Genomic DNA, 54,435 nt, shown 5'->3' with positions numbered 1-54,435 from the left:
CGTGTTGATGGCCCTCATGGCTATCCTTGGTCGCGTAGTTGAACAGCGGCATGCCCGGCACCTGGGTCAGGGTCAAGACATGGGGGTGATTGGCCAGAGGCTTGCTCATGAAACCCTCCAGCTCGGGGCCGACCCAGACCACCAAATCGGCCTCTCTGATGCTGCGAACATCGGAGGGACGCAGAGAGAAATCGTGCGGAGAAGCGCCGGTTGGCAGCAGGACTTCCGGCTCACTCACACCTTCCGTGATCGCCGCGGCAATAAAGCCCAAGGGCTTGATGGTGGTCAGCACCTCCACGGCACGAACAGGCAAACTCACCGCCAGCAGGGCAGTGAAAAAAGCAATAATTCTCATTGGTGAATCTCGTCAGCGGGTGATTGTGTGATAATATAACAGCTTCTATTTTTTGTTATATTATAACTCTCACTGGCTGTAAACCCCGGAGCTGTCATGACCCAACTGGTAGAGCTGAAAGAGGTCTGTCTTTCGTTCGATGGACGCTCAGTGCTCGACAAGGTCTCCTTTACCCTCAATAAAGGCAAAATCACCACCTTGGTCGGCCCCAACGGGGCGGGCAAGAGCACCCTGAGCAAACTGGTATTGGGTCTGCTCACCCCGGATTCCGGCCAGATCATCCGCAACCGCGATCTGAGAGTCGGCTATGTACCCCAGCGCCTATATCTGGATCCCACCCTGCCGCTGACAGTGCGCCGCTTTCTGCAGCTGGGCAAGAAGGGACGGATCTCCATCGAAGAGGCGCTGACCAGAGTCGGTGCCGAAGGGCTGCTGGACAACCGGATGCAGAAGCTCTCCGGTGGCGAGATGCAGCGGGTACTGCTGGCCCGCGCTCTGCTGGTCAAACCCGAACTGCTGGTGCTGGATGAACCGGTGCAGGGTGTGGATATCAACGGTCAGATCGAGCTCTATGACCTCATCGGCAAGCTCGCCGCCGAATTCAACTGCGCCGTGCTGATGGTCTCCCACGACCTGCATCTGGTGATGGCCAGCACCCACGAGGTGATCTGCCTCAATCGCCATGTCTGCTGCCATGGCGAACCGGAGAGCGTGGCCCGCCATCCCGAATTTGCCCGCCTGTTCGGGCGACCGGAGCAGGAGGTGCTGGCGGTCTATACCCACCACCATCACTGCGACGGCGAACACCATCATCATGAACCGCAGGCTCCCGTCATCCGCCTGCCCTCTCGCAACAACGCTCACAGCAAATAGCGCAAGCAACAGGACATTCAAGTGGACAGCTTTCTGTTATACGCCCTCGCGGCCGGCCTCGGCATCGCCCTGCTGGCCGGCCCCCTCGGCAGCTTCGTGGTATGGCGCAAGATGGCCTATTTTGGCGATACCCTCTCTCATGCCTGTCTGTTCGGCATCGCGCTGGGCATCCTGCTGCAGGTCGATCTCACCCTGGCGGTAGTGGTCTGCTGCCTTGCCATGGCGATGCTGCTGGTGATCATGAGCCGCAACCAGCAGGTGGCCACCGATACCCTGCTCGGCATTCTGGCTCACAGTGCCCTGTCCCTCGGTCTGGTTACCTTGAGTTTTATGGATAACGTGCGGGTGGATCTGATGGCCTACCTGTTTGGCGACCTGCTCTCGGTACAACCGATGGATCTGCTCTGGATCTATGGCGGTGGCGCACTGGTGCTGCTCACCCTGTGGCGACTGTGGGATCCCCTGCTCTCCATGACCATCTCGGAAGAACTGGCGCGAGTTGAAGGGGTTCGGGTCGATGTGCTGCGCTGCGTGCTGATGCTGCTGATCGGGCTGGTGATCGCCGTAGCGATGAAGTTTGTCGGGGCGCTGATCATCACCTCCCTGCTGATCATCCCCGCCGCTACCGCCCGCCGTTTCAGTCAGACGCCGGAGCAGATGGCCGGCTTTGCCGCGCTGATCGGCTGCCTCGCCGTGCTGGGTGGATTGACCCTCTCCTGGTATCAAGACACCCCGGCGGGCCCATCAGTGGTGGTCTGTGCCACCAGCCTGTTCGTCCTAAGCCAGTTCAAGAAGGCTTGATACCACGCTAGAGAGGCATGCTCTGGCGTGTCTCCATCATCAGCCACTGGCGTAACCGGTTGATGGCGGGCTCATGGGCCCGCGAGCGCTTGCAGGTAAAGTAGAAGGCATCCCCCGTCTCCAGCTGGTGTACCGGCAAGGCCACCAGCTGGGGATCATCGGGCCGCAGCATGTAGTCATTCACGAACGCCACCCCCTGATCCCAGGCCGCCGCCTCCATCGCCAGCAACACATGGCTGAAGTGGTGCATCCTCGCCTCGTCTGGTATCACCAAGCCACCCGCCTTGGCCCAGCGCTGCCAATCCTCCCCCCGCGCCTTGTAGATGGATTGCACCGAGAGCAGCGGCAGTTGCCAGATGGCGTCTGGCCACTCCCCCTCCACTTGCTGCAACAAGCGGCGGCTGCAGACCGGAAAGAGTCGTTCCTGATAGATAAGGTCGTGGCAGTAGCCCCGCCCGTGGGGTGAGACGGTGATAAAACAGTCGGCCACCCGATCGGAGAGCTCGGGATCCTCCGCTACCATCTCCAGACTGAGATCCAGCTCGGGATAGAGCTGGCGCAGTCCGGCCAACCGCGGGATCAGCCACTTCACCGCAAACGAGCTGTAGACCGCGAGGCGCAGCCGCATCTCGCCGCCCCCGCGCAGCTGCTCGCTGCTCTGGGCAATCTGGCCGAGCCCAGCGGCAATCCCCTCGAAATAGCTCTCCCCCTGCGTCGTCAACGAGAGCAGCCGCCCCTGACGCAGCAGCAACCGCTCACCCAGAAAATCCTCCAGCAGGCGGATCTGGTGGCTGACCGCACTCTGGCTGACGTTCAGTTCAAGGGCGGCACGGGAGAAGCTGAGCAGCCGGGCCACCACCTCGAAATATTGCACCGCGCGCAGGGGGGGAAGCTTCATTATCTAAATATCTCATGGATGGTCATTTTTTATCATTTTACTGGATATCAACCGGCACGCTACCCTCCCCTCATCTGAAGTGGGAGGTGGTATGAATGCAGTGGGGATCGGCATCCTTTATCTGGTGCTGGGCAATATGGTAGCGGTTTTTTCCGATGCGCTGGTCAAGGTGCTGGAGCCGGATCAGCCCATCTTCCAGTTTGTCTTTTTCCGCCAGGTTTCTGCAGCCCTTCTGCTGATGCCCTGGCTGCTATGGTCATGGCGCCGCAACCCGCCGGTGGCCATCAAATGGCACCTGCTGCGGGCCCATATCTGGGCGGTCGGTGTCTGCCTGATGGTGGTTGCCCTCACCCGCTTGCCGCTCGCCACTGCCAACGCCCTCTTCTATGCCGCACCGCTGATGATGGTGCCGCTGGCAGTGTGGATGGCAGGAGAGGCGATCTCGCGCCAGAAGGTGCTGACCGCAGTCATCGGGTTTATCGGGGTACTGATCGTGCTGCGCCCGACCGAAGTGAACTGGGCCGCACTGGCGGCGCTCGGGGTGGCGCTGTCGATGGCGCTCAACAATCTGCTGATCAAGCGCATCCCGCTCAAGCAGCCCATCGCCCAGACCCTGTTTTTCACCAACGTGCTGAGCATGCCCTTCATTCTCGCGCTGGCCTGGTGGGAAGGGGGCGACTGGCAGTGGCAGATGTGGTGGCCCGCCTTCGGATCTTCGGCGCTGATCATGGTCTATGCGGGATTGTGCGTGGTGGCCTATCGCAAGGCGGAGGCGAGCAAGATCGCCTCGGCGGAGTACACCGGTCTGCTGATGGCGGTGGCCATCGGGGTATGGCTGTTTGACGAGCAGCCGGGCCTGCCGCTGCTGCTGGGCTGTATCTGCATCGTCCTGCCGCTCATCGCCATGGCACGTAGCAAGCCAAAACCGCTGGCCGAGCCAGCGGTCTAATACTCAGGGTCGTTTCAGCAAAGGGGCGACCCTTTGCTGCAGATGAGGGATGACCTCCTGCTCGAACCAGGGATTCTTTTTGAGCCAGAGGGTGTTGCGCGGGGAGGGATGCGGCAGCGGCAACCAGCCGGGGCTATAGTCGGCCCAGCTGCGCACCGTCTCGGTCAGCGAGCCCCTGGCCGCCTTGCCCAGATAGCGATGCTGGGCATATTGACCGATTAACAGGGTCAACTCGATATTGGGCAGCAGCATCAACACCTTGTCGTGCCAGGCAGGCGCGCACTCGGGTCTGGGCGGCAGGTCGCCCGACTTGCCCTTGCCGGGATAACAGAGCCCCATCGGCATAATCGCAATGCGTGATTCGTCGTAGAAGGTGGGTTTATCGACCCCGAGCCACTGACGCAAGCGCTCGCCGGAGGGGTCATCCCACGGGATACCACTGGCATGCACGCGAGTGCCCGGCGCCTGACCGATGATCAGCAGGCGGGCACTCTCGGCCCCGCGGATTACCGGCCGCGGCCCGAGCGGCAGATGCGCCTCGCACAGGCGGCAGGCGCGGATCTCTTCAAACAGGCTATCCAGTCGACTCATGAGCGCGATAGTAACAGAGTTTTCCACCAGATCTCGCTTGTGAAAGGGCTGGCCTCTATTTATTATTCACCGATAGATGTTTAATTTAATAAACAGGTAGAGATGAAAAACTGGCTAGGCACGGGCACGGCGACCCTCTCCTTCATCCTCTGGGGGATGCTGCCGCTCTATTATCAGTTCATGCCCGAGGTCAACATGTGGGAGCTCATCTCCCATCGCGTGGTCTGGTCGGTTGTCCTGCTTGGCGGCCTGTTTCTGCTGCTTGGCCACAAGGTGCCCTGGACACAACTGCGTAGCGAGCCGCGCCAGCTGGGCCTCATCCTGCTGGCCGGCCCGGTCATGTCGATCAGCTGGTGCATGTTCACCTGGTGCCTCACCACAGGGCAGGTACTGACCACCAGTCTCGCCTTTTTCATGACGCCGCTGTTCAATATCGTATTCGCCGTCATCTTCCTGAAAGAGCGGCTCACCCCGCAAAAGCATCTGGCGGTCGCCCTGGCGCTGGCGGGTCTCGCCTACATGCTCTTCTGCTACGGCCAGCTCCCCTGGTTCTCCCTCATCATGGGGGCCAACTTCGCCTGCTACGGCCTTATCAAGAAGAAGATCCACTACGACACCGGCACCAGCCTCTATCTGGAAGCCATGGTGCAACTGCCCGTCGCGCTGATCATCATCGGCACGCTGGCTTGGCACGGGGAAGGGGCATTCGTGAACGGGGATCTGGCCGACAAGCTGCTGCTGATGGGCAGTGCGCCCGCCACTCTGCTGCCGGTCGGGCTCTTCTGCTATGCAGTGGCAAGAACCCGGATGAGCACGGTGGGACTGTTGCAATATATCGAGCCCAGCCTTGCCTTCCTGCTCGCCATCTACTGGTTTGGTGAAACGCCGGATCCCATCAAGACGGTCGGCTTCGCCTTCGTCTGGGCGGGCTTGCTGGTAAGTCTGGTGCCGCTGCACCGCCTCAAGCGTCAGCCTCAGGGGGCGCCGCGATAGGACTCGAGGATCTTGTGCCAGGCGGGATCCCGATCCATCTGCTCGGCAATGTCGTTGAGCCGGGCATGAAGTTCGGGACGGGACTTGGGCACCAGAATGTGGCGGGTATAGCTGGACTGGGCAAAGGGCGAGACGAACAGCTTGCCCTCATAGTCCGGGACGTGGGTGAAAAATGCGAGGGCCGAACCGGGCACCAGGGTGACATCGATGCGGCCGCGCACCAGCAGATCGAGATTGGTCTTCACCTTCTTGGCATCGTGGCGCTCCAATTCGCCCCGGGCCGCAGCATCATCGATCCCCAGATAGCGATACCCCTCGACACCGCCAAATACCATCCCTTTGAGGGAGTCAGGGCCACGATAGGTAACCGGATGCTGGCGACTTGAAATGAGCTCGTTGGTGTCGCGCATGATGGGGAAGGTCCAGAGGTATAGCTCGCGCTGGGGATCCCCGACCCAGGCCGGGTTGACCCAGGCGACCAGACCGTTGAAGGCAGGATCCGACATCTCCAGCGCCAGTCTGGCGCGATTGACCAGCCAGAGCTCGATCCTGGGTTCACCTCCCAGCCTTTCATTGAGATACTTCACCAGCTCGCTGCTCAAGCCGGCATTCACCCCGGTATTGAAGGGGGGATGCTGGTGGTAATCATAGAGACGGATCGTCTCCCCCAGAGCCGGAACCGACAACAGCAACCACAACCAGAACCAGACTCTCATCGCACCTCCTTGAGCTGCTTTTGAGTTTGGCACAGAGAACATGAATGAGAAAACCCCCGACCGGGGCTCCGGCATCGCCATCCACCCCGCCCTCCTGCTGGTCAATCTATATGGTGCGTACCGCTGCAGGCCTGCTCTATACCGGGATCAGCACGGCGCCGGAGCGCCGCCTGCGCCAGCACCAGAGCGGCAAAGGCTCTCGCGCCCTGCGCGGCAAAGGGCCACTCACCCTGGTGTGGCAGCAGGAGGTAGGCGACAAAGGAGCGGCCCTGCGCCTCGAATATCACCTCAAGCAGCAGCCCAAGGCGTTCAAGGAGCATCTCATCACCAACCCCGATCTCTGGCTGCCGTGGAGCCTGCGCTGGCTCGCTCCCGGCCACGCAGAACCATAAAGGCAAAGCCGGGCCATAAAAAAGGCCACCTCACGGGTGGCCGACAAAAGGGAGTTCAGGGATAACGACACGACTTGCAGTGATTACAGATAGGTATTGGACCGCCTGCTGCGATGGCTGATAAGCCAGCAGACCACCAGCACCAGCAGCAACCAGGGGGCCAGCTTGATGATCAGGGCAAGCATGCCGCTCAACAGCCCCAGCAGCACAAACACGCCGCTCACCAGCAGCATAGCCACCAGGGTAAAACCGGTCAGCGCCATCACCAGCAACACTCCCAGCAATATGAAAAATTCCAGCATAACTTGCTCCTTACAGGCACTCTGTGCCGCCGGGCTGCCTTGCGGTCAATCCAGCCAGCGTTTCAATTCATAACGGGGCGGCATCACCAGCACCGCCAGCAGATAGGCAGCCAGCGCCAGCGGCGGCACCAGGATCAGGCCGAGCAGGGCCACCACTCGCACCGTCACTCTGGATATCCCCAGCCGTTTGGCAATGCCGGCGCAGACGCCGGTCAGCTTGCGATGGACAAGATCCTTGGGCCAGGGAGTCATGGTTATGCCTCCACCTTCTGACCCTTGAGACGGGCCAGCTCGCGCTCTATCTCGTCATTGAGTTCCAGCTCGCGGAACTGCGCCTCCAGCGAGGGATTCTGCCCCATAGTGGCTGCCTCCAGCTGGGCTTCCAGCTGATCGACCCGCCCCTGAAAGCCTTCGAAGCGGGCCATCAGCTCATGCATACGCTGGTTGTCCACCTGAGCGCGGGCACGAATGCGGCTATGGGCGGTCTGCTCGCGCAGAGTCAGCAGTTTCTGCTTCTCCCGCGCCTCGGTCAGCTTGGCGGCCAACCGTTCGCTGTCGGCGGTAAGCTGGGCCAGCACTTCGGCGACCCGGGCCTTGTCCTGCTCCAGCTGTTCACATTTCCTAGCCTCGGCCAGCTTCTCGGTCAGCGCGGCGCGGGCAAGATCCTCGCGCCCCTTCTGGATCGCGAGCTCGGCCTTGGCCGACCACTCCTGGATCTGCACCTGCAACGCCTGCTGATGGCGCTCCAGCTGTTTTTGCTCGGCGATGACGCGAGCGGCCTGGGTGCGCATATCGACCTGCACCTGCTCCATCTCCTCGATCATCAGGCGCAGCATCTTCTCGGGCTCTTCACTCTTGTCGAGCAGGCTGTGCAGGTTGGCATTGATTACGTCGGTCAGGCGGCTGAACACGCTCATGGTCTGGCTCCTTGTGGATGGGATGGCTATCTCTTCCCATTGCATTACAAGAGCCGTGCCAAGAAAAATTATTGTTGTTTTACAGATAGATGGGGATTTAACGAGGGAATTCAATAACGGTTTATTGGTGAAAAAAACCAATAGCGTGGTGATTTTTACCAACAAAAAAGGGAGCCCGTGGCTCCCTGTTCAATACAGTTATGATGGCGTTCAGGCGGCGTGATGGCGACCCAGCTTGCCATCCAGCTCGGCCAGTTTGGCCTCCATCCGGGCACGGCACACCTCGGAGAGCTCGCGAATGCCGGCGGCACCGTGCTCTTTGCTGCAAACCGGGGCCATCACCTCCAGCAGCACCTCGCCGTTATCCCAGCGGTTGAGGTCAATCTGGCCGAAGTAACTGGAGCAGACGATGGGCACAACCGGCACTTCAGCCTGCACGGCGGTATGGAAAGCGCCCGCCTTGAACGGCAGCAGACCACGCCCCTGCGAGCGAGTCCCTTCCGGGAACATCCAGATGGAGGTGCCGCGCGCCTTGATGCGATCCACCACCTGACCAATGGTGCCAATCGCGCGAGAGCGGTTGGAGCGGTCGATCAGCACGTTGCCGGAGAGCCAGAAGATGAGGCCGAAGAAGGGGAGCCACAGCAGGCTCTTCTTGCCCACCGCAACCACGCCGGGCTGCACGGCACCGGTCACAGTGAAGATGTCATAGTTGCTCTGGTGGTTGCAGACATAGACCGCAGGCCCGACCGATTTCACCTCGTCGGCCACCATCACCTTGACCCGGACCCCGATCAGCGGGCAGACCGCGTGATACATGCGGGCGAAGACATAGACGTTGTTGGGGTGGCGCGGACGAACCAGACAGAGCAGCAGGCCGAACAGGAACCAGAAGATGAGCAGCAGACCAAGCAGCAGCACACGGGCAATTTTGAGCATCGAACACCTCGAATTTTAACTCGGCGCAGTATACTGATCCCCCTTTTAGCGAACAAGCGTTCGCCAAACAGAACCGACCACACGGCGCCAGCCTCAGCGCTCATAAAACGTCCGGCAACTTGCCCCACCCGCCATTGGCCGTTAGGATGTGGCCATCTTGATAAACGGGGCGAGCATGATTCACCAACAACGCGTGGCGAAACGACTCCTGCTGCTGGTCTGCCTGCTGGTGCTCAATTGCGCGGCCCAGCCGCTGGCCCGGCTGGCACTGCTCGATCATGCCCTCACCTGTCAGGCCCTGCCCGTTCAGAGCATCGATGATGAGCAGAACGACGGCAAGCCGGTCAGCCCGCAGCCCACCAGCTGCCAGCTCAATGGCAAATGGCTGAGCGCCGCCACCCTGCTCTGCGTCGAACAACTCTTCTTTGCCGTCGCCCTGCTGATTGCCCTGCTGGCACCACTCTGGCGCTATACCCCTCCCTTACCACCGCCAAGGGTTATTTCACCACCCGAGCGGCGACTTCACCTCACGCTCTGCGTCTGGCGGGAATGATTCCGGCCTTTTTCCATTCGCCGTTACTCATTTTTTGCGAGACCAGACAGATGACAAACTTTTTCAAGGCAGCCCTGCTTATGGCCTGCCTGCTGTGGCAATCCACGGGATTGGCCAGCGATACGGGCTGGCTCACCAGCCCACAGAATGATCACGCCAAGGTGCGACTGCAGGCCGACCGCAGCGCCCCTGACCACACCCGCATCCTGCTCGACGTAGCCCTCGAGTCCGGCTGGAAGACCTACTGGCACAGCCCGGGCGAAGGGGGCATTGCCCCCCAGATCCTGTGGGATGAGCCGGTCGGCGACTTCCAGTGGCGCTGGCCCGCTCCGCGCCACTTCGAGGTGGCCGGACTCAGTACCCAGGGTTATCAGGGGGAGGTACGCTTCCCTCTGAGCCTCAACTACCCGACCGACCAATCGCTCAAGGGCACCTTGCGCCTCTCCACCTGCAGCAACGTCTGCATCCTGACCGACTTCCCCTTTACCCTCGCGGTGGATGGACAGGCTCCGGCCGGTTTCGACTTCAGCTGGGCCAAGGCCATCAGCAATTTGCCCCAACCGCTGCCCGCCGACACCCGGGTCGAGCTCGGTTATCAGCACAACCAGCTGCAACTGCGCGCCGAGCTGGCAGAGGGCTGGCAATCACCGGCCCTCTTTATCGATGCGCTGGAGGGGGCCGAGTTTGGCAAGCCGGTGCTCGAGGTTGAGGGCAACACCCTGATCGCCCGGGTTCCGGTGAGCGATGGCTGGCAGGGGGATGCGCCAGATCTGCGCGGCCAATCCCTCGGCCTGCTGTTCACCAGTGGCGAGCAGGCGTGGCAGACCAAAGGCTCGATTGGCGAAGCGCTCGTATTGCCAGCGCCGAGCCAGCCCCTCTTCTGGTTGCTGGGGGCGGCGCTGCTCGGCGGCCTTATCCTCAACCTGATGCCCTGCGTGCTGCCGGTGCTGGCGCTCAAGCTGGGGTCTGTGCTGCAACATCAGGAGCGTGAACAGGGAACCGTGCGCAAACAGTTCCTCGCCGCCAGCGCCGGGATCATCGCCTCCTTCTGGGTGCTGGCGGCCATGAGCAGTCTGCTGCGCGCCACGCAAGGGGGCGTCGGCTGGGGCATCCAGTTCCAGAGCGCCGGTTTTATCGGCTTGATGGTGCTGGTCACCCTGCTGTTTTGCGCCAACCTGCTGGGGCTGTTCGAAATTCGTCTGCCGAGCAACCTCAACACCCGCCTCGCCACCAGCGGCGGTAACGGCCTCGGCGGTCACTTTCTGCAGGGAAGTTTCGCCACCCTGCTGGCGACCCCCTGCTCGGCACCCTTTCTCGGCACTGCGGTGGCCTTTGCGCTGGCGGCACCGCTCGGCCAGCTCTGGCTGATCTTCACGGCATTGGGGATTGGCATGAGCCTGCCCTGGCTGCTGGTGGCGGCCCTGCCAAGACTCGCCCTCTGGCTGCCGAAACCGGGGCGCTGGATGAACCATCTGCGCATCCTGCTCGGCCTGATGATGCTGGGCTCCAGCCTCTGGCTGGCGAGCCTGCTTGGCAGCCATCTGGGCAACGTTCAGGTTTACTGGCTGATGGCCGCCATGCTGCTGGCCCTGCTGATTGGCATCGTCTGGCGTTATGGCATCCGTGGCTTCACGCTGGCCCTCTCCCTCTCGGCGCTTGTCGGCGCGGCCCTGCTGCTGGGGGGAGCCTTCACCGCGCAGGGGTCGGGCAACGTCGATCGGGTAGTCTGGCAGCCGCTCTCGGAACGCGCCATCGCCGATGCCCTCGCCCAGAACAAGCGGGTCTTCGTCGATGTCACCGCCGACTGGTGTGTCACCTGCAAGGCAAACAAGTACAACGTATTGCTGCGCGATGAGGTGCAAAACGCCCTCTCGGCCCCCGATGTGGTGGCCCTGCGCGGCGACTGGAGCAAACCGGACGACACCATCGCCGCCTTCCTGCGCCAGCGCGGGGCGGCAGCCGTCCCCTTCAACCAGATCTACGGCCCCGGCCTGCCACAGGGAGAGACCCTCTCCCCCCTGCTGGACAAGGCCGATCTGCTTACCCTCTTGAATCAGGCCGGTCTGATCCAGACCAACGCCACCCATTTTTAAGGAGAACTCCATGAACCTGCGCTCCATCGCCCTGTTCACCGCCCTGTTTGCCGGCTCGCTGACGACCCCGGCACTGCACGCCGCCCCCTTCACCCCGGAGCAGGAGGCCCGCATCAAGGAGCTGATCCGCGAGACCCTGATCGCCAACCCCAAGATCCTCGACGAGGCGGCCGACTCCTGGGAGAAGCAGAACGCGGCAGCCCAGGAGGCGCAGCTTGGCAACTTCATCAAGGGCAACAAGGATGTGCTGTTCAACAGCGCCACCAGCCCGCGCCTCGGCGCCAGAAACCCCAAGCTGACGCTGGTGCTGTTCACCGACTACAACTGCGCCTACTGCAAGCAGTTCGATCCCCGGCTGACCAAGCTGCTCAAAGCCTATCCGGACGATCTGGGGCTGGTGATCAAGCTGCTGCCGTTCAAAGGGCAGAGTTCTGCCAAGGCAGCCCAGTACAGTCTGACCCTGTGGCAGCAGGATCCGACCCGCTTCCTCGCCCTGCATGACAAGCTGATGAGCAAGCAGGGGATGCTGACCGAGGCGGATATCAACAAAGCGCTGGCCGCCACCGGCAACGTGGCGCTCAAGCCCGCGCCCAAGGCGACCGAAGAGCTGCGCAACAGCCTGCGCATCGGCACCATTCTGGGTGTGCAAGGCACACCGGCGACCCTGATTGGCAACCAGCTGGTGCCGGGCGCCGTTCCCTATGAGGAGCTGGAGCAGCTGGTGAAGGCCGAACTGGCCAAGCTGGGGTAAGGGATGACCACCAACCCTCAACCCCGCTGGCGACGCTGGGGCAAGGAGGCGCTCTGGCTACTGTTGCTGGCACTGGTCATCTCGACCCTGCTCGATCTGTGGCGCAGCCCGACCCTGCCGGAGGGGGCGATGAGCGCCCCCGTCACCCTGCAGGATGGCACCAGTACGGATCTGGCCACCCTGAGCCGCGGCAAGCCGCTGCTGGTCTACTACTGGGCCAGCTGGTGCGGGGTGTGCCGTTTCACCACCCCGGCCGTGCAACAGCTCTGGCAGGAGGGGGAAAACGTGCTGACGGTGGCGCTGCGCTCCGGCAATTCCGAGCAGTTAGGCAAGGGGATGAGCAAGAAGGGGCTCACCTTCCCGACCCACAATGACGAGTCGGGAGCGCTGGCTACCCAGTGGCAGGTGGGCGTCACCCCGACTTTCCTCGTCATCAAGGATGGGACGCTTGTGAGCAGCACCACCGGCTGGAGTTCGAAGTGGGGCCTGCTGCTGCGGCTCTGGTGGGCGTCGCTCTAGCCACGCAACATCATTGCCTGCAACAGGGTCATCCCACCGGATGGCCCTTTTTTATGTCTGACATTTTTATCCCGACATCAGGCGGGGAGCTGCATCCCGCGTACCTGCTCCAGCACGGCAGTTACCGCCATCGAGCGCAACGCATCGGGGGCGTAGCAGAGCCCCACCCGCCGCTTGAAGGAAGAGGCCGCCAGCTCGGCGACTGTACAGCCGGGCGGACAAAGCGAACGGGGCAACCAGGCGATCCCCGCCCCGGCGGCCACCATGGTAGCCGCCAGTCGCAGCGACCCCGCCCGCCGTGGATAGGGGGGCGCCTGATTACCGAGAATGGCGATCAGCCGCAGGTGGGAGTCGTGGCGCGGGCAGGTGACCCAGGGTTCATCCGCCAACGCTGCCGGGGTGAGCGCCCCCTTCCCTGCCAGCGGGTGATCCGGCGGTAGCACCAGCACGAACTCCTCCTCCAGCAGGGGGATAAAGAGCTCGTCGCCACAACGCAGGGATTCGCACCCCAGCCGTACATCGCCACAGCAGCCCTCCTCCAGGGTCAGCAGGATCTCCTCGTGGGCGAGCGCCCCTTGCACCAGCGCCCCCACCACGCCATCACCCAGATCCGCCTCAATCCCCACCGTCACCTCCAAACAGGGGGAGGTTTCACGAAACTCGCGGGCGAGGGAGTCGGTATCGGCGATCAACCGCTTGGCGCGGGGATAGAGCCGGTGCGCCGCTTCGGTCCCCTCCACCCCGCGCGCCTGCCGCATAAACAGGGTCACCCCCAGCTCATCCTCCAGCGTCTTGATAGTGGTGGAGAGGGTGGGCTGGGTAATGAAGAGGCGGGTGGCCGCCGCCGTGATGTTGCGCTCCTCGAAGACAGCCACAAACGCACGCAGGGTTCGCACATCCATAGAATTCACCTATACCAGACAGTCATAAAAGCCATTTTTCACGGCGACACGGGGCAAATATAGTGGTTTACCTGCCACAAGGCATCTCAATTCCCTATATCAGTGTCTATCAACACCGTCAGGAGCCATCATGCGCCATCTCTCTGTCATCGGCCTCGGGGCAATGGGCTCCGCCCTCGCCACCACCTTGCTCAAGGCGGGCCATCCGGTCACCGTCTGGAATCGCAGCGCCGCCAAGGCGGCCCCGCTGCAAGCGCTGGGTGCGACACTCGCCCCCTCGGTTGGCGCAGCCATCGCAGCAAGTGATATCACCCTTGTCTGCGTCGATAACTACGCCGTCAGCCAGCAGTTGCTGGATGAGGCGAGCGATGCGGTGGCGGGCAAGCTGCTGGTGCAGCTCTCCACCGGCAGCCCGCAGGGGGCCAGAGCGCTGGAGAGCTGGAGCCACGCCCGCGGCGCCCGTTATCTCGATGGCGCCATTCTCTGCTTCCCGGATCAGATCGGCACCACTGACGCCAGCATCATCTGCTCGGGGGCCAGCACCGCCTTTAGCGACGCCGAGCCGGTGCTGCGCCTGCTCGCCCCTACCCTCAACCATGTGGCCGAGGCGGTGGGCGCCGCCGCGGCGCAAGATTGCGCCGTCGCCGCCTACTTTGCCGGTGGTCTGCTCGGAGCCCTGCACGGCGCGCTGATCTGCGAGGCGGAAGGGCTACCGGTGGCCAAGGTGTGCGCCCAGTTCAGCGAGCTCTCCCCCATTCTCGGTGGCGATGTGGCCCACCTTGGCAAGACGCTGGTGAGCGGCGATTTCGATCACCCCTACGCCAGCCTGAAAACCTGGAGCGCCGCCATCAGCCGCCTCGCCGGTCATGCCACCGATGCCGGGATCGACAGCCGCTTCCCGCGTTTTGCCGCCGATCTGTTTGAGGAAGGGGTGGCGCAAGGGTTTGGTCAGCAGGAGGTGTCGGCCCTCATCAAGGTGCTGCGGGCACGCAATGGAGCGGCACAATGAACGAGCTGACCAACCAACCCCAAATTGCGCTGGTCACCGGCGCCGCTGGCGGGATTGGCCGCCAGCTCTGCATCGGGCTGGCCGAGGCGGGTTATCGGGTGATCGCCACCGATCTGGCCCCTCACGCTTTCGACCATCCCGAAATCCACTTTCATCCGCTCGATCTGCGGGACGAGCAGGCTATCACGCGTCTCTTTGCCGAGGTGCGCGCGCAGCACGGCGGCATCCATCTGCTGATCAACAACGGCGCCATCAGCAAGTTCCACACCCGCTTCGAGGATCTGAGCGCAGCCCAGTTCGATCAGGTGATGATGGTCAATGTGCGCGGCGCCATGCTCTGCGCCCGCGCCTTTGTGCAGGCCAACCGCGGGTTGTCCTATGGCCGCATCATCAATATTGCCTCCACCCGCTGGCAGCAGAACGAACCGGGTTGGGATGCCTACGGCGCCTCCAAGGGGGCGCTGGTCGCTATCACCCAGTCCCTCGCCAACTCGCTGGCCGACTATCCCGTCACGGTCAATGCCATCAGTCCGGGCTGGATCCAGGCGGAGGATTACCACACCCTGACCGAGGCGGATCATCGCCAGCACCCGAGTGGCCGGGTCGGGCGCCCCGACGACATCACCCGCGCCTGCCTCTTTCTGGCGGATCCTCGCAACGACTTTATCAACGGTGCCAATCTGGTGGTCGATGGCGGGATGAGCAAGAAGATGATCTACCACACCTCCGCCTCCTTCTGGGAGGAGTAACCCCTGCGGCGGCAGCCTCGCCCCGGCCTGCCGCCCGCTCCTTTTCTGCCCGTTTTTTCATCGCTTTTGCCCCGCCGCCCTTGCACTGGCCAGACCGACTGGCAACAATAGGCACTCAACTGACCCCTCTTCATCTAGCCCGTTAATTGATCGCCCAACTCATCGCGTTGGCGGACTGTTTCCGTTAAAATGACGGGTTTTTGCCGTGCCTGGTTTGCCAATCCCCACCATCAGGCACTCGCAGCGTGAATCCTATGATGCCAGTGATGCAGGATCTGCCATGAACAACTACTTTCGGGTGCTGGGCGTCAAGTCCAACGCCAGCGAAAACGACATCAAGAAAGCCTATCGTCGGCTGTCTAACCAGTACCACCCCGACAAGCTGCACGGGGCCAGTGAAGAAGAGAAAGAGCAGGCAGCCATCAAGCTGCACCAGGTAAAGCAGGCCTATGAAGTGCTGTCCGATCCGAAACAGCGGGCCGCCTTTATCAAGGATTTCAACAACGTCATCGTGACCGACCCCGCCTCCGCCATGCAGGAGATGTGGGATCAGTTCTACCCCTGAAACAGCAGGCAGAAAGAGCAACTATGCAAAAGAGATGGGACCAGGCGCGGCTCAAGTCGCTGCAAAGCGATGCCAGCGAAAACATCGAATCCTACCGGGATCAGGACGACCCCAAGGGGCTGGAACAGTTCACCGACCAGATGAAGAGCCTGCTGCTGGCCGACATGAGCATGCTGGAGTTTATGCCCGAGTATCTGCCGCTGGCCCTCTATGGCCGGGTGCAGTTCCCGGCCAAGGCCAAGTCGCAGTGGAACAAGTGGCTCGCCAGCGGCGAGCAGCCTAGCTGGGACGAGTTCAAGGTGAGCGTAGGCTTCAACAACGCTGCCCTGCCGCTGGTCAAGGCGGTGCGGGCCCAGAGCGAAGATCAGCTGATGGAAGCCTGCGCCGTGCTGTTCCTGCTCGATAACCCGCTGCCGCGCGGCAGCCACCGCAGTGATGACGAGTATGAGCTACGCGACGAAGAAGATGAAGACGGGGAAGATGCCGACGCCGACTACCATGGTGGCAGTGACCGCTATGGTGATGACGACGGCGATCAGGATATGTACGACGAAGTCCGTTTCTAATTGGGGCAAGGCATGAGCAACAGTCTGATAGAAATTACCGCCATCGAGATCAAAGAGCTGGCCGTTATCGAGCCGAAGCAGGCCAGCGAGAAGTTCGAGCTGATCGCCAAGACCATGTCTGACGACCAGCTGGCAGAAGTGATTGAAAACATTGATATTGTTACCCTGACCCAGATTAACGGCCAGCACGATATCTCCTTCCCCTCCATCATCTCCGAGCTGATGACCCCGGAGCGGATCCGTGACATCGTCTGCCAGCAGCCGCTCTACTGGGAAGAGGCGATCAAGAACAACGCCGACGAGCTGCAACAGCACACCTTCGACTTCCTCAACTACCTGATCCGCACCCAGGATAGCGAAGCCAAGCAGCGCGAGATCCTCGAGTGCGTGGCCGAAGACCCGGCCGGTCTCTTCTACCTTGCCATCCCCTTTATCGAGTTCTATCGCGGCGATCGCTATGAAGAGGACGAAGGGTATCGCGACGTGCTGCACGCCGAAGAGGAAGATCTCGAAGAGTCCCTGCGCTACAGCGAGCGCCAGCAGAGCGAGGATGTCCACGACTACGCGCTGGATGACCCGCGCAGCCTCTTGATGCTCATTCGCGAGCTGGCCCCCGAGGTGGAGAAAGCCATCAAGGCGCTGCTGCGCAACGAGCACTCCACCTGGGACGGCATCATCAACAAGTTTGCCGCCGAGCTGGTGATGCAGGCCAAAGAGAAGAACAAGGTCGAGGAAGACGAGTACGGCGACGTCGACGACATGTTCAGCTTTCTGGATTAAGGAGCCCATTCATGCAGTTAGTCATTCGCGATGCCAACCAGGGCCCCTTTCTGACCCAGGTGCTGCGCTTTGGCCGCGACAATGAACGTTTGACCGAACAACAGCTGGCCGCCATCAAGGGCAAGGCGGTGCTGATGAGCCTCAAATTCGCCGACAAATACTACAACAAGTACAAGATGCACCTGCTGGAGCAGGCCGCCCACGACGTCATCGGCGTGGTGAGCCTCGGCCTGCAGGAGCTCTCGGCGCGGGATCCGGCCAAGGCACTGGCGCTGCTGCAGGCGCCGGAAGGCCCCATCAAGCCGTTCCAGAAGGGCTGGTCGATGCTCATCACCGTCAGCCCCAAGCAGGCTGGCAACAGCCTCTACGGTGATGTGGATGCGCGGCTCTTGGACAAGATCTCGAGCCCGCCCGATGTGGAGGAGTGGCAAGGGTGGCAGGAGTACGAGAAGGCGCTGACCGAGCACAACAAGAGCCGCCTGATGGAGCTCATCGACCAGCACTTCTTCGCCTGCGAGAGCGATCACCCCACCATGGAGGACAAGCTGGCCGAAGCGCTGCTCTACCGCATCCTCTGTGGCAAGGGCAGTGGCGCCGCCCCGCTCAAGGTGAAGCAGGATCTCAAGCGCAAACTGGCGCGGGAGATTGAGCTCGACGAGGGCTGGTATGACACCGACTACCTCGCCGCCCAGCTCGCCCTGATGCTAAGCGCGCTGCCCGCCGACATGGCCGCCGCCCTGCGTCAGGAGCTGAGCCCGGGCTTTGTGCCCAACCTGCTGCACACCCTCGGCTTTGTGCGCCAGTACCAGCTGCTGCAAAAAGAGAATGCCTCGCCGGAGAAGCTCGACAACATCGAGATGCGCGCCGGTCTCAAGCACCCGCTGCTCGGCTGGCCGCTCTACCACGACTTCTAACGGCGCATTGTCGTCGTCCATCCAGTCACACCACAACGCCCGGCCCGCCGGGCGTTGTTATATCTGCTGCTCAGTGTGATACCGAAAATACTGGGCGAATCATAACGGCTGGTCATGTAAAAAATTTAATAGCCTCGATTTTTCTAATCTACACATAACATCTATAAATATTTAAAAAACAAGATGAGGAGTTATTTAATTCCTTTTCTCATTTCTATAACATAGGTGGCATTGTCTACCAATGCTGAATCAAAGTTAATTTACACATCTATTTTCAACTAACGTTTATATGAGGGTTATTATGAAAATAAAATATGTTGTTATAGCAATTAGCCTCTTCTTATCACACGGTGTAAACGCAGGTCCCTATGGCGATGATTTGGCAAAATGCCTCATAGAATCAACCACAAAAAATGATCGCACATCCCTTGTTCGATGGATGTTTGCCTCCGCAGCGGCACACCCGGCAGTGAAATCTATCGCAAACGTGTCACAAAAAGAGCTGGATAATGCAAACGAAACAACGGGCAAGCTATTTACAAAAATATTAACAAAGACATGCCGAGAACAGGCATCAAAAGCTCTCGCTTATGAAGGAACCGCAACAATTACGACCAGTTTCCAATTACTGGGACAGGTTGCCGCAACCGAGCTATTCTCAAGCCCCGAAGTACAGAAAGCAATGTCTGGCCTCGAGAAGGGTCTTGATAAATCAGCGCTTTCAAAATTGGCACCACAATAAAGCAATCAATAATCTATACAATGGTCCGACTCCATTGCCTTAACGCTGTGGAGTCGGGATACCAATCCATCATGCCTTTCACCGCTCCTCATTTCACTCCTTCTCTCCCGATATTTATTCACTCAATGCTTATGGCGAATAAACGACCAACGACGCAACAGCCGGGGTTCAGCTGCGTAACGGGGTGAAAAACGGGACGCAAATCGCATTAAAAAGCCGAAACAGGCACTAAATGATCGACCAGATCACATTTCTCCTATGGTAACGACGTGGACGCTCGGGTGCTAATGACGCCCAAAACACGCATAAAAAGGCGGAATAGATCAATAAAAAGCAATTAATCACCTCAGATTAAATTTAAGGTATGGCAATTTGATCGAGCTGGCCGCTAAATGACAGACCGGCCTTCAGACCAGCATGGAAGCGCATAAGGCTAGCCGGCAGCAGACCGGTACGCTCTCAGGACGAGTTATGACTTTCTTCTCTCACAGGAGACAGACCGTGAGCGCTTCGAATCAACACCTCACCATTCCCCCCGGCTCCGGGGCGCTGTTCTTTATCCAGACCTTCTCGACCCTGGGGTTTGCCGTGCTCTACTCCACGCTGGTGCTCTACGCCACCAAGCGGCTCGGCTTCAGTGAATCCCAGGCCAACGCCATGATGGGGGTCTTCGGTGCCTTCAACTATGGCCTGCACCTGTTTGGCGGTTATCTCGGCGGGCGCTACCTCAGCAACCGCAACCTGTTCGTGATGGGGATGGTGCTGCAGGTGATCGGCTGCTACTTCATCGCCGAGATGGGGATCACCGGCCTCTACTGGGGGCTCGCCATGTTCCTCACCGGCAGCGGCCTCAACGTCACCTGTCTCAACATGATGCTGACCCAGCGCTTCGCCCCGGATGATCACCGCCGCGAGAGCGCCTTCCTGTGGAACTACGCCGGGATGAATCTGGGCTTCTTTATCGGCTTCACGGTGGCGGGCTACTTCCAGCTCACCGAGGATTACCGCACCCTGTTCCTGTTTGCGACGCTGGGCAACATCATCGCCATCATCGCCACCTTCGCCTGCTGGCCGATTCTGGCGGATATCAGCACCCCGCTGCGCCACGTTAAAGGGAGCGGCTTCTACCGCCGCATGCTGGCCGGGATCGCCATTCTGGCCATGCTGGTGCCGGCGCTGCGCCTGCTGCTGACCCACGCCAGCTTCAGCGGCAGCTTCGTGCTGATCCTGGGGGCCGTGGTGCTGGTGCTGCTCTGCGTAATGACAGCCCGCCACCCGGACGCCGCCGAGCGCAGCCGCATGGTGGCCTACCTGATCCTCGCCCTTGGCTCCCTCATCTTCTGGTCGCTCTACCAGCTGGCGCCCATGGGGCTGATGCTCTTCTCCGAGCACAACATCAACCTCAACGTGTTCGGGCTGCGGGTCGCCCCCCAGTGGATCCAGAACATCAACACCCTCGTCATCGTCATCGGTGGCCCGCTGATGGCGCTGCTGTTCAAGCGACTGCGCGAACAGGGGTGGAATATCGACATCCCCTCCCAGTTTGCCGCCTCCCTGTTCGGCATGGGGCTCGGCATGCTGGTGTTGCCGCTCGGCATCCATCTGGCGGGGGCCGACGGGCTGGTCGCCTTCAAGTGGATCGCCATCAGCTATGTGCTGCAGAGTTTTGGCGAGCTGCTTATCTCCCCCATCGGTTACGCCATGATTGGCAAGCTGGCCCCCGCCAGCCTGCAAGGTCTGCTGATGGGCTGCTGGATGATGGTGACCGGCGTTGCCTCCGTGCTGGCGGGCTATGTCTCCAGCGCCATGCCGCAGAATATCGGCAGCTCTCCGGTGGCCACCAATCCGGGTTACAGCTCGGTGTTCAACATGCTGGGCTGGGGCTCGATGGCGGGCGGGATCGTCCTGCTGTTGCTGGTGCCCCGCCTGCGCCTGCTGATCGCCTCGAAAATCACCCCGCAACCGGCGGCGACAGCTATCCCCGTCTGATGGGCTTGCACCGCCTGCAATAATGGCGGCGTGATCAACAGGCAAGAACAAGGGCCCCGCAACTCCGGTTGCGGGGCCCTCTTTTACTGACCGTCAGGCAATAGACCGAGCCGTAGCACTGCCTTGGCTTTCCTCTGATAGTTCAGACCTGAAATCAGCAGCCACCCCTGTTTCAGGCGAAGTCAACGATCCCCAGCTGCTTGGCCATGGCCAGCTCGTTGCGTTCGACAATCTCCTCCACCACCTTGCCCTCGGCGTTGAATCTGAAATAGGTCAAGGCACTCCAGGTCACATCCTTGCCAGTAACATCGAATCCTTTCCAGGTATTTGAGCCTTTGGCTACGTGGGTCAATGCAACGAATACCTCGTCTTCCGAGCTCATTATTTTCTGAAAGGTGGTTTCAATAGACTCATAACGGTCGACCACACAGGCTGACAATGACTTTTTAAATTGCTCAAGGGTGGTAATAGGCTCTGCGCAGTCAGGTCTGAATATACAAAGATCTTCCGAGAAATATTCACTCACCCGTTCAACATCCTTGCCATCTACGCAATATTTAAAGTAATTAATGACTGTATCGACGTTATTGCTCACAGGCGACTCCCGTTTTATTAATTGACATCCAATTTAACTAGAAAATATGATGCATGGAATATCTGTTACTGCCAGACGGGGCCATAGTACAAATCCGGCAGGAGATGATAAATGCAATAACAGGAAATCTCTTTTATAAAATCAGGAAAAATCCATGGATAGATGGACTGAATATGAAGTCTTTGTGCAAGTGGTCGAATTGGGGAGTCTCAGCAAGGCCGCAGATGCACTGGGCTTGTCCAACCCTGCAGCCAGCAGGCATCTGGCCGCACTGGAGCAGCGACTCAATGCACGGCTCGTCGAGCGAACGACCCGGCGCCTGTTTGTCACTGAAATCGGTGAGCACTTCTATGCCCGCTGCAAAACAGCGCTGAATGAGATGCGAGAAGCCATCGATGAAGTCAGTATCAAAACGGGAATGCCAACCGGGGTCTTGAAATTGACGGCTTCGCTGTCACTGATGCTGAATGTCATCTCCCCCTTGATACCGAAATTCATGGCGAAATATCCCGGCATTCAGGTCGAGTTGATTGCCAATAATCGCTATCTTGATATTATCGAAAACAATATCGATATCAGTATTCGCTCAAGAGAGTCTGAGCCGGACTCCAGCCTTATTATTCAACCTCTGGCCACTGCACCACGTATTCTGGCGGCCTCTCCGGAATATATTGAGCATTATGGCGAACCGGAAACGCCACACGATCTGAAAAAACACCAACTGTTGCTCTACAGCTATCACAATCCCGGAGAGCTGACCATGATGAAGGGCTCGATAAAATTACGGGTGCCAACCACTCCCACCATTGAGTCCAACGACGCCCAGATCCTGCTCGCCAATGCCAAAAACGGCATGGGGATCCTGGCACAGCCCGTTTATGCCATTTATGACGAATTACGCAGTCAGCGTCTTAAACCTGTACTCACCGACTGGACACTGCCCGATCTCTCCATCGGCATGGCCTATGCAAACAGAAACTTTATTCCGTCCAAAACCAGAGTGTTTATCGAATTTATCAAGGAGGAGTTTCAACAGTTCAATTATGAGCAGCGCTGGCGCAACGTCAGCGCCTGCTGATCGTCTCGAAAATGGCCCCGCAATCATGGATGGCGGGGCCTCTGCTTTTGGCGAGATGGCGGGTTCGTTTCTGGCTGGCGGTGCGACGCCTATGGTTATTTTTGCACCAAAACACCCCATCTATTTTTTACTGTCGCACTGATGAAACAATCGCGCAGATCGGGGGGTAAGGGGAATCGGCACAGCGTCAGCCGCCCGGTAGGTATTTCCCGCCGACAGGGGTAGGATGAGTGAAGTCGGAGCCATATAGCGACCGCAGTTATCGGAGTCGCCCTATGCCGCCCGCCATATACTCAAAGCCTTGTGAGCCAGACTCACCACGATAAGGAGAGACGAGATGTATATGTTTTTACCCTTCCTGCTGGCGCTGATAACGGGGATCAGCATCTTGCTGAACAAGCGTGGCGCCTCTTATCTGCTCTGGGCTCTGTTGCTGGTGGTGACCCTGCTCTCCTTTATGCACCATGTGACCGACCCGCTCACCCTCTCGTTCTAGGAGCCCGCCATGAGCCTTTCGACCTCTGCCACCGCCGCGAAGAGTGATCTGCCCCAGCTGCTCGATACGCTGGGGCTGGCGGGCATCTGCCTGACCCTGATCGTCGCCTTCTATTACCAGCTCTATCTGGCCGAACTCCCCTGCCCCCTGTGTTTATTGCAGCGGGTCGGCCTGGTCGTCGCCGGTTTCGGCTTTATGTTCAACCTGCAATTTGGCGCAAAAGGGGCCCACTATGGCATCGTGATTATCGGCGCCCTGACCACCGCCATGATCGGCGCCCGGCAGGTGCTGCTGCATATTCTGCCCGGCGATCCCGGCTATGGTTCCACCTTTCTCGGGCTGCACTTTTATAGCTGGTCGCTGGTCAGCGCCCTGCTGATCATCCTGGCTGTCGCCCTGATATTGATGGTGCGGGACGGGCTCGCTATTGCGCTGCCCAAGCTGGATCTGGCGCGCTGGGGGCGTATCGCCTCCCTGCTGTTTGTCTTGCTGATTGCGGCAAACCTGATCTCTACCGTGCTGGAGTGCGGCGCGGGACAGTGCGCCGATAATCCCGTCGTCTACGACCTGCTGAGCCTGCGTTAATCACCCCCCAAGGTGGCGCCCAGTCCGCCACCTTTTATTGCCGCCTTATATTGGTGAAAGGTGCAATAAACCCGGCCCGTTGCAGCGGCAACCTCGCGGATTCAATAGCGGTGCAATTTCATTGCACCCTACGGTTAGCTCCCCTCACCCTGACCCTCTCCCAAGGGGAGAGGGGACTGTATCGAACCTGCCTAGTGCTCTAGCTGCCTTCTTCTAAGCCACGCATCACCAGCCGCTTATGTCACCGCCATCCGATTTTGCTACGAGCGGCGCTCCCTTCTCCCCTTGCGGGAGAAGGGTCGGGGATGGGGGGGGCAAACCATCGACAAGCAGCAGAACGTTAAAGAAAACAGAGAGAGGTAGGGTCGATTAGCGAAGCGTAATCGTCCGCACCGCAATCCCGGTGGCGATGGACATAGAGAAGAGATCAGCTGGAGCACCAGCAGAATTACGGCAACCTGCTTTCGCAAACATCTGATTACGCTTTGCTAATCAAACCTACGGCCCTACAAATCATGTAAATGCCACGCATTCAAATGCTGTATGAAGCTTATGTAGCTCATTAACTTCAATGGTTACATAGCGAGTAGCAAAGTATGTACCGCCAACAATATTACCTAGTTTTTTCCAGCACTCTATGGACTGGTCTGATATCTTCGTTTCGTCTAGACACGAGATCCAGAAAACTGATTTATTAGGCTTACAACCTGCCGTGAAATGACGGCCTTTGTAATATAATTTTATTTGTGTTTTTAATACTGAAATATCAGTTACAAGATTGTAGGTTGCCAATTCTTCGGCGACCTCAATTAGCTCTGGCTTGATTAGATTGCCGCTAGAGTCTAGCGCAGATGACATTATATTATAACCACTGCGTTTTTCAGCAACCTCAGACGATGGTTTACTACCACCACTGCGTGGTCTTGGAAGTATTGCCAACATTGATTCGCAGGCTGATACAACAACATTAGCACCACCCTTTGCTATTGCATTTTTACGCAAATTTTCAAGCTCCTTACGCGTGAGCTTGCCACTATTTATTTTTTCAATGATTTTATCGAAATTTGCGTTCATTCAGTTTGTGCCTTTGAAAACATATAGTTTGGTTAAGGGGCCGGCTTTAGCTGGTCCCGAGTGGGCGGATTGAACGACTTGAACCAATTGTTATGAATCCGCGGTTGATTATTTCTATAGTGCATGTGTAATTTCCAGATACCACACTATAAAGTTATCTAATTATGATTAACCAACAAGATTACGTCCATACTGATTTTTTGTACATGTCGCTTTTTCAGGCACGATACAATAAGCTCGGTGGAGATCGGCATAGAGAGCAGATTAATTGCCGATAGAATATCGGCAACCGGTTTTCGCGAACGTCTGATTACGCTGCGCTAATCAAACCCACGGCCATTTATTAAACAATTGCCACCGAGGCTTTAATTACAATTCAAACCAAACTGCCGAGTACCCAAACATTCTTTCCAACGATTTTCTCGTGCAATGACGTTTTCTGGTGACATAGTAAAGGTTAATATTTCCAAAATGGAAAATTCAAAGTTAAGAGGGTCCAACTCCTTTAACTGTAGATTTCCACCATGACCAGACTCAGTATAAGACTTCCATCTCCCCCATATACCATTTTCACCATATGCAGACCCTACATATTGTTTTCCTGTGCTCAAATCCTTTATTAAATATATTCCATTTACTGTAGATAACGCATTAAACCATGAAGGGTTGGATTTTTTATTATTTATAACCCGCTTTAAGTCAAGATAATTAACTCTAATGGCATCGTATGACACAAACTCATCAATACAATCAGCGGGCTTTATTTCAAGTACATTTTTATCCTTTCGTTGAACCCATGCAACAGTCGCCCCACCCCACTCAATAATGAGTCGTAATGAAAGTTCCTTCGTGGGTTCAAACTCTTTTAAATGATAGCGATCATGGTTCTTTACCCAATCCTTCATCTCTGGTAGAAAATGCATCAATGTGTCAATGTCAGAATCATTAAGATCTTTATTAAGCGTTATCCCACAGACTTCCCAAACGCCTAAAAAAATTGCTGACGTCCCCCGGCCAGGTGCAAACATAGCAACATATCTAGAGTCACCAAATTTCCCAGGAGCCTGCCAACAAGAATAAACATTAAATTTCTCAGGGTTATCTTTATATACATCAACCACTTGAATTTCTTTATTGCCATGTCTGACCAGACATAATGAATCCACAGCAACACCATAGATATTCAATATGCTTTTTATTGTTAACTTGTTCAAGACACCTCCTGAAAGGCCCTTGCTTTCGACAAGGGCCTTCATTATTAATTAGCTGTTAGTTATATCTGAACTATCTGGCAATAACGCTTCAATCTCGATACGATCGACGCGCTGCAAACCGCGGGGCAACTTGGCGCCACGGCGGCCGCGCTCGCCGCGGTAGTAGTCGAGATCAGAGGGTTTGAGGGTCAGCTTGCGCTTGCCGGCAAACAGGGTGACCGACTGCCCCTGCGGGATAACGGCGGCCATCACCACAAACTCCTCCCGCGCCTTGACGCGAGCAGAGGGGATGCTGATCAGCTTGTTGCCCTTGCCCTTGCCGAGCACCGGCAGGGTGTTCATCGGGAACAGCAGCATCCGCCCCTCGTTGGAGATAGCCATGCAGAGATCGGTCTCTGGCGAGCCAATCTTCTGGGGTGCCATCACCAGACCCCCTTCCGGCACGGTAAGCAGCGCCTTGCCGTTCTTGTTCTTACCGATGAGGTCGTCATAGGTGCAGACAAAGCCGTAACCGGCGTCGCTGGCGATCAGATACGGCTCGCCTTCGTTGCCCATCACCAGATGACGTACCTCTTCACCGGCCCCCAGCGCAAAGCGGCCGGTGAGCGGTTCGCCCTGACTGCGGGCGGAGGGCAGGGTGTGCGCCTCCAGCGAGTAGGTGCGGCCAAAGCTCGACAGGAACACCGCCTGCTGGTTGCTGCGGCCAAAGGCGTGGGTGAGGTAGTTGTCCCCCGCCTTGTAGGAGAGCCCCTCGACATCCACGTCGTGGCCCTTGGCGGCGCGCACCCACCCCTTGTCGGAGAGGATGACGGTGACCGGCTCGCTCGGCACCAGCTCTTTCTCGGTCAGCGCCACGGCGGTGGCCCGCTCCACCAGCGGTGTGCGGCGATCGTCGCCGTACTTCTCGGCATCGGCCAGCAGCTCTTTCTTGAGCAGGGTGTTGAGGCGACGCTCGGAGCCCAGGATCAGCTCCAGCTTGTCGCGCTCTTCGGCCAGTTCGTTCTGTTCGGCACGCAGCTTGAACTCTTCGAGCTTGGCCAGATGGCGCAGCTTCAGCTCGAGGATCGCTTCGGCCTGGGTCTCGGTAATGTTGAAGCGCTCCACCATCACCTTGCCCGGCTCATCCTCGGTACGGATGATCTCGATCACCTCGTCGATGTTGAGGTAGGCGATCAGCAAGCCTTCGAGGATGTGCAGGCGAGCCAGCACCTTGTCGAGGCGGAACTGCAGGCGGCGACGCACCGTCTCGCGGCGGAACTGGATCCACTCGCTGAGGATGGTCTTGAGGCACTTCACCTGCGGCCGGTTGTCGAGGCCGAGGATGTTGAGGTTGACCCGGTAGTTCTTCTCCAGATCCGTGGTGGCGAACAGGTGGGCCATCAGCCCCTCTACATCCACCCGGTTGGAGCGCGGCACGATCACCAGACGGGTTGGATTCTCGTGGTCAGACTCATCGCGCAGATCGGTGACCATCGGCAGCTTTTTCGCCACCATCTGGGCGGCGATCTGCTCCATAATCTTGGCGCCGGAGGCCTGATGAGGCAGCGCGGTGATGACGATGTCGCCATCCTCCTCGCTCCAGACCGCCCGCTGCTTGATGGAACCCTTGCCGGTCTCGTAGATTTTGCGGATATCGTCGCGCGGCGTGATGATCTCGGCGTTGGTCGGGTAGTCCGGCCCCTGAATGTGCTGCATCAACACATCCAGCCCCGCATTGGGGTTGTCGAGCAGCTCGGCACAGGCGTAGGCTACTTCCCGCGCGTTGTGGGGCGGGATGTCGGTCGCCATCCCCACCGCGATACCGGTCACCCCGTTGAGCAGGATGTGCGGCAGACGGGCGGGCAGCACTACCGGCTCCTTCATGGTGCCGTCGAAGTTCGGCGTCCACTCCACCGTGCCCTGACCCAGCTCGGAGAGCAGCAGCTCGGAGAAGCGCGACAGCCGCGCCTCGGTATAACGCATGGCAGCGAAGGATTTGGGATCGTCCGGCGCACCCCAGTTGCCCTGACCGTCCACCAGCGGGTAGCGGTAGGAGAAGGGCTGGGCCATCAGCACCATGGCTTCATAACAGGCACTGTCGCCGTGGGGGTGGTACTTACCCAGCACGTCACCCACGGTACGGGCGGACTTCTTGTGCTTGGAGAGCGCCGACAGCCCCAGCTCGCTCATGGCGTAGATGATGCGCCGCTGCACCGGTTTGAGGCCATCACCGATATGCGGCAGGGCCCGATCCATGATGACGTACATGGAGTAGTTCAAGTAAGCCTGTTCGGTAAAGGTGCGCATTGGCTGGCGCTCTACCCCGTCCAGACTGAGCTCGATAGCATCACTCATGTGATAGTTCTCTTCATTATTTGGGTCGCGGCCTTGGCCGCAAAAAATCGAGGAGCGAGCACCTTACAGGCCGTAATCGCGCTCTACCCGTGCAATGCGTGTCTTGAAGGCGCTATACCACTTCTCACGTCCGAGCCGCTGGGCCTCTTTGTGCTCCAGCTCCGCCTTCCAATTGCGAATGGACTCGAGATCGCGCCAGTAGGAGACCGTGATACCCACTCCGTCACGCGCTGACTCCATACCAAGAAAGCCGCTCTGTCGCTGAACCAACTCGACCATCCGTTCGGCCATCGCGCCGTAACCTGCATCCTCGTCAGTTCGCAGAGAAGTAAAAATCACTGCGTAGTAAGGGGGCTCGGGAGTATTGGCTATCATCCTGTCTCCTTGTATATGGCCGCACTCGCGAGAGTTAACGGCTCTTCCTGCCATTCAGGTCACGCACTTGACCGGCTTAGATGATGGCGAGGTTGCCCTTCTCTTCGAGCCATTCGCGGCGATCGCTCGCCCGCTTCTTGGCCAGCAGCATGTCCATCAGCTGCAGGGTCTCGTCAGCTGCATCCCCTTCACTCTCCCCTGCCGGATCCATGGTGAGCTGCACCAGACGGCGGGTGTTGGGATCCATGGTGGTTTCCCGCAGCTGTTTCGGGTTCATCTCACCCAAGCCCTTGAATCGGGTCACCATCACCTTGCCCTTCTTCTTCTCGGCTTCGACCCGCTGCAGCACACCGTTCTTCTCGTCCTCGTCGAGGGCGTAGTAGACCTCTTTACCGATATCGATCCGGTAAAGCGGCGGCATGGCGACATACACATGGCCCTTCTCCACCAGCGCACGGAAGTGTTTTACGAACAGGGCGCAGAGCAGGGTGGCGATATGCAGACCGTCCGAGTCCGCATCCGCGAGGATGCACACCTTGCCGTAGCGCAGGCCACTGAGGTCGTTGGAGTCGGGGTCAAGACCGATGGCGACCGAGATGTCGTGAACTTCTTGCGAGGCGAGCACCTGACCAGCCTCCACCTCCCAGGTGTTCAGGATCTTGCCGCGCAGCGGCATGATGGCCTGAAACTCGCGATCCCGCGCCTGCTTGGCACTGCCACCCGCTGAGTCACCCTCCACCAGGAACAGCTCCCCCTGCATGGGGTCGGCGCAACCACAGTCGGTCAGCTTGCCGGGCAGCGCCGGGCCCTGGGTTATCTTCTTGCGCACCACCGTCTTGGCGGCTCGCATCCGGCGCTGGGCGCTGGAGATACAGAGCTCGGCGATCTGCTCCGCCAGCTCGGTATTGCTGTTGAGGTAGAGGCTGAAGGCATCCTTCACCACGCCGGAGACGAACGCCGAGCTCTGGCGGGAGGAGAGGCGCTCCTTGGTCTGACCGGCGAACTGCGGATCCTGCATCTTGATGGAGAGGATGTAGGCGCAGCGATCCCAGATATCTTCCGGAGTCAGCTTGACCCCGCGCGGCAGCAGGTTGCGGAACTCGCAGAACTCGCGCATGGCGTCGAGCAAACCCTGACGCAGACCGTTGACGTGAGTACCGCCCTGCGCAGTGGGGATGAGGTTCACATAGGATTCGGCGAGACATTCGCCCCCTTCCGGCAACCAGCAGAGCGCCCAGTCTACCGCCGACTGTTCGGAGCTGAACGAGCCGATAAAGGGCTGCTCCGGCAGGCAGGTGAACTGCTTGACCGCGTCGACCAGATAATCCTTGAGGCCATCTTCATAGCACCACTCCAGCTTGATGCCGGTGTTCTTGTCGAGGAACTTGATGGTGAGGCCGGGGCAGAGTACCGCCTTGGCTTTGAGCAGGTGCTCCAGCTTGGTGACCGAGAATTTGGGCGAATCAAAGTAGCTCGCCTGCGGCCAGAAGCGCACCCGGGTGCCGGTGTTGCGACGGCCGCAGGTGCCGGTGATGGTCAGCTCCTGCACCTTCTCGCCACGCTCGAAGGCGATGTCGTAGACCTGACCGTCGCGACGTACCGTCACCTCGACCCGATCAGAGAGGGCGTTTACGACCGAAATACCCACCCCGTGCAGACCGCCCGAGAACTGGTAGTTCTTGTTGGAGAATTTGCCGCCCGCGTGCAGCTTGCAGAGGATCAACTCCACCCCGCTGACACCCTCTTCCGGGTGGATATCGACCGGCATGCCGCGGCCGTCGTCGATCACTTCGAGGGACTGGTCTTCATGCAGGATCACCTCCAGATTGCGGGCGTGACCTGCCAGCGCTTCATCGACGCTGTTGTCGATGACCTCCTGGCCGAGGTGATTGGGCCGGGTGGTGTCGGTATACATGCCGGGGCGGCGACGCACCGGTTCAAGGCCATTGAGGACCTCAATGGCATCCGCATTGTATTGAGTAGACATGGAGGGCCTTGCGAATTGACGTTTGGGGAGAATCTTACTCGTTGGGAGGGTATTGGACAAACTTGGCTGCGGGAAAGGGTGATCCGGAGGGGATTGTGCCCCTCCCAAGGCTGTTTCAGCTCCCCTCGCTGGGGCCCGGCAGCGCCTGTTGCAGCTGGGAGAGCGAACTTTGCAGCCGCCACACCATGCCTGCCAGTTCTCGCGCCGTACCATCGCCATGGTTGGCCAGCCCCTGACTGATCCGCTGCAGCTCGGCCAGCGTGCGGTCGAGGGAGGCGTGCTGCACCCCCTGCTCGGTGAGGATCCCCTTCAGGCTGCGGATACAGTTGTCACGCACCAGATAGAGGGGGTGCTCGTCACCGCGCCACTGGCGCAGCTGCCAGACGATATGGCTGCAGTTGAGCAGCACCACGCCCCAGCGCAGCACCCAGAGGCGGGCGGTCTGATCCTGACTCTGACCGAGCTGACTGATGCAGTGGTAGATCAGCGACTCGAACTGGCTCTCGCTCTGGCGCGGGGCCGGCTCCAGCTGATCCATGAAGTGGCGGCGCAGGGAGCGGATGAGGCGGCGGCTCTTGCGCCGATCCGAGCTGGGTCGCAGCAGCTGGAACGCCAGCGCGGCGCTCATCACCCCCAGCATCTGGGCGAGGCTGCTGTTGATGAACTGCTGATAGTCGTAGCTGGGCGGATTGGTGATGGCGAGAAACGAGCCGAGCAGCACGATCATCTGGCCCCAGAGGCCCGCCTGCCGCACCTGCTGCTGTTTGCAGAGCTGCATGGTGAGCAGCGCCGGAAAGAGCAAGAGGCAGAAGATCCAGAAGTCGTCGATGCGGATCATCAGGCCAAACTTGACCGCAAAGCAAATGAGGCTGAGCAGCAGGATCGCCCTGAGCATGGTGTTGGCCCCCTGAGCCGGGGCCGGGGTCGCCGAGTAGAGCACGCAGCAGATGGAGAGCATGGTGAGCGCCGAGCTGCCCGCATCCCACTGACTGTTGATCCAGAAGGTGCAACCGAGCAGCACGCAGAGGAAGGTGCGCCCGCCGTTGTAGGCGGCCTCCAGCGTGTCGGTATGGCTGGTGAGAGAGGTGTGACGGGGCGGCGCCGGCCACTCCTGATCGTCGTAGCAGGACAACCGGTCAAGCCAACGCTGACACTCCAGATAGCTCCAGCAGAAGTGGCGCAGCCGCAGCAAAAAGGTGCGCAGCCGATAATCATGCTCGCCGGTCGGCATCAGGGGAGCCAGCAACCTCGCAACCCGATACTTGTCGCACCCCGGCTTGCCAAGCTCGATCAGCAGGGTGGCAAGCAGCGCCTGAATGCCTTCCGGTTGTTCCGGCCAGTTGTGCAGCATGCGGCGCTGGCTGGAGATAAGGCTGATGAGCCGCAACTGGCGATGGAGCAGGAAGTTGAGCAGCCGGTTCTGGCGCCGCAACCGGTGATGGCTCCAGACCGCCTGTATGCGCAGCACGTTCATGGTGAGGATCTGGCCGATCAGCCCTTCGTGGGAGCTGCGCACCTCGGGCGTCATCTCCCCCAGCCAGAGCAGCTGGGCATGCTCCAGCAGGCGAGCTTGGCTCTTGCGCAGGGATTCCAGCAGGGTTTCGCTATCCGAGGTGCTGGGCAGGATCATCATCATCAGACCGCCGCAGAGGATGCCGATGATCACCTCGCTCACCCGCGCCTGGGCAATATCGAAGATATGGTGGGGATCCGCCACATTGACGCAGGAGAAGGCGATGATGGCGGCCGTATAACCACCGAGGGCAAAGGCGTAGGAGACGTTGTTCTGATAGTGGTTGGAGATGTAGGTGCACAAGCCCAGCCAGAGGGCGATGAGGAAGCTGAACAGCCAGGGATCGCTGATGCCAAGACCGGTGATCACCACCGCCGCCATCGCCCCCATCAGGCTGCCAACCACCCGCCCCAGACTCTTGCTGATCACCCCGCCCACGGTGGGAAAACTCACCACCGCGGCCGAGCTCATCGCCCAATAGGGGGAGTCGAGCTGCAGCACGAAGGCCAGCCAGAGCGACAGGCACATGGCCAGGGCATTGCGCAGGGCATAACGCCACTGCCCCCCTGTCGCCTTCCCCCAGGGGGTGCGCAACCAGAACGACTCGCTCACCCTACTCGCCAATGGTGATGGTGCAGGTGGTGCCGGCGATCAGCGTCACGTCCGCCGGCACATCCAGCAGCTTGATCCGCACCGGCACCCGCTGGGCCAGCCGCACCCAGGGCACGTTGGGTTTGACGTCGATCAGCAGACCTTTGCCGCCATCGACGCTCTGATCGTGGATGGCGCGCCCTATGCTCTCCACCTCGCCGCGCAACCGCTGCTCACCGCTGTAGAGCACCACTTCGGCCGGTTTGCCCGGCGCTATGTGGCCAAGCTTGGTCTCTTCAAAGTAACCCTGCACATAGAAGGAGTGAGTATCCACCAGCGCCACCAGCGGCACGCCGGCGCTGGCATAGTTGCCGACCCGGGTCTGCAGGTTGGTGATGTAGCCATCGCTCGCCGCATGCACCCGGGTCTTGGCCAGCGACCACTCCGCCTTCTCCAGATTGGCCTGTGCCACCTGATAGGCCGCCTGCATCGCCTGGGCATTGAGGCGCGCTTCGTCCATCGTCTCGGCGGAGATGACGCTGCGCGACAGGCCGCTGCGTCGGTTCGCCTCATGCTCGGCCTTGTCGAGATCCGATTTCGCCTTGGCCAGCGCCGCCCGGGCATTATCGAGGGCGATCCGGTAGGGCTCGGGGTCGAGCGTAAAGATCTCCTCCCCCGCCTTCACCAACTGGTTGTCCTTCACCGCGATCTTGATGATCTTGCCCGACACCTCGGGGGTAATGCTGACCAGCTCGGCGCGCACCTTGCCATCCCGGGTCCAGGGCCCCTGCATGTAGTAGTTCCACAGCCACCAGCCCGCCGCCAGCGCCAGCGCACAGACCAGCAGGGTGGAGAAGTATTTGAGGGTCGCGAGAGGTGATTTAGCCATGTAACAGCATCCATAGAGCGCCGCTGACGGCGAGGATAAAGAGGGAGAGATCCATCAGCAAGGGGTGCCAGACATCCCCGCCATAGAGCCAGTCGCGCAGCAGATGGTGCACCGGCAACCAGCAGAGCAGGCCGAGCAGCACCGCCTTGAACAGCGGCGGAAAGTAGAGAGAGGCGCCCAGTACCAGATCCGGCAGCGCAGAAGGAGTTGTCACAAACGTGCTCCCTGTTGGCAGTGAAGTTCAGAAGAGTTCGGCCATCCCCTGCCCCGGGCGAGGCAAAGTAAACAGGCCGCTAAAGATTAACACTGCCCCGCAGGGCACAACAGGAACATATGAGCCCCTTTTTGTTCAGACCTGTCGATCCGCTGGGTGATGCACACCATCGCGCGTCGGCACCTCCCCCAGCTCGAACGGGTTCACGTCCTCAGATGTCAATCAAACAGGGTATCGCGCCGCCCCTGCTGCAAGTGCTCCTGGAGGGTGCGCAACTGGGAGGCCACCACCCGATGGCAGGAGAGCGGGGGCAAGTTGTCGATGGGGAAGTACCCCGCCCCTTTGGTTTCATCGGTTTCGCCCAGCAGCTGGCCGCCGGTTACCTCGCACAGAAAGAAAGCCTTGTGCGCGTGGGGCAGCTGGGGCGGATGAGGATGTTTTAGCTTGTCGAACAGCGCCAGCAGTGTCAGCGCACGGCACTCAAGGCCGGTCTCCTCCACCACTTCGCGCACCACGGCATCCGCCGGCGAGTCGCCGATATCGCACCAGCCACCGGGCAGAGTCCAGCAGTCGTCGCTGCGCTCCTGTACCAGCAGGATATGGCCCGCATCGTTCTGAATGAAGGCCCGCACATCGAGCTTGGGGGCGGGATAACCGCTGTCGAGGGCAATCCAGTCGCTGATGGCTTCCGGCGCCAGCTCGCTCTGGCTGGCGATAAGGGCTACGGTGGCCGCTCGCAGCGCCTCGAAACGGCCGATATCGAAGGGGTCTTTGGAGTAGGTGAGGCCCGCTTGCGCCGTGGCCAGTACCTGTTCCAGATAGGCGGCCAACGGCGGTTGCATGATTAAAGCCCGAGGAAACGGATGATCTGGGCGGGGTAGCGCTCAAACGCCACGAAGGCGTGGTCGCCGCCGCACTCCAGCGAGAGGCGTGCAAAGCGGTATTCGTCCAGCGCCTTGCGGTAGTCGAGCACTTCGTCCTCCTGCTGTTGCAGCACCCAGAGTCGCTCGGGGGCGGTCACAGGCACTGCCAGCGCTCGCAGCTCGTCCATATGTTCAGGCAGCAGTTCGTACTGCTCGCCCGTATAGGGATTGGTCTGGGGGCCGAGGTAATCACAAAGCAGCTCGTGGGGGCGCACCGCCGGATTGATCAGGGCCGCGCGGCAGCCGTACTGCTCGCTCACTCGGGTCGCCATAAAGCCGCCGAGGGAGCTACCCACGGCACCGAGTTTGAACTCGCTGCCATAGCGGCTCTGCAAATTGGCGATGGTCTGCTCGATGGCCGCCCAGGCCGCCGCCGGGGTGTTGGGCTGGGCCGGGATCACCACCTCGATATCGGGTCTGTGTTCTGCCACCCAGGCAGCCATCTGCTGGGCCTTGGCTGAACCGGGCGAGGAGTTGAAACCGTGCAGGTAGAGGAGGACGGGCTTCATGACGACTCCTCAATAACCGGTGGCATTGGGGTCGGGCACAAACTGCCCCACCGGCAGACGCCACACCTGGCTGGCGATACGACCATCCGGGTAGAGGGTGAGGTAGCGCCAGCCCGGGCCGGACTCGTCCAGCGCGAAGCCATCGGAGAGGGGTTTGAACTGGATGCAGGTCGATGGGCTGGCGATCAGCCGCACGCCGCGGTGCACCTCGTCAAACTCCTGATGGACGTGGCCAAACAGGATGGTCTTCTGCTGCGGGTGACGCGCCAGCACGGCAAACAGATCGTCGGCATTCTTGAGATTGTGCTGATCCAGCCAGGCACAGCCCACCGGCACCGCCTGATGGTGCAGGGCGATGAGAGCGTGGCGATCCGGATACTGACGCAGGGCGCGGTCGAGCGCCTCCAGCTGGTGATCGCCGATCATGCCGTGGGGTTTGCCACGAACCTGGGTGTCGAGCAGGATCACCTGCCAGTGCTCGCCCACCAGCTGCTTGGATTCGCTGATCCCGGCGGCATGGAGCTGCTCGGTCATCAGGGGACTGTCATCGTGGTTGCCGGGCATCCAGTAAATGGGGCGACCAAGAGGCGCCATCATGGAGGCGAAGCGCTGATAGGACTCCGGGCTGTGATCCTGCGACAGGTCGCCGGTCGCCAGAATCACCTCGTAGGAATGGTCGTTGGCCTGCACCCGCTCCAGCACCGCAGCCAGACTCTCGGCGGTGCGCACAGCCAGCAGCCGACCCTCGGCACTGGCAAAAAGATGGGTATCAGTAATTTGCAACAGGCGCACACTGCCGTCCTGCGCCTGGGGGAGCTCTGTTTCCAAAATCACGCTTCTTTATATTTGTTCAACTGGAGATATTGATCGGGCTGGTACCATGTCTGAGACAAAATTTTAGCCACTCGGCCAGAAACAGATTTACCTGCTCCTTTTCATCCCGCTGGTGCATCTTTTTATTGGGATAATCATAACGTGGTTGCAAACGGGAAATCTGTTGCGCTGCACACACTTCCGCCATCCGCACATCATGATACAAACGAATCTCTATTTGAGCCTGTAAATATTCGGGCAACTCGGGGTTGTGCTGACTCAAAAGAACCTGAGTTGTGAAGCGACTCTCACCACAAATGGTGAGCTGGAACTGCAGGTCATTGCCGACCCGATAGCGGCGCTCGGCTCCCACCTCCCCTTCCGGAGGCAACAGCTTCATCAGCGCCATATAGTTGACCTCGCAGGTACGCTGCAAGGACATCAGGTCAGGCACATAGCGCCTGCTCTGTTGCAGGGTCAGCGCCACCTCAGCGATCCGCCAGCCAGCGGGCACGCAGCTCGCCATGGTTGAGGGCCAGCCACTGCAGGGCAATGACCGAGGCGGCGTTGTCGATGCGCCCCTCTTTGAGCCAGGCGTAGGCCTGTTCGCGGCTCACCACGTGCACCCGGATATCCTCGCCCTCATCAGCCAGACCGTGCAGACCGCTTGCCTTGCTGGCATCCACCTCACCCACATAAACCTCGATCCGCTCGGTGCTGCCGCCCGGGCTCACCAGATAGCTGATGGCATATTCGCAGCGGGCAACCTCGATCCCGGCCTCTTCCACCGCTTCGCGGCGCACCACCGCCTCGGCGGTCTCCCCTTCGTCGATGATGCCGGCTACCAGCTCCAGCAGCCAGGGGGTGGAACAGGTCTCCATGGCACCGATACGGAACTGCTCCACCAGCACGATCTCGTCGCGCACCGGATCATAGGGAAGCAGCGCGGCCGCATGTCCCCGCTCGAGCAGCTCGCGGACGATGGGCTGATTCCAGCCACCTGCAAATAACCTGTGTTGCAGGCGATAGACGTTCACCTTGAAGAAGCCGTTATATCCAGCTGATTTTTCAATGATTTTCACATCATCAGCGGCATAGTGCCGATCTTGCGGCAAGGGTTGCTGCGACATCCGGGACTCCCGTCAGCTTGACTTGTATCAGTTTGACCATAAAATCCGAGGAACATGAATGAACGTTCATTCACTCGGCGTGCCATGGCAATGAGGGGTGGATTTTAGCAGCCACAGACCATTTGGCTAGGCGCGCGGGGAGAAAACTGCCGCTGGTTCTTGACGTTCCCGTTACCGGACCGAAGACTCTTAGCATTAAATTTTGCTTATAGTAGAGTGATTAAGCTGCAATCAAGCTTGGTTGATGACAATATTTGCCCTCTCCAGCAACCGTTTTGGGTTACTACATAAGGTTAAAACGATCTATGAAAAGAACACTTTTGTCCGTCATGGTGTTGCTGGGCGTCAGTGCCGGTGCCCACGCCGAAAACCTGCTCGATATCTACCAGCAAGCACAGATCAAAGATCCGCAGTTGCTGCAATCCAAAGCGGTTCGCGACCAGGCCTTCGAGAAGATCAACGAATCTCGCGCTGCGCTCTTGCCCCAAATCAACCTGGGTGCCGGTCTGAACTACCTGCAGAACAAGAATGATACCCAGACCAACAACAAAGCCTCCGGTTCTATTTCTCTGGATCAATCCATCTATCGTCGCAGCAACTGGGTCAATCTGGATCTGACCGAGAAGGGCGCTACCCAGTCCGATGTTGCCTACAACCTCGAAGTCCAGAACCTGATGGTGCGCAGCGCCACCGCCTATTTCAACGTGCTCAAGGCGATGGATACCCTGGAGTTCGTCCGTGCCAACAAGGTTGCCGTGGAGCGTCAGCTGGAACAAACCCAGCAGCGTTTTGAGGTGGGTCTGACCGCCATCACCGACGTCCATGAAGCCGAAGCCTCCCGTGACCAGGCGCTGGCTGACGAGATCAATGCCGAGAACACCCTGGACAACAGCTACGAAGCCCTGCGCGAGCTGACCGGTGTCGATCACCGCAATCTGGACATCCTCAACACCGAGCGTTTCAGCCCGCATAAGACCGCCTTCGGTTCTGACAAGTGGCTGGAGCTGGCGCTGGACAAGAACCTGCAACTGCACAATGCCCGCATCGCCAAGGACATCGCCAAGCAGCAGATCGATCTGGCCAAGACCGGCCACGAACCGACGCTGGATCTGGGTGCCGGCCTGCAAACCAGCAATACCGACTACAAGCTGGACAGTATTCCGGGTGGCAACGACAACCAGGCCAATATCGGTCTGACCTTCAAGCTGCCGCTCTACAGCGGTGGCGCAACCACTTCCCAAGTGAAGCAGGCCCAGTTCAACTACGTGGCAGCCAGCGAGCTGTTGGAGAAGAACTTCCGCTCGGTGCAGAGCACAGTGCGCTCCTCCTACAACAACGTGAACGCCAGCATCGGCTCGGTACGCGCCTACAGCCAGTCCGTGGTCTCCGCCGACAGCGCCCTGAAGGCAACCGAGGCCGGTTACGAGGTGGGTACCCGTACCATCGTCGACGTGCTGGACTCCACCCGCAAGCTGTACGAAGCGAAGCAGAAGCTCTCCGAGGCCCGTTACAACTACATCCTCAACATCCTGAGCCTGAAGCAGGCTGCCGGTGTGCTGGAAGCGCAGGATCTGGTGGAAGTAAACCAGGGTCTGATGCCGGCTACCGCAAAAGCCAAGACCAAAGCCTGATAGCCGTTATCGGGAATGAAAAAGGCGACCGCAAGGTCGCCTTTTTTTTATCCGTGTTGCTGTCGGCTTGCTCCCGCCGATAGTGAGCCCCGCCAGATTAGGGGCCAGCAGCGCGTTAGCCGCGCTCGCGAATCGTCTTGATGATGTCGGTGGTGGAGCAGCCATCTTCGAAGTTGAGGACGCGCACTTCGCCGCCATTGGCGGTCACTTCGGCGTAACCGGCAATATCTTCCGGCTTGTAGTCACCGCCCTTGACCAGCAGATCCGGCAGGATCTCGGCGATCAGGCGCTGCGGGGTATCCTCGGAGAAGGGCACAACCCAGTCCACCGCGCCCAGCGCAGCCAGCACTGCCATGCGACGTTCGGTCGGGTTGACCGGACGACCCGGCCCTTTCAGACGGCGAACCGACTCGTCGGTGTTGACCGCCACGATCAGGCGATCCCCCAGCTTGCCGGCGTTGGCCAGATAGGAGACATGGCCGGCGTGCAGGATGTCGAAACAGCCGTTGGTCATCACTACCTTCTCGCCGCGCAGACGGGCGGCACGAACTGCTACTTTCAGCTGGGCTTCGGACATCACGCCAAAGCCGGTCTCCTGCTCGGTATAGAGGGCATTGGCCAGCTCGACCGGACTGACGGTAGAGGTACCCAGCTTGCCGACCACGATCCCGGCAGCGGTATTGGCCAGCGCACAGGCTTCGTCCAGGCTCTTGCCCGCGGCCAGCGAGGTGGCCAGGGTGGAGATGACGGTATCACCGGCACCGGTCACATCGTAAACCTCGTGGGCCTGAGCCGGCAGATGCAGCTCCGGCTGACCTTCGCGGATCAGGGTCATGCCGTTCTCGGAACGGGTGACCAGCAGGGCATCCAGCTCGAAGCGCTTGACCAGATCCAGCCCCTTGGCGACCAGCTCCTCTTCGCTCTTCACCTTGCCCACTACAGCCTCGAACTCGGACATGTTGGGGGTCAGCAGAGTGGCACCGCGATACTTCTCGAAGTCGGTTCCCTTGGGATCGACCAGCACCGGAATGCCGGCGGCGCGGGCACGCTGGATCATGCCGGGCACATCGTTGAGGGCACCCTTGCCGTAGTCGGAGAGGATCATCACGTCACTGTTTGGCAGTGCCTGCTCGACCTTGCTCATCAGCAGGGTGGCATCGACGGAGTGGAAGGGCTCTTCAAAGTCCAGACGCAGCAGCTGCTGGTTGCGGGACAGCACGCGCAGCTTGGTGATAGTCGGGAAGTCGGCCAGACGAACGAAGTCACAGGCCACCTTGACGCCAGCCATCTGGCCAGCCAGCGCATCGGCCGCTTCATCCTGACCGGTCAGGCCAAGCAGCACGGCATGAGCGCCAAGGGCGGCGGAGTTGAGGGCAACGTTGGCGGCACCGCCCGGACGCTCCTCAATGTGTTCAACCTTGACCACGGGCACCGGTGCCTCGGGCGAGATCCGGCCGGTGGGGCCATGCCAATAACGGTCCAACATGACATCGCCAACGACCAGAACGCGGGCTTTTTCAAACTCGGGCAGGGTGATCTTCATCTGTATCGACTCTCAAAACCTGAAAAATCAGTCGCCGATTTTATCACACTCTTTTATTTGAGGGAGAAAAAGCAAACCCGTGGTTTCCCTTAAGAACGCGGAAGGAAACCCATAGTTACCCTTCGCGCCATACGGACAAGATGCAAGCAGCCCCTCTGACCAGCAGATAGCCATTCGCCCCCGCCCCCCCTTTTCGGCTAGAATCCCCCGATTGTTTTCGCAAGCAAAGAGATTCTCCATGGCCCATGACAACGCTCCCCGCCTCGAGCCCCGCCTGTTTCATCCCCGTTACTGGGCCAGCTGGTTTGGCCTCGGCCTGCTCTGGCTGCTGACTCTGCTGCCGTGGCGCAGCCAGATGTGGCTGGGTCGCCAGCTCGGTCATCTTGCCGCCAAAGTGCTCAAATCACGGGTGAAGATTGCCCGTCGCAATCTGGAGCTGGCGATGCCGGAGCTGACTCTGGCCGAGCGCGAGAAGTTGCTCAAGCAAAACTTCGAGAGCGTGGGCTGCGCCGTATTCGAGGTGGGTATCGCCTGGTTCTGGCCGGACTGGCGGATGCGCAACCTGATGAAGGTGGAAGGGGAAGAGCACGTCATCGCCGCCATGGAAAAAGGTCAGGGCATGCTGCTGCTCTCCTGCCACTTCCTGACGCTTGAACTCAACGCCCGCTGTTTCGGTCTGGTACGGCCAGGGGTCGGCGTCTATCGCCCCAACACCAACCCGGTGCTGGAGTATGCCCAGTATCACGGTCGCTGCGCCTCCAACAAATATCTGGTAGACCGGATGGATGTGAAAGGGATGATCAAGGCGCTGCGCAACGGTGACGCCCTCTGGTACGCGCCGGATCACGACTATGGCTCCCACGCCAGCGTGTTCGTGCCCTACTTCGCCGTGGAGCAGGCGGCCACCATCACCGGCACCGCCACTCTGGCGCGGGTGAAGAACACCGTCACCCTGCCCTGCTACAACATCCGCACCAGCGAGGGTTACACACTGCATATCGGGGCCCCCCTCGCCGACTACCCGAGCGGGGATGACATGGTCGATGCGGCTCGCGCCAACCGCGAGATTGAAGCCGCGGTGCGCAAGGCGCCGGAGCAGTACATGTGGCTCCATCGCCGCTTCAAGACCCGCCCCTCCCCCGAGGATGCAAGCTTCTACTAAGTCGCAGACCCCGACTGGGGCCAGATCGCCAAAACCGACAAACCGCCTGCTGGCGGTTTGTTTTTATCTGCTGTCAGCCCTGTGCGGCAAGCAAGATCCCCCTGCGTCCCATAACCTCCTGCACGACCTCCTGCAATCAGCCGATCATCGCCATCAACCGGCCACAAAAGAGCCCTCATCACTGCCTGCAAAAACTGAAAGCGGGTTACAAACCTATTGATTCATTTGTGATTAGAGAAAGATTTCGATAGATCCATCGTCACTACCCGCTGATGAGTTATTGAGTGATTTGCCCCATTCGAATACAAAAGCTTAATTTGTGAAGTAAATCACCTTTACACAAAGGCACGGCAAAGCCGAGTTGGTGATCTAAATCACAAAAAATGGTCATTAAAAATAGAAAAGATCGAAATGTAGCCGAATTACAGCGAACGAATGTGATCTTCATCACTGGTTGGAGAGGGGGTATGACGGGGTATCTGAGAGATGGATCACAAGACACCCCGTTTTCAGCCTAATTTGATCGCAAGCTGGTAGATTGAAGTTGCTTAGACGACAGGGATGGAGGTTCGGCAAAACCGGCCATCCCGAACTACCACTTTTAATCAAACAGGCTTAAAACGGGGTCCCGACATGTTATCACCGGATACCAAAGTCAAGATACAGAATTTTGGACGCTTCCTGTCCAATATGGTCATGCCCAACATAGGCGCTTTCATCGCCTGGGGCTTTATTACCGCCCTCTTTATCCCCACCGGCTGGCTGCCCAATGAAACCTTGGCCAAGCTGGTCGGCCCCATGATCACCTACCTGCTGCCGCTGCTGATTGGCTACACCGGCGGCAAGCTGATGGGCGGTGATCGTGGCGGCGTGGTCGGTGCCATCACCACCATGGGCGTCATCGTGGGGACCGACATCCCGATGTTCATGGGCGCCATGATGGTCGGCCCGCTCGGTGGCTGGGCCATCAAGCGTTTCGACAAGGCGATGGACGGTCGCGTCAAGAGCGGCTTCGAGATGCTGGTCAACAACTTCTCCGCCGGTCTTATCGGCATGCTGCTGGCAATCCTCGCCTTCTTCGTGATCGGCCCCTTCGTCAAGGTCCTCTCCGGCGTACTGGCCGGTGGCGTCGGCTTCCTGGTGGATAACCACATGCTGCCGCTCACCTCCATCTTTGTCGAACCGGCCAAGATCCTGTTCCTCAACAACGCCATCAACCACGGTATCTTCTCGCCGCTGGGGATCCAGCAGGCGACCGAGCACGGCAGCTCTATCTTCTTCCTGATCGAAGCGAACCCGGGCCCGGGCATGGGCGTGCTGCTGGCCTACATGGTGTTCGGCCGCGGCGCGGCCAAGCAGTCCGCGGCCGGTGCCTCCATCATTCACTTCTTCGGCGGCATCCACGAGATCTACTTCCCGTATGTGCTGATGAACCCGCGCCTCATTCTGGCGGTGATCGCCGGCGGCATGACCGGGGTCTTTACCCTGACCCTGTTCAACGCAGGTCTGGTCTCCCCCGCCTCACCGGGTTCCATCTTCGCCGTGCTGTTGATGACACCGAAAGCCTCCCTGATCGGGGTGCTGCTCTCCATCATCAGCGCTACTCTGGTCTCTTTCCTGGTTGCCGCCGTGTTCGTCCGCGCCCAGCAGCCGGAAGCCGATGAGGCCGATGCTCTCGGTGAAGCCACTCGCAAGATGAAAGCCATGAAGGGCGGCAAGCCCGAAACCGCAGCGGCCAAGAAGCCGGGCGGCGAACTGATGGCGGTGCGCAATATCGTGGTCGCCTGCGATGCGGGCATGGGTTCCAGCGCCATGGGCGCCGGCATGCTGCGCAAGCGGGTACAGGCCGCCGGCCTCGACATCAGCGTCACCAACCGCGCCATCGATCAGCTCGACGATCAGGTGGACTGGGTCATCACCCACAAGGATCTGACCGAGCGGGCCCGTCGCCATGCGCCACATGCCCACCATATCTCGCTCACCAACTTCCTCGACAACGGCCTCTATCAGGAGCTGGTACAGAGCCTGACTCAGGCCGCCAACGATGACGTCGCCAACCCGCAGCTGCTGGTGGCCGCCAACGACGACAGCTATGAGCCGCAAGCGGCCGAAGTGTTCACCCTGAGCCGTCATGACGTGCATCTGGGACTGAAAGCCGACAACAAGGAGGCCGCCATCCTGACCGCAGGCCGACTGCTGGCCGAGCGGGGCTACGTGGCGCCCGACTACGTCAACGCCATGCTGGAGCGTGAACAGCTGGTCTCCACCTACCTCGGCGAATCCATCGCCGTGCCCCACGGCACCATCGCCGCCAAGGAGTTTGTGAAACGTACCGGCATCGTCATCTGCCAGTACCCGGCCGGGGTCGCCTTTGGCGAGGCTGCCGATGAGGTAGCGCGGCTGGTGATCGGCATCGCCGCCCGCAACGACGAACATATGCAGGTGATAACCCGCCTGACCAATGCACTGGATGAACCCGGTCTCATCGACCGGCTGGCCAGCACCACGGATCCCCAGGCCTTCCTGGATCTGCTGGGTGCCGAACAGGCTGCCTAATCATCTTTCATCGTCTTTGGTTCAAGAGGTTAATATCATGAAAACATTGCATTTTGGTGCTGGTAACATCGGTCGCGGCTTTATCGGCAAAGTGCTGGCGGATGCCAGCCATCAGGTCACCTTCGCCGACGTCAACGACACGCTTATCGATCAGCTCAACCACCGTCAGGAGTACAAGGTCCATGTGGTGGGGGCGGATCAGAAACTGGACGTGGTGCGCAACGTGGCAGCGGTGAGCTCCGCCGGTCACGAGGTGATCGCCCGCATCATCACCGCCGATCTGGTCACCACCGCGGTCGGCCCCAACATTCTGGACAAGATTGCCAGCACCCTGGCCAAGGGGCTGCAGGCCCGCTTCGATGCCGGCAACCTGACACCGCTCAACGTCATCGCCTGCGAAAACATGGTGCGCGGCACCAGTCACCTCAAGCAGGAGGTACTCAAGTACCTGCCGGTCGCGTATCATGCCACGCTCGAATCCTGCATCGGCTTCGTCGACTCGGCGGTGGATCGTATCGTGCCGCCCGCCGCAGCTGCCAACGATGACCCGCTGGAAGTGACGGTCGAGAGCTTCAGCGAGTGGATCGTCGACCAGACCCAGTTCAAGGGGGAACTGCCACAGGTGGCGGGCATGGAGCCCACCGACAACCTGATGGCCTTCGTCGAGCGCAAGCTGTTCACCCTCAACACCGGCCATATCGTCACCGCCTACCTTGGCAAGCTGCGGGGCTACCGCACAGTGCGCGAAGCAATCGAGGATCCGGTGATCCGCAGCAAGGTGCGCCGCGCCATGGAGGAGAGCGGTGCCGTGCTGGTAAAACGCTACGGTTTCGACCCGCGCCTGCACGCCGCCTATATCGAGAAGATCCTGGCCCGCTTCGCCAACCCCTATCTGGTGGACGAGATTGACCGGGTCGGCCGTCAGCCACTGCGCAAACTGGCGGCGGGGGATCGACTGGTGAAACCGCTGCTGGGCACCCTGGAGTACGGCCTGCCCAACGAGCAGTTGCAGGAGGGGATCGCCGCGGCGCTCCACTATCGCAATGCCGATGATCCGCAGGCGGTCGAGCTGCAACAGCTGCTGGCGGAGCTTGGCACGGCCAAAGCGTTGGCCCGCGTCACCGGACTGGATGCAGAGAGCGAAATCGTCCGCACCATAGTGGCTCGTTACGAGACCTTGTAATACCCTGCTGGCGGCGCATGACCGGATGCTCCAATTGATTGAATCGCAAGGAAATGCGCCCCATATGATAAAAACTGGGAGAGAGGCTGACTCTCTCCCTGTCAGCTGGACCCAATGCACCTATGACCACACACCAGGAAGATGAAGTACTGGAACGACTGAACGAGCAGGATGGCCCCCGCGGCTTCTTTCTCGAAGCCGTGACCATCCTGGAAGAAGCGGTCGACTCCCTGATGCGACGCGCCTTTCGTCAGGAGGAGTATGCCGTCAAATACGCCATCGAACCCCTGCTCAACCAGAGCGGCCCCCTCGGCCAGCTGGAGGTGCGCCTCAAGCTCATCTTCGCCCTCGGCCTCATCTCCCTTGAGCGCTATCAGGATCTGGAAGCCTATCTCAAGATCCGTGACTTTCTGGTGCGCGACCCCAAGGATTACCGCTTCAGCGACAAGCCGATCCGCGATCTGCTCGACCGCCTGCACGGGGTCAATCAGGGCGGCATGATGAAGCTGGAGCCCCCCGCCAGCGAAGAGGATTGGGCCTTCTACCAGATGCAGCTCAACCGGCTCGATCAGATGGTGCGCTCCGCACTGGTACTGGCGCTGGCCGACTGTGTCGGCGAACTCCACAAGGAGAGCCCCATCTAATCCGGCCACATGAAATGACATGACCGCCTGCTGGCGGTCTTTTTCTGCGCCGCCAGGGCCACTGCGTCTTGCCCCGCCCTCTGGCAGATGTCACTCTGGCTCATCGCCACCTCGCCTGTACAGTGGCCTCTTCTGTCACCACAGCTCTCATCCGGAGGAATCGCACCCCATGAGCGACCAGAGCGCCAACCCGCTGATCGCCCCGCTGCTGGCCCTGCTGCAACGGGCCGATGGCAGCAACAAGGTGCACGAGCTGATGGCGGCACTGCGCCAGCAGGGGGCAATTCCGCTACTGGCTGACGATGAGCAACTACAGCTGTTTCGGCTCAACTTCCTCATCATGAACGCCCTCTACCAGCTGCAGGCCGAGCTTTATGAAGAGGGTTGGTGGCTGGTGATAAGCACGCTGGATATCCGCCTCGAACCGCTTGCTTCCAATGCTGATGCGGGGCGTGCACTCGTACGGGGCGAGGCGCTGCGCAGCTACTACCTCGACTGGCAGGTGTTCTGGCAGACAGGGCGGGAGGAGGTGGAAGCCCTGCTTGCAAGCTTCTGGCGCGCCTGCGATGGTGCGGGACAACGAGAGGAGGCGCTGGCCCTGTTCGGACTGGCGATGGATGCCACGCCAGAGGCCATCCGCCGCCGCTGGCGGGAGCTGGCCCTTGCGCATCACCCGGATCGGGGGGGCGATGCCGAGACCTTTATTCGTATCCGCTGGGGCTGGGAGTGCCTGCGCGGATGATCCGGTTGCCCCCCGCAGGGTGACAGGCATAGACTGGAACCGGATATCCCCTCACAGGAGAGCATCATGACAGTCAGTGAACTTCGTAAGCTCTATCAGCAACATATCCTGCAAGAAGCCGAAATCCTCCACGACGTTGCCATTCCCGGCTGGCTCATCGAATTTCGCGACAAAAAGGGCACCCTGTATGAACTGACCGATACCCTCGGCTGCCCGGTCAGCTTCGGCACGGTCGATCAGGCGCGCGAACATGTGCATCTGGTGGCGGACTGTCCGGTGCAGGTGGAGCACCTCTACCGCTTTTTCGAACGCTAACCCGTTCCATCGTTAAAAAGGCTCCCGAGGGAGCCTTTTCTGTTCCGGTTGCGTGCCATTCCGCTTATTCCGGTTGCAACGGTTCCGGCGCTTTGGACTCCAGCTTTCTGACCGGCTTTTGCAGGATCAGGTTGGCCGGATAGGTGACCAGATCGCCGTTGTCATCCCGCACCCGCACATAGAAGAGACCGATCTCGGTGATGACGCCGGTGACCGAATCATCCTTGTCGAGGATACGGATCCGGTCGCCAATCTTGTAGGGAAAGGCGAAGAAGATGGTGATGCTGGCGGTGATGTTGGAGAGGATCGACCACTGCGCCACCATGGCCACGCCCAATACCGCGAAGAAGGAGGAGGCGAGCACCACCAGCCGCGAGAAGTCGAGCCCCCACACCCCGGCCAGTACCAGCAGGGTGGCGCAGCCGAGCAGGAAGTGGAAAACATGGGCCACGTAAATGACCCGGTTCTCGCTCACCTGCCGGCTCTGGCCAAGGGCCATCAGGCTCTTGTGGATGAGTCGCCGGATCAGGGTGTGACCCAGCAACAGCAGCAGGGTCAAACCGATGGATTGCCACATGGTTCGCTCCTCCCTACCACCAGCGTCGATGTTTGAGCCAGAACGCCAGCCCCACCGCCATCACCACCAATGCTCCGCAGAACACCCAGAAGGCGGTCGGGCTCTCGGCCCCCGGCATTCCACCCAGGTTGATGCCAAACAGGCCGGTCAGGAAGCTGGCGGGCAGAAACAGCAGCGCCATCACCGACATCTGGTAGGCACGGCGGTTGGTCGCCTCTGCCATCAGGTTGTTGATCTCGTCCGCCAGCACGGCGGTGCGCGCCACCCCGGCATCGAGGTCGTCGAGCCAGCGCCGCAAGCGGTCGGCGATGTCGAGCAGACGACGGCGGTCATCCTCATCCAGCCAGCTGATCTTCTCGTTGGCGAGGCGCGCCACCAGATCCCGCTGGGGCGAGAGGTAGCGGCGGATCATGATGAGCTGCTTGCGGATCAGCGCCAGTCGGCCATTGGCCGGCATGTCACGCATCAGCACCATCTCTTCCAGTTCGAGGATCTGGTCGTGCAGCTCCTCGACAAATTCGCCGGCACGATCGGTCAGGGCATCGCAGATCTCCACCAGCCAGTCAGCCGGGCTATCTGCGCCGCCGCCCAGCTTGAGCTGGTTGAAGACATCCTGTTCGGAGAGCAGCGGCCGGCGCCGGCTGCTGATGATGAGATCCGGGGTGATGTAGATGCGCAGCGCCACCATCTCTTCCGGTCGGTGATCCTTGTTGCGGTTGATGCCGCGCAGGATCAGCAGCACAGTCTCCCCCATCCGGACCAACTTGGGTCGATTGCTCTGGCCGAGCAGCGACTCTTTTGCAGCCTCGTTGAGTAGCGGCGTCTGCAGCAGCCAGCGTGCCGCCTCCGGATTGCCGTAGTCCAAATGCAGCCAGCCCGGCTGCTGCTCCGGAATCTCGCTTCCCGCCGCCAGCGGCGTCATGCCGCCCTTGCCATCCAGGGTCAGGGCATAAATTACATCACTGGGCACCCGATCCATCTCGTCTCCTTCTCGTGTCACATGCAGCCCCCAGCTTACACGAAAGGCGGGGCCGACTCAGCCCCGAGCCAGCCTCGGGGGGATTGTGCTACCATGCGCGCTGCCATTTTGTCGTCCGTTTGACTACAGGAAACCATGCCATGCCTATCTGGGTTGATGCCGATGCCTGCCCCATTCCGGTCAAGGAGATCCTCTACCGCGCCGCCCACCGAGCTCAAGTGGTAACCACCCTGGTGGCCAATCAGGGACTGCGGGTGCCCCCCTCACCTTTCATCAAAACCCAGCAGGTGGAGAAAGGATTCGATGTGGCAGATCATGTCATCGCCCAGCAGGTCAAACCCGGCGATCTGGTGATCACCGGCGACATCCCACTAGCCTCCTGGGTGATCGATGCCGGCGGTGAAGCGCTCAATCCCCGCGGCGAGATCTACACCCGCGAGACCATCAAGGCGCGTCTTGGCATGCGCAACTTCATGGAGGAGCTGCGCTCAGCCGGAGTACAAACCGGCGGCCCCGCCCCCTTCAACGCCGCCGACAAGCAGCGTTTTGCCAACGCCCTCGACAAGTGGCTGGTCAAGGGCAAGCTGGACTAAGCACAGCCCCGGTGCAAGCCGGGGAAAATATCTTCCCCCTCTTAACGCTCTCTTAAGTCTTGCCGCCTAACCTTGTCGCTGTTGCAACATCAACCGCAAGGAGCAAGCAATGAAACTGACCCCCCTGTTGTTACTGATCCCCCTATTGAGCGGCGCAGCCCTGGCCGATCCCCAATGTACCCGGACCGACAAGAGCAAATGGCTGAGCGAGGCTGATGCCCAACAGCAGATCAAGGCGATGGGCTACGAGATCAAGAAGTTCAAGGTCACCAAGACCAACTGCTACGAGATCTACGGCTGGGACAAGGAGAAGCGCAAAGTCGAAATCTACTTTGATCCGACCGACCTGAAAAAAGTGAAGGAAGAGATCGACGAATAGCGCAGTAACAGGCCGCGCTGGCGGCCCCTCCATGGAGTCTTGCCATGACAACCTCATCTGAAGTGAAAGTGTGGGATCCCCTCATCCGGCTGTTTCACTGGGCCACCGTCACCCTCTGCCTGCTCAACTTCTTCGTGCTGGAAGAGGGGAGCAAGCCCCACCGCTACGTCGGTTATACCCTGGCCCTGCTGCTGCTGGTGAGAGTGGTATGGGGCTTTGCCGGCTCCTACTACGCCCGCTTCGGCCAGTGGTGGCCGACCCCGGGCAAGGTGCGAAGCTACCTCCAGCAGCTGCTAAAAGGCCGTCACCCCTACTATCTGGGCCACAACCCGATGGGAGCACTGATGATCTGGCTGCTGATCCTGCTGCTGGTGAGCACCATCACCACTGGCTGGCTCACCACCTGGGATGCCTTCTGGGGCGAAGATTGGCTGGAAGAGCTGCACGGCACCATCGCCAACATCCTGCTGGCAGCCGTCGGCGTCCACGCCGCCGTAGTGATCCTGACCGACCGCCTCACTCGCAGCGACCTGCTGCGCGCCATGATAGTGGGCAAAAAACGGGTGCCTGCCGACGCCAGAGTGGAAGACCCGCGCAACGATTGAGCGGGTCGACCCGCCAGCCCCGCTTTTTTGCTGCAACGGGCTACAACACTGGTAAGATGCGCCGCCATTTTCCCATGTTGTAGCCACCATGACCGCCCAAGGGCACCTGCTCTTCTCCGTTACCTGTACCCTGATCGCCCACAAACTGCAGCTGACACCGGCCCTGGCCGATGCCAGCCTGTGGCAGAGCATCCCGATCGCGCTGGCCAGCGCTCTGCTGCCGGATCTCGACCACCCCAAATCGCTGCTGGGACAGCAACTGCCGTGGATCTCCAAGCCCCTGTCGCGCCTCTTTGGCCATCGCGGCTTCACCCACAGCCTGCTGGCGGTTGCGGCCGCCATCTGGGGGCTCAACCAGCAGCTGCCGCCCGATACCTTGCCGGTCGGAGTCAAGGATGCCCTTATCGTCGGTGTAGCCGCGCGGGTGAATTGATCACTAAAGGCTAGTGAATTGATCACTCAGAGCTGTGATCAATCCACTAGGAATTTAGCCTTTAAACTCGACCATGCGGGGGGCGACACTGCAAACAATGGTGAGCGTACTTCTTGGTTGAAGGGTAAAAAGGCCAGATGTGCCAAGGGTGTCGGAAGAAACCCCATCAATTGAGTATGTGATTGCAGTAACAACGCCACCTGAAACACTCAGAGTGATGGGATTATTGCTGGTATTGTTATAAACGATGGCGCCAGCAACGATTGTAGGAACAAGAACAAAAACACCTGTCCATGAAGCCTCATGACGCCCAAGCGCGCGATTATACACATCACGAACAGCTAACTTGCCATGACTATCATCAGTGATTGAGCCAGATCCATTGCGGTTATAGGTTAGGTCATGACAACTGTTATTGACCGCAGATGAGGCATGATAGATAGACTGATGCACACCACCAGCAACACGATTGCCAACAGATCCTGCAGCAAAGGTGACGATCTTGTCTGTTGTAACATCACGAAGGGTATTTTCACGCCCTTCAAAGTAGACATCATGATCGGTGTTTGCTTCGAAGTCTGTGCCCATAAATACGTTGTTAAACGCATCTTGGGTTGGACCGGTGGCGCTGCGGAAATAGGCTCCTATAGCATTCCCCTCTGATGTACCAACAAGGAATACGTTCCCATAGGCATACACCAAATCAACACCTATACCGGAAACACCCTCCATCAAGATATTTTCAAAAATACAAAATGATACGGGGTGGCCAGCTGATCCACCTTTGAGCAACAATCCCGTGGCAGGCTGAGCATCAGAAAACCACGGTTCCTCAATGTGGCTGGCTGTTGGCTTCATGTAGTGATTGCATACAGCAAAACCAACCTCAAAAGCCGCCATGCCGGCACCAGCACCCGTTACCTTAACATCATATCGGCAGTGAGCTGTGTTATCAGTTATGAAAGTTGACGTTGTTACATCAGCATCAGCTTCAACAATAAAGCCACCAATGATGTTGATGTTGTACTTGGTCTGAGCGCCTCTGATAGTTAATGGGTCAGCTGTCCCGGTAAAACGAAGCCTTACAACCCCAAGAGACTTGAAAGACAAATTGTCAATCGCCCAATTTGGCATTGATGAATACTCATAAACACCAGCAGGCCATAGAACAGTGGGCAATGAGGATGTGGCAGATGCGGCAAGAGTAGATAGATAAAGATGGCATGCAGCAAAAGCAGATGAGTTGTCAAAGCCTGGGATTGGCTTTGCACCAAAATCATCGACAATATTCAAAAAACCGCTGTTTACTTTAAGTGCTTTGATAGCTTTCAAAAGCTGATCATCAACCGACTTATCAGGTGTGATTCCAGCTTCTACAATCACACTAAGCAACTCGTTGGTGATCTGGTTAAACCAGTCTGCACCTGGAACAGTAGGCGCCTGACCAAGGCCACCCTCAGTAAAATATTGGCGGGTTAAGCTTTGCACCGGTCGGCGCGCTGGCTCCACATCTACTCCAGATCCACGATCAGGCCAAAACATAGTTACACCTCATAGTTAAAGTCATAGTAAAAACCAGCCAGCTTCAAGCGGTTCAATACACACTCAAGAATCAGTGAGGCCTGACCTCGCAATGGTGTCAGAACATCATCCAGAACGGTAAAAAGGTCCTCAGGAATACCAATGACATCGACGCGCAGAACGAATCGCGTCGAATCTGGATAAATTGGGTAATTGACATCGCGCAGCACGTTATGCGGCCACTGTTCATGCACCTTGACTTCATATCCAAGAGCAGCAGCGATAAACTCGATTTGCCATGAAGCCAGGCCGCCTTTGCGGTGATACTTCTCCACCACTGCGGCGCGACGTTGTTCGAATGTCTGATAGGAAATATTGCACTCAGGCAGGCCAAGATAGACCTCCCACTCAGGCAGCAGCTGCACTGTTGTTTCAGGGCGCATTTCAAGCAGAAGCTGTTCCGCGCTTAGCTCAACTTCCTGCAGTCGCTTGGCAAATCCGATCGCGTACTTTGGCAAGAACGACTCAGGATCGCGCGGCCAAGCGCGACCACACGGCATCTGTTGCAGCAGCACATCAGCCCATTGCTCTACAGAGTGGGCCACGTTACCACCCCGATCACATTCAATTCGGTAGCTGCTGCAGGAACATCAGCATTCAAGTCGAGACCGTAATCTCTAACGCCAGTTGCCGAGCCAATAGCTGTGCGTATCTTTGACAGCAAAAGCGATTCACCTGGTTGCAAGGTTCTCTCATAGCCATTCAGGTTCTTCTCGATAGCGGCGCGAATCTCAGCGCTATCTGGGGTTGGGGTGATCGTCAGATTGGTGGTCTTGAGTGTTGGCCCTATGATGACAGGTTCGATACCAGCAGGGCGGCCAACCAGCACGCCAGTAGCCGGGTCAGCATGACGGAAGAGGTAATCCTTCATCAAAAACTGCTCGGTAGGAGTCGGCAGGATGTCAGGCCGGTCATCATAAACCCAGCCGATCCCGACCGTTCCGCCGCCTTGCCACACGTCATAAGCCCATGCGCGGGTCACGCCAGCCACCTCCCGCATCCAGGTGACATAATCGGCCACAGCGCCCCCCATCGGCGGGTTGCGCTTGCGGAACAGCAGGCGCTCAAGCAGCTGGTTGATCGGCTCGATATCTGCCCCGCCGCTGATGTCTTCGCTGACGCCGTTGGACTGCAGCCCGGGAACGGGTGTGACCAGTGCCAGCGGTTGGCCTGCGGCAAGGTTTCCTGCTGCGCCAGCCTCTGTAGCCTGCACTTGCACAGCAACAACGCCACCACTCGGGCTGGCGCTGCTGGTGACGGTGTATTGACGGCCGTCGCTGTGCTGCAGCACGGTACCGACAGGGGCTGGCACGGTACCCTGCAGTGTGGCATGGCCTGCGGCATAGGTAGCCTGTTTGCGGATCACCCCTTCGAACTGAGCGGTTTCGATAATGGTCTGGTCATCCGATTCGCTGGTCGGGATGATCTGACGGACGATCCACATCTGGTGATCGTAGAGGTCGCGCTGGCCAGCGGAAACGGCGGAATTAAGCGCCTGCTCGATGCCGAACTTGGGCAGCACGGTGCCAAGGCTTGACTCGATATCGAGCAGGCCGCTGGCGGTGATCTGGCGCAGGGTGGGGACGTTATACGGCATTTGCTTGCGCCTCCCACCGCTTGTTGATGGTCATGGTGGTGTTGGTTCCGTCAGGGCTGGTGATGGCGATGTTAAGCTGCAGCATTTGAAACTGGGGAATGGCTCCGGTCACCACGATATTGCTGGCGTAATCAGGCTTTAAATGGGCATCAAGGGCGGTTTGTGCGTAGGTCACGGCCTTGTTGCGCACGTCGGTGGTGAGCTTTTCGCGGTCGAGCAGCCAGAGCTTGCTGCCCCAATGCTGGTCGGCAAAGGTATCGCCAATCCAGCCGCGCTTATCGGCGGTACCGTCTGGCAGCACATCGGAGTCATCGGCGCGGGCATCGGTGAACAGCACCTGCAGCACCAGCGTTTCGAGGCCATCATCCTGACGCAAACCGGCCGGGGTGATATCGATATCGCCCCGGCCGGTTTCGTTGTTCCAAATGATGGCTGTGGTCATATCCCTCACACTGGGGGCGATGTTTGCCCCCCACCTGGTAAATCGTGTTTATGCTCCAGAAACGACTTGCCGTTGATGATCACATCGCCATCAACAATGATGTTCAACGTGACGTGCATGGCGCCCTGAAACTCGTTATCAGGGGATATGGTGGTGGTTTTCTCTTCGGCTGTGATAATGACGCTTTTCGCGCTGAGCGCGGCCAAGCCGTCTTTACCAAGGGTGAGGTTGTGACCCTCCAGATGGTATAGGCAACTATCCCCAGCATCCAAGTCTTTCGGGCGAAATCCCTTGT

General features: G+C 59.4%; 62 protein-coding genes and 1 pseudogene (2 of these 63 running past the window's edge). 32 read left to right on the top strand and 31 right to left on the bottom strand.

Annotated elements, in window-relative coordinates:
- On the bottom strand, positions 1 to 355 hold the 5' end (the start) of the coding sequence (znuA, locus tag AACR93_RS13455; protein WP_043849675.1) for a zinc ABC transporter substrate-binding protein ZnuA. 566 nt of this gene lie to the left of the window's left edge; the window shows 355 of its 921 coding nt (coding positions 1-355); its start codon is at positions 353 to 355; its stop codon lies off the left edge, out of view.
- 96 nt (positions 356 to 451) lie between these two features.
- Here znuA and znuC point away from each other — a divergent pair, with 96 nt between their 5' ends.
- Both znuC and znuB read left to right on the top strand, forming a co-directional pair.
- Positions 452 to 1,228, top strand: coding sequence for a zinc ABC transporter ATP-binding protein ZnuC (gene znuC / locus AACR93_RS13450; protein WP_043849674.1), 777 nt, complete (start codon positions 452 to 454; stop codon positions 1,226 to 1,228).
- A 21-nt stretch (positions 1,229 to 1,249) separates the two neighbouring features.
- The gene (gene znuB / locus AACR93_RS13445; protein ID WP_043849673.1) at positions 1,250 to 2,029 is read left to right on the top strand and encodes a zinc ABC transporter permease subunit ZnuB; all 780 of its coding nucleotides are present in this window, start codon (positions 1,250 to 1,252) and stop codon (positions 2,027 to 2,029) included.
- 7 nt (positions 2,030 to 2,036) lie between these two features.
- On the opposite strand, the gene AACR93_RS13440 is transcribed toward znuB, so the two are convergent.
- The gene (locus AACR93_RS13440) at positions 2,037 to 2,927 is read right to left on the bottom strand and encodes a LysR substrate-binding domain-containing protein (RefSeq protein ID WP_042032621.1); all 891 of its coding nucleotides are present in this window, start codon (positions 2,925 to 2,927) and stop codon (positions 2,037 to 2,039) included.
- A gap of 91 nt (positions 2,928 to 3,018) precedes the next feature.
- On the opposite strand from AACR93_RS13440, the gene AACR93_RS13435 reads away from it, so the two are divergent.
- Positions 3,019 to 3,876: a DMT family transporter gene (locus AACR93_RS13435; protein WP_041209234.1), complete on the top strand. Its 858-nt coding sequence runs from the start codon at positions 3,019 to 3,021 to the stop codon at positions 3,874 to 3,876.
- A gap of 3 nt (positions 3,877 to 3,879) precedes the next feature.
- On the opposite strand, the gene AACR93_RS13430 is transcribed toward AACR93_RS13435, so the two are convergent.
- The gene (locus AACR93_RS13430; RefSeq protein WP_043849672.1) at positions 3,880 to 4,467 is read right to left on the bottom strand and encodes a uracil-DNA glycosylase family protein; all 588 of its coding nucleotides are present in this window, start codon (positions 4,465 to 4,467) and stop codon (positions 3,880 to 3,882) included.
- A gap of 102 nt (positions 4,468 to 4,569) precedes the next feature.
- On the opposite strand from AACR93_RS13430, the gene rarD reads away from it, so the two are divergent.
- On the top strand, positions 4,570 to 5,460 hold the full coding sequence (gene rarD / locus AACR93_RS13425) for an EamA family transporter RarD (RefSeq protein WP_043849671.1): 891 nt from the start codon (positions 4,570 to 4,572) through the stop codon (positions 5,458 to 5,460).
- On the opposite strand, the gene AACR93_RS13420 is transcribed toward rarD, so the two are convergent.
- Complete coding sequence (locus tag AACR93_RS13420) at positions 5,442 to 6,176, bottom strand: substrate-binding periplasmic protein (protein ID WP_041209237.1); 735 nt, start codon at positions 6,174 to 6,176, stop codon at positions 5,442 to 5,444. The genes rarD and AACR93_RS13420 overlap by 19 nt on opposite strands.
- Before the next feature lie 44 nt (positions 6,177 to 6,220).
- Here AACR93_RS13420 and AACR93_RS13415 point away from each other — a divergent pair, with 44 nt between their 5' ends.
- Positions 6,221 to 6,568: a GIY-YIG nuclease family protein gene (locus AACR93_RS13415; RefSeq protein ID WP_043849670.1), complete on the top strand. Its 348-nt coding sequence runs from the start codon at positions 6,221 to 6,223 to the stop codon at positions 6,566 to 6,568.
- Positions 6,569 to 6,651: 83 nt separating this feature from the next.
- On the opposite strand, the gene pspG is transcribed toward AACR93_RS13415, so the two are convergent.
- The 3 genes from pspG to pspA are packed head-to-tail and all read right to left on the bottom strand — an operon-like array spanning position 6,652 to position 7,787.
- Positions 6,652 to 6,870, bottom strand: coding sequence for an envelope stress response protein PspG (pspG, locus tag AACR93_RS13410; RefSeq protein WP_041209239.1), 219 nt, complete (start codon positions 6,868 to 6,870; stop codon positions 6,652 to 6,654).
- Between the two features lie 45 nt (positions 6,871 to 6,915).
- Positions 6,916 to 7,122, bottom strand: a complete 207-nt coding sequence (locus tag AACR93_RS13405; RefSeq protein WP_043849669.1) for a PspC domain-containing protein — start codon at positions 7,120 to 7,122, stop codon at positions 6,916 to 6,918.
- 2 nt (positions 7,123 to 7,124) lie between these two features.
- The gene (pspA, locus tag AACR93_RS13400) at positions 7,125 to 7,787 is read right to left on the bottom strand and encodes a phage shock protein PspA (RefSeq protein WP_043849668.1); all 663 of its coding nucleotides are present in this window, start codon (positions 7,785 to 7,787) and stop codon (positions 7,125 to 7,127) included.
- 22 nt (positions 7,788 to 7,809) lie between these two features.
- Here pspA and AACR93_RS13395 point away from each other — a divergent pair, with 22 nt between their 5' ends.
- Positions 7,810 to 8,010, top strand: a complete 201-nt coding sequence (locus AACR93_RS13395; RefSeq protein ID WP_156152866.1) for a hypothetical protein — start codon at positions 7,810 to 7,812, stop codon at positions 8,008 to 8,010.
- Here AACR93_RS13395 and AACR93_RS13390 read toward each other — a convergent pair.
- Positions 7,998 to 8,726 (bottom strand): 1-acylglycerol-3-phosphate O-acyltransferase, encoded by a 729-nt coding sequence (locus AACR93_RS13390; protein WP_043849666.1) that lies wholly within the window; start codon positions 8,724 to 8,726, stop codon positions 7,998 to 8,000. The genes AACR93_RS13395 and AACR93_RS13390 overlap by 13 nt on opposite strands.
- A gap of 175 nt (positions 8,727 to 8,901) precedes the next feature.
- Here AACR93_RS13390 and AACR93_RS13385 point away from each other — a divergent pair, with 175 nt between their 5' ends.
- From AACR93_RS13385 to AACR93_RS13370, 4 genes are read left to right on the top strand one after another with little or no spacing between them, the layout of a single operon-like run.
- Positions 8,902 to 9,279: a hypothetical protein gene (locus tag AACR93_RS13385; RefSeq protein WP_033115100.1), complete on the top strand. Its 378-nt coding sequence runs from the start codon at positions 8,902 to 8,904 to the stop codon at positions 9,277 to 9,279.
- A gap of 50 nt (positions 9,280 to 9,329) precedes the next feature.
- A complete protein-coding gene (locus tag AACR93_RS13380; RefSeq protein WP_043849665.1) occupies positions 9,330 to 11,372 on the top strand; it encodes a protein-disulfide reductase DsbD family protein in 2,043 nt (680 codons plus the stop codon).
- Between the two features lie 10 nt (positions 11,373 to 11,382).
- Positions 11,383 to 12,123 carry a DsbA family protein gene (locus tag AACR93_RS13375; protein WP_043849664.1) on the top strand — a complete coding sequence of 247 codons (741 nt, stop codon included), beginning with the start codon at positions 11,383 to 11,385 and terminating at the stop codon, positions 12,121 to 12,123.
- Between the two features lie 3 nt (positions 12,124 to 12,126).
- Complete coding sequence (locus AACR93_RS13370; RefSeq protein ID WP_043849663.1) at positions 12,127 to 12,642, top strand: protein disulfide oxidoreductase; 516 nt, start codon at positions 12,127 to 12,129, stop codon at positions 12,640 to 12,642.
- 77 nt (positions 12,643 to 12,719) lie between these two features.
- Here the strand turns inward: AACR93_RS13370 and AACR93_RS13365 are convergent, their stop codons facing one another.
- The gene (locus AACR93_RS13365; RefSeq protein ID WP_043849662.1) at positions 12,720 to 13,544 is read right to left on the bottom strand and encodes a LysR family transcriptional regulator; all 825 of its coding nucleotides are present in this window, start codon (positions 13,542 to 13,544) and stop codon (positions 12,720 to 12,722) included.
- Between the two features lie 130 nt (positions 13,545 to 13,674).
- Here AACR93_RS13365 and AACR93_RS13360 point away from each other — a divergent pair, with 130 nt between their 5' ends.
- From AACR93_RS13360 to AACR93_RS13325, 8 genes are all read left to right on the top strand, one after another.
- A complete protein-coding gene (locus AACR93_RS13360; RefSeq protein ID WP_043849661.1) occupies positions 13,675 to 14,553 on the top strand; it encodes an NAD(P)-dependent oxidoreductase in 879 nt (292 codons plus the stop codon).
- The gene (locus AACR93_RS13355; RefSeq protein WP_043849660.1) at positions 14,550 to 15,302 is read left to right on the top strand and encodes an SDR family NAD(P)-dependent oxidoreductase; all 753 of its coding nucleotides are present in this window, start codon (positions 14,550 to 14,552) and stop codon (positions 15,300 to 15,302) included. Before AACR93_RS13360 ends, AACR93_RS13355 begins: the two co-directional genes overlap by 4 nt.
- A gap of 280 nt (positions 15,303 to 15,582) precedes the next feature.
- Positions 15,583 to 15,867: a cold adaptation protein ActJcold adaptation protein ActJ gene (gene atcJ, locus AACR93_RS13350; RefSeq protein ID WP_005343121.1), complete on the top strand. Its 285-nt coding sequence runs from the start codon at positions 15,583 to 15,585 to the stop codon at positions 15,865 to 15,867.
- A gap of 23 nt (positions 15,868 to 15,890) precedes the next feature.
- On the top strand, positions 15,891 to 16,433 hold the full coding sequence (gene atcA / locus AACR93_RS13345; RefSeq protein ID WP_043849659.1) for a cold adaptation protein AtcA: 543 nt from the start codon (positions 15,891 to 15,893) through the stop codon (positions 16,431 to 16,433).
- Between the two features lie 12 nt (positions 16,434 to 16,445).
- A complete protein-coding gene (atcB, locus tag AACR93_RS13340; RefSeq protein WP_005335887.1) occupies positions 16,446 to 17,213 on the top strand; it encodes a cold adaptation protein AtcB in 768 nt (255 codons plus the stop codon).
- Between the two features lie 11 nt (positions 17,214 to 17,224).
- Positions 17,225 to 18,127 carry a cold adaptation protein AtcC gene (atcC, locus tag AACR93_RS13335; protein WP_043849658.1) on the top strand — a complete coding sequence of 301 codons (903 nt, stop codon included), beginning with the start codon at positions 17,225 to 17,227 and terminating at the stop codon, positions 18,125 to 18,127.
- Positions 18,128 to 18,428: 301 nt separating this feature from the next.
- Positions 18,429 to 18,869, top strand: a complete 441-nt coding sequence (locus tag AACR93_RS13330; RefSeq protein WP_156152864.1) for a hypothetical protein — start codon at positions 18,429 to 18,431, stop codon at positions 18,867 to 18,869.
- A gap of 501 nt (positions 18,870 to 19,370) precedes the next feature.
- On the top strand, positions 19,371 to 20,858 hold the full coding sequence (locus tag AACR93_RS13325; RefSeq protein WP_231556874.1) for a peptide MFS transporter: 1,488 nt from the start codon (positions 19,371 to 19,373) through the stop codon (positions 20,856 to 20,858).
- 172 nt (positions 20,859 to 21,030) lie between these two features.
- Here AACR93_RS13325 and AACR93_RS13320 read toward each other — a convergent pair whose 3' ends face one another.
- Positions 21,031 to 21,453, bottom strand: coding sequence for an ester cyclase (locus AACR93_RS13320; protein ID WP_043849656.1), 423 nt, complete (start codon positions 21,451 to 21,453; stop codon positions 21,031 to 21,033).
- Positions 21,454 to 21,607: 154 nt separating this feature from the next.
- Between AACR93_RS13320 and AACR93_RS13315 the strand changes: the two genes are divergently transcribed.
- From AACR93_RS13315 to AACR93_RS13305, 3 genes are all read left to right on the top strand, one after another.
- A complete protein-coding gene (locus tag AACR93_RS13315) occupies positions 21,608 to 22,531 on the top strand; it encodes a LysR family transcriptional regulator (protein ID WP_043849655.1) in 924 nt (307 codons plus the stop codon).
- 337 nt (positions 22,532 to 22,868) lie between these two features.
- Positions 22,869 to 23,027 (top strand): DUF5993 family protein, encoded by a 159-nt coding sequence (locus AACR93_RS13310; RefSeq protein WP_005343116.1) that lies wholly within the window; start codon positions 22,869 to 22,871, stop codon positions 23,025 to 23,027.
- A 9-nt stretch (positions 23,028 to 23,036) separates the two neighbouring features.
- Entirely contained in the window at positions 23,037 to 23,612 is a 576-nt protein-coding gene (locus AACR93_RS13305) for a disulfide bond formation protein B (protein WP_043849654.1), read from the top strand.
- 513 nt (positions 23,613 to 24,125) lie between these two features.
- On the opposite strand, the gene AACR93_RS13300 is transcribed toward AACR93_RS13305, so the two are convergent.
- The 13 genes from AACR93_RS13300 to nudF all read right to left on the bottom strand — a co-directional run bounded on the left by AACR93_RS13300 (position 24,126) and on the right by nudF (position 37,178).
- Entirely contained in the window at positions 24,126 to 24,686 is a 561-nt protein-coding gene (locus AACR93_RS13300; protein ID WP_156152863.1) for a hypothetical protein, read from the bottom strand.
- Between the two features lie 365 nt (positions 24,687 to 25,051).
- Entirely contained in the window at positions 25,052 to 25,900 is an 849-nt protein-coding gene (locus AACR93_RS13295) for a GIY-YIG nuclease family protein (RefSeq protein ID WP_197077923.1), read from the bottom strand.
- Between the two features lie 48 nt (positions 25,901 to 25,948).
- Positions 25,949 to 28,234: a DNA topoisomerase IV subunit A gene (parC, locus tag AACR93_RS13290; RefSeq protein WP_043849652.1), complete on the bottom strand. Its 2,286-nt coding sequence runs from the start codon at positions 28,232 to 28,234 to the stop codon at positions 25,949 to 25,951.
- 63 nt (positions 28,235 to 28,297) lie between these two features.
- Positions 28,298 to 28,609 (bottom strand): antibiotic biosynthesis monooxygenase family protein, encoded by a 312-nt coding sequence (locus AACR93_RS13285; protein ID WP_043849651.1) that lies wholly within the window; start codon positions 28,607 to 28,609, stop codon positions 28,298 to 28,300.
- Between the two features lie 76 nt (positions 28,610 to 28,685).
- Positions 28,686 to 30,596, bottom strand: a complete 1,911-nt coding sequence (gene parE, locus AACR93_RS13280; RefSeq protein WP_042032652.1) for a DNA topoisomerase IV subunit B — start codon at positions 30,594 to 30,596, stop codon at positions 28,686 to 28,688.
- 115 nt (positions 30,597 to 30,711) lie between these two features.
- The gene (locus AACR93_RS13275; protein WP_043849650.1) at positions 30,712 to 32,721 is read right to left on the bottom strand and encodes an FUSC family protein; all 2,010 of its coding nucleotides are present in this window, start codon (positions 32,719 to 32,721) and stop codon (positions 30,712 to 30,714) included.
- A 1-nt stretch (position 32,722) separates the two neighbouring features.
- A complete protein-coding gene (locus AACR93_RS13270; protein ID WP_043849649.1) occupies positions 32,723 to 33,589 on the bottom strand; it encodes an efflux RND transporter periplasmic adaptor subunit in 867 nt (288 codons plus the stop codon).
- A complete protein-coding gene (locus tag AACR93_RS13265; RefSeq protein ID WP_033113020.1) occupies positions 33,582 to 33,824 on the bottom strand; it encodes a DUF1656 domain-containing protein in 243 nt (80 codons plus the stop codon). Before AACR93_RS13265 ends, AACR93_RS13270 begins: the two co-directional genes overlap by 8 nt.
- Positions 33,825 to 34,021: 197 nt before the next feature.
- Positions 34,022 to 34,645, bottom strand: a complete 624-nt coding sequence (locus AACR93_RS13260) for an NUDIX hydrolase (RefSeq protein WP_043849648.1) — start codon at positions 34,643 to 34,645, stop codon at positions 34,022 to 34,024.
- A 2-nt stretch (positions 34,646 to 34,647) separates the two neighbouring features.
- Positions 34,648 to 35,235 carry a YqiA/YcfP family alpha/beta fold hydrolase gene (locus AACR93_RS13255; protein WP_043849647.1) on the bottom strand — a complete coding sequence of 196 codons (588 nt, stop codon included), beginning with the start codon at positions 35,233 to 35,235 and terminating at the stop codon, positions 34,648 to 34,650.
- A gap of 9 nt (positions 35,236 to 35,244) precedes the next feature.
- Positions 35,245 to 36,063 carry a 3',5'-cyclic-AMP phosphodiesterase gene (gene cpdA / locus AACR93_RS13250; RefSeq protein ID WP_043849646.1) on the bottom strand — a complete coding sequence of 273 codons (819 nt, stop codon included), beginning with the start codon at positions 36,061 to 36,063 and terminating at the stop codon, positions 35,245 to 35,247.
- Positions 36,064 to 36,085: 22 nt separating this feature from the next.
- The gene (locus tag AACR93_RS13245) at positions 36,086 to 36,574 is read right to left on the bottom strand and encodes a DUF1249 domain-containing protein (RefSeq protein WP_156853645.1); all 489 of its coding nucleotides are present in this window, start codon (positions 36,572 to 36,574) and stop codon (positions 36,086 to 36,088) included.
- Positions 36,537 to 37,178, bottom strand: a complete 642-nt coding sequence (nudF, locus tag AACR93_RS13240) for an ADP-ribose diphosphatase (RefSeq protein ID WP_043849645.1) — start codon at positions 37,176 to 37,178, stop codon at positions 36,537 to 36,539. Before nudF ends, AACR93_RS13245 begins: the two co-directional genes overlap by 38 nt.
- A 305-nt stretch (positions 37,179 to 37,483) precedes the next feature.
- On the opposite strand from nudF, the gene tolC reads away from it, so the two are divergent.
- On the top strand, positions 37,484 to 38,809 hold the full coding sequence (gene tolC / locus AACR93_RS13235) for an outer membrane channel protein TolC (protein WP_043849644.1): 1,326 nt from the start codon (positions 37,484 to 37,486) through the stop codon (positions 38,807 to 38,809).
- Positions 38,810 to 38,924: 115 nt separating this feature from the next.
- On the opposite strand, the gene hldE is transcribed toward tolC, so the two are convergent.
- On the bottom strand, positions 38,925 to 40,352 hold the full coding sequence (hldE, locus tag AACR93_RS13230; protein ID WP_043849643.1) for a bifunctional D-glycero-beta-D-manno-heptose-7-phosphate kinase/D-glycero-beta-D-manno-heptose 1-phosphate adenylyltransferase HldE: 1,428 nt from the start codon (positions 40,350 to 40,352) through the stop codon (positions 38,925 to 38,927).
- A gap of 238 nt (positions 40,353 to 40,590) precedes the next feature.
- On the opposite strand from hldE, the gene lpxL reads away from it, so the two are divergent.
- From lpxL to AACR93_RS13200, 6 genes are all read left to right on the top strand, one after another.
- Entirely contained in the window at positions 40,591 to 41,514 is a 924-nt protein-coding gene (lpxL, locus tag AACR93_RS13225) for an LpxL/LpxP family Kdo(2)-lipid IV(A) lauroyl/palmitoleoyl acyltransferase (RefSeq protein ID WP_043849642.1), read from the top strand.
- Between the two features lie 633 nt (positions 41,515 to 42,147).
- The gene (locus AACR93_RS13220) at positions 42,148 to 44,070 is read left to right on the top strand and encodes a PTS mannitol transporter subunit IICBA (protein WP_043849641.1); all 1,923 of its coding nucleotides are present in this window, start codon (positions 42,148 to 42,150) and stop codon (positions 44,068 to 44,070) included.
- A 37-nt stretch (positions 44,071 to 44,107) separates the two neighbouring features.
- The gene (locus tag AACR93_RS13215) at positions 44,108 to 45,253 is read left to right on the top strand and encodes a mannitol-1-phosphate 5-dehydrogenase (protein WP_043849640.1); all 1,146 of its coding nucleotides are present in this window, start codon (positions 44,108 to 44,110) and stop codon (positions 45,251 to 45,253) included.
- A gap of 122 nt (positions 45,254 to 45,375) precedes the next feature.
- On the top strand, positions 45,376 to 45,897 hold the full coding sequence (locus tag AACR93_RS13210; protein WP_005354914.1) for an MltR family transcriptional regulator: 522 nt from the start codon (positions 45,376 to 45,378) through the stop codon (positions 45,895 to 45,897).
- A 169-nt stretch (positions 45,898 to 46,066) separates the two neighbouring features.
- Positions 46,067 to 46,639 (top strand): DNA-J related domain-containing protein, encoded by a 573-nt coding sequence (locus tag AACR93_RS13205; protein ID WP_043849639.1) that lies wholly within the window; start codon positions 46,067 to 46,069, stop codon positions 46,637 to 46,639.
- A gap of 66 nt (positions 46,640 to 46,705) precedes the next feature.
- Entirely contained in the window at positions 46,706 to 46,954 is a 249-nt protein-coding gene (locus AACR93_RS13200; protein WP_033113006.1) for a hypothetical protein, read from the top strand.
- A 64-nt stretch (positions 46,955 to 47,018) separates the two neighbouring features.
- Here the strand turns inward: AACR93_RS13200 and AACR93_RS13195 are convergent, their stop codons facing one another.
- Complete coding sequence (locus AACR93_RS13195; RefSeq protein WP_043849638.1) at positions 47,019 to 47,531, bottom strand: mechanosensitive ion channel domain-containing protein; 513 nt, start codon at positions 47,529 to 47,531, stop codon at positions 47,019 to 47,021.
- Between the two features lie 13 nt (positions 47,532 to 47,544).
- A complete protein-coding gene (zntB, locus tag AACR93_RS13190) occupies positions 47,545 to 48,510 on the bottom strand; it encodes a zinc transporter ZntB (RefSeq protein ID WP_197077925.1) in 966 nt (321 codons plus the stop codon).
- Positions 48,511 to 48,650: 140 nt separating this feature from the next.
- Here zntB and AACR93_RS13185 point away from each other — a divergent pair, with 140 nt between their 5' ends.
- The 4 genes and pseudogenes from AACR93_RS13185 to AACR93_RS13170 form a co-directional block, all read left to right on the top strand.
- Complete coding sequence (locus AACR93_RS13185; protein ID WP_041209271.1) at positions 48,651 to 49,103, top strand: YaiI/YqxD family protein; 453 nt, start codon at positions 48,651 to 48,653, stop codon at positions 49,101 to 49,103.
- A gap of 109 nt (positions 49,104 to 49,212) precedes the next feature.
- Positions 49,213 to 49,482 carry a PepSY domain-containing protein gene (locus AACR93_RS13180; RefSeq protein ID WP_043849636.1) on the top strand — a complete coding sequence of 90 codons (270 nt, stop codon included), beginning with the start codon at positions 49,213 to 49,215 and terminating at the stop codon, positions 49,480 to 49,482.
- A 44-nt stretch (positions 49,483 to 49,526) separates the two neighbouring features.
- On the top strand, positions 49,527 to 50,087 hold the full coding sequence (locus tag AACR93_RS13175; RefSeq protein ID WP_043849635.1) for a cytochrome b/b6 domain-containing protein: 561 nt from the start codon (positions 49,527 to 49,529) through the stop codon (positions 50,085 to 50,087).
- A gap of 88 nt (positions 50,088 to 50,175) precedes the next feature.
- Positions 50,176 to 50,499 (top strand): annotated as a pseudogene (locus AACR93_RS13170) (metal-dependent hydrolase); the annotation flags it as partial.
- 75 nt (positions 50,500 to 50,574) lie between these two features.
- Here AACR93_RS13170 and AACR93_RS13165 read toward each other — a convergent pair.
- The 5 genes in view from AACR93_RS13165 to AACR93_RS13145 are tightly spaced (at most 5 nt apart) and all read right to left on the bottom strand, a layout consistent with a single transcriptional unit that may run on beyond the window.
- Positions 50,575 to 52,062, bottom strand: a complete 1,488-nt coding sequence (locus AACR93_RS13165; RefSeq protein ID WP_156152858.1) for a hypothetical protein — start codon at positions 52,060 to 52,062, stop codon at positions 50,575 to 50,577.
- 2 nt (positions 52,063 to 52,064) lie between these two features.
- Entirely contained in the window at positions 52,065 to 52,646 is a 582-nt protein-coding gene (locus tag AACR93_RS13160) for a YmfQ family protein (protein WP_043849633.1), read from the bottom strand.
- On the bottom strand, positions 52,631 to 53,698 hold the full coding sequence (locus AACR93_RS13155) for a baseplate J/gp47 family protein (RefSeq protein ID WP_043849632.1): 1,068 nt from the start codon (positions 53,696 to 53,698) through the stop codon (positions 52,631 to 52,633). The genes AACR93_RS13160 and AACR93_RS13155 overlap by 16 nt, the downstream gene beginning before the upstream one ends.
- Positions 53,688 to 54,140, bottom strand: coding sequence for a phage GP46 family protein (locus AACR93_RS13150; protein ID WP_043849631.1), 453 nt, complete (start codon positions 54,138 to 54,140; stop codon positions 53,688 to 53,690). Before AACR93_RS13150 ends, AACR93_RS13155 begins: the two co-directional genes overlap by 11 nt.
- 5 nt (positions 54,141 to 54,145) lie before the next feature.
- Positions 54,146 to 54,435, bottom strand: partial view of a phage baseplate assembly protein V gene (locus AACR93_RS13145; protein ID WP_043849630.1) — the 3' portion only. It continues 265 nt past the right edge of the window; only the last 290 of its 555 coding nucleotides appear in the window; its start codon lies off the right edge, out of view; the stop codon is at positions 54,146 to 54,148.

It is taken from the genome of Aeromonas sp. L_1B5_3 (assembly GCF_963866575.1).
Taxonomy (GTDB): Bacteria; Pseudomonadota; Gammaproteobacteria; order Enterobacterales; family Aeromonadaceae; genus Aeromonas; species Aeromonas jandaei.
The sequence above is the reverse complement of the archived record's forward strand: the minus strand, read 5'-3'. Positions and strand labels throughout refer to the sequence as shown.

Coding starts and splice junctions, on each gene's coding strand:
- AACR93_RS13420 (WP_041209237.1), bottom strand. CDS start 6,176: ATGAGAGTCTGGTTCTGGTTGTGGTTGCTGTTGTCGGTTCCGGCTCTG.
- AACR93_RS13195 (WP_043849638.1), bottom strand. CDS start 47,531: ATGTGGCAATCCATCGGTTTGACCCTGCTGCTGTTGCTGGGTCACACC.
- AACR93_RS13245 (WP_156853645.1), bottom strand. CDS start 36,574: ATGGCGAGCTGCGTGCCCGCTGGCTGGCGGATCGCTGAGGTGGCGCTG.
- hldE (WP_043849643.1), bottom strand. CDS start 40,352: ATGAAGATCACCCTGCCCGAGTTTGAAAAAGCCCGCGTTCTGGTCGTT.
- AACR93_RS13300 (WP_156152863.1), bottom strand. CDS start 24,686: ATGAACGCAAATTTCGATAAAATCATTGAAAAAATAAATAGTGGCAAG.
- znuC (WP_043849674.1), top strand. CDS start 452: ATGACCCAACTGGTAGAGCTGAAAGAGGTCTGTCTTTCGTTCGATGGA.
- AACR93_RS13310 (WP_005343116.1), top strand. CDS start 22,869: ATGTATATGTTTTTACCCTTCCTGCTGGCGCTGATAACGGGGATCAGC.
- rarD (WP_043849671.1), top strand. CDS start 4,570: ATGAAAAACTGGCTAGGCACGGGCACGGCGACCCTCTCCTTCATCCTC.
- AACR93_RS13180 (WP_043849636.1), top strand. CDS start 49,213: ATGAAACTGACCCCCCTGTTGTTACTGATCCCCCTATTGAGCGGCGCA.
- nudF (WP_043849645.1), bottom strand. CDS start 37,178: ATGTCGCAGCAACCCTTGCCGCAAGATCGGCACTATGCCGCTGATGAT.
- AACR93_RS13220 (WP_043849641.1), top strand. CDS start 42,148: ATGTTATCACCGGATACCAAAGTCAAGATACAGAATTTTGGACGCTTC.
- AACR93_RS13270 (WP_043849649.1), bottom strand. CDS start 33,589: ATGGCTAAATCACCTCTCGCGACCCTCAAATACTTCTCCACCCTGCTG.
- zntB (WP_197077925.1), bottom strand. CDS start 48,510: ATGGATCGGGTGCCCAGTGATGTAATTTATGCCCTGACCCTGGATGGC.
- AACR93_RS13260 (WP_043849648.1), bottom strand. CDS start 34,645: ATGCAACCGCCGTTGGCCGCCTATCTGGAACAGGTACTGGCCACGGCG.
- AACR93_RS13370 (WP_043849663.1), top strand. CDS start 12,127: ATGACCACCAACCCTCAACCCCGCTGGCGACGCTGGGGCAAGGAGGCG.
- AACR93_RS13440 (WP_042032621.1), bottom strand. CDS start 2,927: ATGAAGCTTCCCCCCCTGCGCGCGGTGCAATATTTCGAGGTGGTGGCC.
- AACR93_RS13255 (WP_043849647.1), bottom strand. CDS start 35,235: ATGAAGCCCGTCCTCCTCTACCTGCACGGTTTCAACTCCTCGCCCGGT.
- AACR93_RS13385 (WP_033115100.1), top strand. CDS start 8,902: ATGATTCACCAACAACGCGTGGCGAAACGACTCCTGCTGCTGGTCTGC.
- AACR93_RS13155 (WP_043849632.1), bottom strand. CDS start 53,698: ATGCCGTATAACGTCCCCACCCTGCGCCAGATCACCGCCAGCGGCCTG.
- AACR93_RS13215 (WP_043849640.1), top strand. CDS start 44,108: ATGAAAACATTGCATTTTGGTGCTGGTAACATCGGTCGCGGCTTTATC.
- AACR93_RS13165 (WP_156152858.1), bottom strand. CDS start 52,062: ATGTTTTGGCCTGATCGTGGATCTGGAGTAGATGTGGAGCCAGCGCGC.
- AACR93_RS13365 (WP_043849662.1), bottom strand. CDS start 13,544: ATGGATGTGCGAACCCTGCGTGCGTTTGTGGCTGTCTTCGAGGAGCGC.
- AACR93_RS13430 (WP_043849672.1), bottom strand. CDS start 4,467: ATGAGTCGACTGGATAGCCTGTTTGAAGAGATCCGCGCCTGCCGCCTG.
- atcJ (WP_005343121.1), top strand. CDS start 15,583: ATGAACAACTACTTTCGGGTGCTGGGCGTCAAGTCCAACGCCAGCGAA.
- parC (WP_043849652.1), bottom strand. CDS start 28,234: ATGAGTGATGCTATCGAGCTCAGTCTGGACGGGGTAGAGCGCCAGCCA.
- AACR93_RS13435 (WP_041209234.1), top strand. CDS start 3,019: ATGAATGCAGTGGGGATCGGCATCCTTTATCTGGTGCTGGGCAATATG.
- AACR93_RS13305 (WP_043849654.1), top strand. CDS start 23,037: ATGAGCCTTTCGACCTCTGCCACCGCCGCGAAGAGTGATCTGCCCCAG.
- AACR93_RS13150 (WP_043849631.1), bottom strand. CDS start 54,140: ATGACCACAGCCATCATTTGGAACAACGAAACCGGCCGGGGCGATATC.
- AACR93_RS13185 (WP_041209271.1), top strand. CDS start 48,651: ATGCCTATCTGGGTTGATGCCGATGCCTGCCCCATTCCGGTCAAGGAG.
- AACR93_RS13380 (WP_043849665.1), top strand. CDS start 9,330: ATGACAAACTTTTTCAAGGCAGCCCTGCTTATGGCCTGCCTGCTGTGG.
- AACR93_RS13355 (WP_043849660.1), top strand. CDS start 14,550: ATGAACGAGCTGACCAACCAACCCCAAATTGCGCTGGTCACCGGCGCC.
- tolC (WP_043849644.1), top strand. CDS start 37,484: ATGAAAAGAACACTTTTGTCCGTCATGGTGTTGCTGGGCGTCAGTGCC.
- AACR93_RS13360 (WP_043849661.1), top strand. CDS start 13,675: ATGCGCCATCTCTCTGTCATCGGCCTCGGGGCAATGGGCTCCGCCCTC.
- lpxL (WP_043849642.1), top strand. CDS start 40,591: ATGGCCCATGACAACGCTCCCCGCCTCGAGCCCCGCCTGTTTCATCCC.
- AACR93_RS13330 (WP_156152864.1), top strand. CDS start 18,429: ATGAAAATAAAATATGTTGTTATAGCAATTAGCCTCTTCTTATCACAC.
- atcC (WP_043849658.1), top strand. CDS start 17,225: ATGCAGTTAGTCATTCGCGATGCCAACCAGGGCCCCTTTCTGACCCAG.
- AACR93_RS13415 (WP_043849670.1), top strand. CDS start 6,221: ATGAGAAAACCCCCGACCGGGGCTCCGGCATCGCCATCCACCCCGCCC.
- pspG (WP_041209239.1), bottom strand. CDS start 6,870: ATGCTGGAATTTTTCATATTGCTGGGAGTGTTGCTGGTGATGGCGCTG.
- AACR93_RS13210 (WP_005354914.1), top strand. CDS start 45,376: ATGACCACACACCAGGAAGATGAAGTACTGGAACGACTGAACGAGCAG.
- AACR93_RS13315 (WP_043849655.1), top strand. CDS start 21,608: ATGGATAGATGGACTGAATATGAAGTCTTTGTGCAAGTGGTCGAATTG.
- AACR93_RS13205 (WP_043849639.1), top strand. CDS start 46,067: ATGAGCGACCAGAGCGCCAACCCGCTGATCGCCCCGCTGCTGGCCCTG.
- AACR93_RS13375 (WP_043849664.1), top strand. CDS start 11,383: ATGAACCTGCGCTCCATCGCCCTGTTCACCGCCCTGTTTGCCGGCTCG.
- atcA (WP_043849659.1), top strand. CDS start 15,891: ATGCAAAAGAGATGGGACCAGGCGCGGCTCAAGTCGCTGCAAAGCGAT.
- AACR93_RS13390 (WP_043849666.1), bottom strand. CDS start 8,726: ATGCTCAAAATTGCCCGTGTGCTGCTGCTTGGTCTGCTGCTCATCTTC.
- parE (WP_042032652.1), bottom strand. CDS start 30,596: ATGTCTACTCAATACAATGCGGATGCCATTGAGGTCCTCAATGGCCTT.
- AACR93_RS13405 (WP_043849669.1), bottom strand. CDS start 7,122: ATGACTCCCTGGCCCAAGGATCTTGTCCATCGCAAGCTGACCGGCGTC.
- atcB (WP_005335887.1), top strand. CDS start 16,446: ATGAGCAACAGTCTGATAGAAATTACCGCCATCGAGATCAAAGAGCTG.
- pspA (WP_043849668.1), bottom strand. CDS start 7,787: ATGAGCGTGTTCAGCCGCCTGACCGACGTAATCAATGCCAACCTGCAC.
- AACR93_RS13285 (WP_043849651.1), bottom strand. CDS start 28,609: ATGATAGCCAATACTCCCGAGCCCCCTTACTACGCAGTGATTTTTACT.
- AACR93_RS13175 (WP_043849635.1), top strand. CDS start 49,527: ATGACAACCTCATCTGAAGTGAAAGTGTGGGATCCCCTCATCCGGCTG.
- AACR93_RS13200 (WP_033113006.1), top strand. CDS start 46,706: ATGACAGTCAGTGAACTTCGTAAGCTCTATCAGCAACATATCCTGCAA.
- AACR93_RS13395 (WP_156152866.1), top strand. CDS start 7,810: ATGGCTATCTCTTCCCATTGCATTACAAGAGCCGTGCCAAGAAAAATT.